We start from the raw sequence: 57,671 nt of genomic DNA on the forward strand, positions 1-57,671 counted from the left end.
GGTCAAGTCCAAAGTTGTGTGTAAAATCCTCGAACAGAAAGCCTACTCGTCGCGAGTAGGTTTTTCGGTTGTCTTTGGTGTTTTCTTTCGCCACTCGTGGTACTCGGTCATTTCAATATATTTCTTGCCTACCGACCATTTTTCATCCATCTCCATCAGTAACGCACCGAATAGTCGGATGACAGATTGTCGGTTGGGAAAGATGCGAATAACGCGTTCTCTCCGTCTAAGCTCGGCGTTAAGACGCTCTACCACGTTGGTTGTCCTTGTTCGAATTCTGCAGGTAAGAGGCAATGCGATGACAGCTGTTGCATCATCAAAGCCATCCTCCAGCACATTCAGCGCTTTAGGCGCTCTCTCTTCAAAAGCGCTCATGGTCTGTTCCAACAACGAACGAGCACTCTTTACATCTGCTGCTTCGTAAATAGCCCGCACATGAGCCTTCATTTCATCTCGTAGCGCTTTAGGCGTAGCATCTAGAATATTACGCATGAAATGGGTTTGGCATCGCTGCCACGTCGCTCCCTCGAAGTGTTCACGAACCGCTTTTACGAGTCCGCTGTGCTGGTCACTCGTTACGATGTCTACTCCGTGCAATCCGCGTTCTTTGAGATGACTAAATAGGCTTCCCCAAGTCGCTGCTGACTCGGTGTCCCCTACGCTCAGCCCTAAAAGTTCACGGTAACCTTCCTCGTTAATCCCTGTTGCAATGAGTACGCCACGTGAGCGCACGCGGCCATCTTCACGTACTTTCACATACAAGGCATCTACAAGAAGGAAAGGATAGGCGAGCGTCAGCGGCCGGTTATTCCAAGCGTCTACAAGCGGATCGAGCTGCTTGCATAAATCGCTAATGGTCGATTTCGAAAAACCTGTTCCGCATAGCTCTTCTGTAATCGTTGTAACTTTGCGAGTGGAGACTCCATTGATGACCATCTCCATCATTGCTAACACAAGTGCCTGCTCACTTCGTTGGTAACGGGCAAACAGCTCYGTAGAGAACTCTCCGTTACGAAACCTCGGCACTTGCAACGTAATCTGCCCTACACGTGTGGAAAGCTTGTGCGGATACGAACCATTACGATAACCTTGCCGCTCTTCTGTACGCTCGTAATGCTCAGCYCCYAACTGTTCAGAAGCTTGAGCYTTCAACACTTGATTCARCACGGACTGCAGCAAGGCAGCCATTCCAACATCTTTCGATTCTCCTAGAAATAATTGATGCAAAAGTTCGGAATCTACGCTAATCTGATATTGAGTCATACCAAAATCCCTCCAATGAATGTTGTCTCGACAACTCCATTCTAAACGAGGATTCGCCTAAAACAGCCGTTCTATCCTGCAAAAATCCAATATAGCGCCTATTGTGGGAGGTTTTCCAGTAAGCAACTACTGCTAGCAACTGCAACTCGTGCCTACTTCCCGTTCTGCTCCCGGAACTGCGAAGGGGAGAGGCCGGCCGTTTTCTTGAACAAAGTGAAGAAGTAGGTCGTGTTCAGAATGCCAACCTTCTCGCTGATAGCGGCTACCGGCTCGCTCGTCTCGAGCAACAGCTTCTTCGCTTCCTCCATCCGGATGTTCTTCAAATAGTCATTGAACGACACCTGCGTATGGCGAATGGACGCCGTTTGCCATACCTGCTCTGCCGGATGCGCTGGCTGCTGCTGTACGCCAAATTTCCGACGTGCACGAGATTATTGCCGAGGCTGCCGCCAAGGGCGATGCTGCGCTTGTGCACCAAGCCGTTGATCTCGATCCGGCAATTAGCAACAAGGAAGCGGCTCATATTGCCGTCGACCGGATGTTGGCTATTTATGCCGACCTGCTTCCTCAGTTTAAATAGGAACAAAGCCATCTATCATACCAAATGAACCGTCCGTCCCGTGCGCAAGCTGCGGGAGGCGGTTTTTTTGACGTATAGGAAAGTATATGAGTTTGCTCATACTTTCTCTATACGTTTCGACGAAACGATGGCGTCTATAGAAAGGACGCCTTCAGGCATTTCTTCTTATGCGGCGCGGCACTAATGAAACGATCCATGTTGGAGACAATAGAGCATGAATGGGCGGACTGGTACATTTTGTGCGTTGACCGGAGCGACATCCAATTTATACAATATGGCTTGCTGTAATAGGGGAGTACGGAGCGGGCAACCGCATGGTATGGCACGATAGGGGGCACACGCATCTGATAGAGCTGCATAACATTACGAAATCGTACAAGGTTGGGGCTGTCTCGGTTGAGGCTGTTCGAGATATAAGCTTAAGCGTCAAAAAAGGCGAGATATTCGGCATAATCGGGCATTCCGGCGCTGGCAAGAGCACGCTGCTGCGCTGCGTCAATCTGCTGGAGCGCCCGACTTCGGGAACGGTGAAGGTAGGCGAGGTGGAGCTGACGGGGCTGTCGCAGCGTCAATTGCAGGCGCAGCGACGCAAGATCGGCATGATCTTCCAACACTTTAATCTGTTGTCGATGTCGACGGTGCGCGACAATATCGCTTTTCCATTGAAGCTGGCGGGGCAGAGCGGATCTGCCGTGCGCACTCGCGTGGACGAGCTTTTGAAGCTTGTCGGGCTGGAGCAGCATGGAGACAAATATCCTTCGCAGCTGTCGGGCGGGCAGAAGCAGCGTGTCGGCATTGCGAGAGCGCTCGCGGACAATCCCGACGTACTTCTATGCGACGAGGCGACGTCGGCGCTTGACCCGCAGACGACGAACTCGATTCTGTCGCTGCTGCTCGATATTAACGCCAAGCTAGGCATCACAATTCTGTTGATTACACATGAGATGCAGGTTATTCGATCCATTTGCGACCGTGTGGCGGTAATCGACAAGGGAGAAATCGTAGAAATKGGCGATGTGCTCCATGTGTTTCTGAAGCCGGAGCATGCGGTGACGCGTGATTTCGTCGATCAAGTGTCCGATACGAGCGCTACAAGCTTGCTGCTGGAGAAACGACAGGGACGGTTGCTTCGCGTCACTTACGTTGGAGAGCTTACGTATGAGCCGATTCTGTACAACGCGGTGAAGCATACGCCGGTGCAGTTCGCTATTTTGCAGGGGACTGTGTCGCGAATGAAGCAAACGCCTTACGGGCAGCTGATCGTGGAGCTGCTAGGCGAGGATCGCGAGATCGATAACGTCGTTGCGGCTCTGCGGAAGGAAGGGCTGGAGGTGGATACGCTATGATGATGAGCTTCGAGAACGTGCGCTGGGATGAAATTTGGGAGGCTACCAAGGATACGCTGTATATGTTGACGGCCTCGCTCCTGTTCACCATTATTTTAGGCTTGATCATGGGTGTCGTGTTGTTCCTGACCTCGCGCAGGCAATTGCTGCAGCAGCAGATTGTATATGGCGTCTTGTCGTTTATCGTGAACATTTTGCGCTCGGTGCCGTTCGTCATATTGATGATTATGATTATGCCGATTACGAAATGGATTACGGGAACGTCGCTTGGCGTGGAAGGTTCGATTCCGCCGCTTGTCGTTGCGGCGACGCCGTTCTTCGCTCGGCTGGTTGAGACATCGCTGCGCGAGGTGGACCGCGGCGTAATCGAGGCGGCGCAGGCAATGGGCGCCTCCAAATGGGATATTGTGCGGCGCGTGCTGCTAAGCGAAGCTCGGCCCGGATTAATGGCTGCGGTGACGATTACGGCAGTGACGCTTGTATCGTATACGGCGATGTCGGGCGTGATCGGCGGCGGCGGATTGGGCGATCTTGCCCTTCGTTACGGCTACCAGCGCTTCCAAACCGACGTCATGCTCGTAACGGTTGTGCTGCTCATCGTCCTGGTGCAATTGCTCCAGATGGCGGGCGACGCGCTTGTGAGCCGCTATAGCCGCAAATAAGGAATAAATTAGAAATATGGAGAGAAGCTACATTCATAGGAGGGCTAGAGATGAAAAAAACAGGATATATCTTTGTCATGCTGATGCTCGTGCTTGCTTTGGCCGCATGCGGACAAAACAAAAATAACGGTAACGGAGCAGAGCCAACCGATAATGCCGGCAATGCAGGCGAACAGCCAGAGAAAGTGAAGCTGAAGGTCGGCGCATCGCCTGTGCCGCACGCCAAAATATTGGAGGTCGTCAAGCCGCTGCTCGAGAAGGAGGGCATCGAGCTCGAAATCATCGAATTCAATGATTATGTGCAGCCGAATACGCAGCTCTACGAGAAGCAGATCGACGCGAACTTCTTCCAGCACACGCCTTACCTCGAGCAGTTCAACAAGGATAAAGGCTATGATCTCGTTAACGTAGCGGGCGTTCATATCGAACCGTTCGGCGCTTATTCGAAAAAAATCAAAACCATCGATGAATTAAAAGATGGCGCGAAAGTCGTCATTCCGAACGATCCGTCGAACGGAGGACGCGCATTGGCGCTGATGGCCTCGAACGGCTTGATTAAGCTGAAGGCAGACGTCGGCGTGAACGGAACGGTCGGCGACATTACGGAAAATCCGAAGAAGCTGGACATTAGAGAGGTAGAAGCAGCGACGCTGCCTCGCGTGCTGGACGAGGTAGATCTGGCGCTTATCAACACGAACTACGCCCTTGAAGCCGATCTTGTGCCTACAACTGATGCCCTGTTCATCGAAGGCAGCGACTCGCCTTACGTGAACATCCTCGTGTCCCGTCCCGATAACAAGGATTCGGATGCAATCAAGAAGCTTGCAGCCGCCCTTCAGTCGTCGGAAGTGAAGAAGTTTATTGAAGATACGTACAAAGGCTCGATCGTTCCTGCATTTTAACGGATGATTGAAGCAAGCGTCCACCCTAGCGGTGGGCGCTTTTTTTTGTTGAATCCGCTCTAGTATCATTCTAGGCAACTAATTAGTCTTGTGCCAAGCGAGCCGGCTGTTTAGTTCGATATCAGGCAACTAAACGTGCTAGTTTGGTAAGTTAGTGGCGAATCGGCACAATTAGTTCGATGAAGGGCAACTATCGAGCTCGTAACTGAGTGGCAACTGAGATTAGTTCGACGAAATGCACCTATTGAGCCATTTATCCGGCGGTGAGCAGCGGCACGCTCCAAAAACCGGCTAATCCGCTATCGTGTTTACTACATCTGAAGAATGTTTAATTACTCAATATCGATAAAGCGTAAAGTAAATCTTTCAAATTGGAGATAAAAACTTCCGATAGGCGTTATTCTTATACAACCGGTTTCGATCATAGAGTAGAGTCATTTTGGAGGCGGGTGTCATTTACTAGACTTGCCCTTCATATAATCTATCACATGGATGAAAATCATTATGATGATGGTAGAGAAAGGTGGCAATGTCAATGCGGCGGACGATGCAGGCGGCTATTTGCGTAATTGTAGTATGGTTCACGATGTTCGAGCTTGGAGGATGGGCAGTGTACAAAGGGGAAGCGGCTGTAGAGGCGACGGCGGTCGAGCTGACGGCTGCCGCGCCTGCTGCTCCTATTACGATTACGCATACCGAGAAGCAGCCGCTGCTCGCAAAGCCGGCCGCTTATGAGTCTGCTGACGACGTGGAGATAGAGCAGGCTGTTGGGAAGAAAGAGCCAGACGCGCAAACGAAGCCGTCTGCAATCGATAGTAAGCCCGTTGTACCTGTAACGACTAAGCCAAGCGGCAAAACCGTCTATTTGACGTTCGACGACGGTCCAAGCCAGCATACGGAGCAGGTGCTTGATATTTTGAAAGCTGAAGGCATTAAAGCGACATTCTTCATGCTTGGAGAGCAGGTTGAGCAGCATCCCGATATTGCGAGGCAGGTGCTTGCGGAAGGCCATGCCATCGGCAATCATTCCTATAATCATAAATACGAGAAGCTGTACGGCAGCTTCGCCGTATTCGCGGAGCAGGTAATGAAGGCGGACGATGCCATCTTCGCCGCAACCGGCGTCAGAACGCCGCTGTTCCGTGCACCAGGTGGGACGTACAGCAACTTCGACCAAGGGTATTTTGACGCGATGGCAGCAGCAGGTTATATCATACACGACTGGAATGTAGATAGCGGCGATTCCAAGCGGCGCGGCGTGCCGTCTTCTGAAATTATCGCAACGGTGAAGGGCTCGAAGCTTGCGGACAGCTTGAACGTGCTGCTGCACGACGGGGGAGGGCATGAAGAGTCAGTGAAGGTGCTGCCTGCGATCATTGCTTATTATAAGGAAAATGGCTACTCGTTCGCGCCGATTACGACAGCGGTGACGCCGATCCACTTTTCATTGGCCAAAAAGCTGAAGTGGAGCAGACCTGCCGTGAAGGAGAGCGAGAAGGCGGCGCTTGTGCTTTATGCGGAGCAGCTTGGCAGAGATCGGATGACGTTGCCGCAGCCGGCTCATACGGAGCCGAATCTTATCCTCCATAGAGGCGAGGAGCAGCTGGTGTTGTCCCCGGAGGAGTATTCCTTAAGCAAAGGCTCGATCAAGGTGTCACTTGCAAAGCTGACCGAGTGGATCGGCGGCACTGCCGAGCTTGATCCGGATAGCGGCGTCGTGGAAGCTTATTATAACGGCGAGCGTATCTATTGGCTGACCGACTTCGCTCTTGGCGGGGCGAAGGGGAGAGACGAGGCGGCCATCGTTCCTGTCCGTTCCACGCTTCAGAAATTCGGTCTAGCAATTGAGAATTATGTCTATAACGCGGAACGACGCGAGATTTGGGTAAAATAGCGGCCGAATCCGATTCTAGCAGGTCTAAAGCGAGAGTAAGCTGGGGACACTGAAAAATAGATAGATTTATTTTTCAGGAGGCGAATTATATGATGAATGCTCCCCAATTGTCCGAGGAAGAAGATAAACTGCCGCATAGCCACTGGGCTGAACCGCCTCAAGTGTTATTGAATCGATTGCTAGTGAAGGTAGAGAGTGTCTTGCTAGGCAAACAAGACGTCATTAGACATACGCTTATCGCGCTGCTGGCGGGAGGGCATGTGCTGCTGGAGGATGTGCCAGGCGTTGGCAAAACGATGCTCGCGCAAGCTTTCGCCCGCGTTGTCGGCGGTGATTTCAAGCGCATACAGTTCACGTCGGATATGCTGCCGGCCGATGTCATCGGGGGCGTCGTCTGGGATGCGCGCTCGAGCGAGCTCGTATTCAGGCCTGGACCGATTATGGCGAACGTCGTGTTGGCTGATGAGATTAACCGTACTTCTCCGCGTACGCAATCCGCGCTGCTTGAAGCAATGGAGGAGCGGCGAATCAGCATAGAAGGGAAGACGCGCAGGCTTCCTGTTCCGTTCATGCTCATTGCGACGCAAAATCCGCTTAGCTTCGAGGGAACGAATACGCTGCCTGAGGCGCAGCTTGACCGGTTCATGATGCGGCTGTCGATCGGCTACCCGGCAGCGGCGGAAGAGAAAAAGCTGCTTGAGCAGTATGCCGACCGGAAGCGGGTCGAGCCAGAGCGGCTGCGGCCGGTTATTGCAACGCAAGAATGGCTTCAGATGCAGGCGGAGGCGCGCCAGACGCATATGCATCCGGCTTTAATTGAATATATGGTGCAGGTGGCGGCGGTAACGAGACGAGCGCCAGAGGTGCTGCTTGGACTTAGTCCTCGCGCTTTGCGAGACTGGCTGCGCGCTGCGCAGGCAAGCGCATATGTAGACGGACGCGGTTATGCGATTCCCGATGATGTGCTGGCAACGGCGGAAGCCGTCCTTCCGCATCGGCTTGCGATGCGTTATGTTGCATCCTCTAGCGCGCCCGATGCGCTCACCGTCATTAAGCGGGCGATTCGTGAAGTTCCTTGGCCGGCAGCGGCTGTCGGCGTAAGCGCAGCGCAAGGGGCTGGGAGGCGCAGATGAGCACTCGCCTGGATTCAGATGCGCTTATTGACGAGGATGAGATCATTTCTATTCGCGCTTATCGCACGAAGTGGTGGCTGTGGTGCCTGATTGCAGTCGGCTGGGGCTGCTCGGTTGCGGCCGTTATGATACGCGGCGGAGCGGTGGAATGGTTCATGGCGGCCGTGCTTACGATGATCAGTCTAATAAGCGGACTCATGCCGGCGCTTGCTGCCGCGGGGCTCAGCGCTGTTCGCAGCGTTGACGGAGTCATGCTGAGAGACGGCGGAGAGGCTGGCGTAAGGCTGTCGATTGCCCGGCGTGCGGCAATTCCGTTCATATGGGTCGCAGTACGCGAGGAAATCGCCAACGCTTATACGATGAAGGAAAGCCGCGTCGCATACGGGGCGGTATTCATTCCCCTCATGGAGAAGGACAAGGAGCTCGTATATAAGCTGCGCCGATTGCGGCGAGGAAGTCATTCCTTCGCGCCGATGTCGGTGACGGTTGGCGACTGGCTCGGTTTAACTGCCATTACGAAGCGAATGGACTGTCACTCGGAAGCGATTACCGTTTTGCCTGCCTTGCCTGCCTTGGAGCAAATAGACGAGGCTGATCGAGCTGCGCAAAAAGCAGCGGATGGCTCGGAGACGGTCTATACAGGTACGGGACGGGACGTAGGAGCGAATGCGCGCGAGGATAGGGCAGCTATAGCGAAAACGGCCGGAATCGGGCCTGACAGCCGGCCCTATCGTGACGGCGACTCGCTGCGTCATATGGACTGGCGGTCAGCGGCGAAGGGAAGAGGCTTGCAGACGAAGCTGCACAGCCAAGAAACACCGGCTGGTACGTGCATTGTATTGGATACGTGCGCGGCGGGTTATGACGGAAATGACCGGTTATTCGACGCTTGCGCGGGCTGGGCGGCGCTTGCTGCTGAGCAAGCTGCAGTTACTGGAGCACAGGTGACGCTTCTTATGCAGCAAGGAGCAGGTATTAGCGCTGTTCGTTCGGGATTGGAAGGAGACGGCTTGACGCGCGTATCGGAGCTGCTGCTCGCGATGTCGCGCGCGAAGTGCGACAGCGGAGAGTCGATAGCGGCTTTGCTGCTGCATGAGGAGCAGCTTATAGAGCGGGACGGCGCGATGCTTGCTTTTACCGGCGATTGGCGAAGCGGCAAGCAGTGGGGAGATTTGGCCGCTTATGCAGCATCCAAGAGCTGCAGGCTGGAGCTGTTCATCGCCGTGCAGAGCGCTGTGCCGACTTTCGCGATGAGAGAGCAGCAGAAGTGGCTGGAGAGCAGCGGCGTGAAGGTGACATGGCTGCACATTCCGGCAATCATGAATGAGCTTCCTTTTGCAGAGGAAGGGGGCGAGCTGCATGTCTACGCCTAAATCTAATGCGGAAAGCAAATGGAGTGGAATAAAGCGGGTCGCTGACTCGGCTTCTGATCGCAGTATCACGACGGATGAGCACTCATTGCCCTATAGAGCTGTGACGAGCCTGTTATTGTTTGGTTTGCTTGCGGAGTGGCTGCTCCCGTGGACGGATGCTGGCGAATGGGCGGCCATTTATCATCCGATGGCGCTGCTTGCTGTTATCGGCTGCGTACTCGCGGCAGGATTATTCCGTATGCCGATGGCGGTGACGATTACGTTCAGCGTCGTGCTCTGCGTGTTCGCTCTTGCTTTCATGTATAAGGGCGATAGTGAGGGTATGCTCGAGTGGTTATTGGGGTTTCCCGAGCTGCTTGGCGACGACTTCGCGATGATGGCTAACAACGGCTTGTGGGCGATGTCCGGAGAGCTTCGCACGCTTATGCTGCTTGCAGGCTGGGCGATGCTCGCACCGGCGCTTCAAGCGCTGCTATGGCTGCGCCAGACGGCAATCGGACTTGCCGGCATTACGGCAGGTTACTTAATCGTGCTTCATGCTTGGTTGGGTATTGATGTCATGGGCGGCTTACTTCGCACCGTTGCGGAAGGGCTGCTGCTTGGCGCTATCGTAACAGTCCCGCGAGCAAAACGTATTTTTGAGGCGGGAATAGGCGCGGTGAAACGTCTGGATACGGGCTGGCTGACGGGTTCGTTATTCCTGGTGGTTACGATCATTGGTTGCGGCTTGTTGTTCGCCGGAGGCAAGGAGACGACAATGGCACCTGCCGGTTGGACACAATCGTTATCGCAGAAGATCGAACATGCCGTGAACGCGCTTGGCAGTCAAGGCGGCGGTTCCACGCCAACGTTTCAACGAGCTGGCGGCTTCGTGTCAAGCAGCGGGTTGACCGGCTACGGCTTTGACGACAGCCAACTGGGAGCTCCTCTGCGGAAGGACGGGCGTATTATTTTTACGGGTAGCTCACCGGTTGCTGCATATTGGCGGGGCGAATCGAAAAATTTGTATGACGGCAGAGGGTGGAGCAATGATTGGAGCAACGTGACGCTTATGCCGGTAAGGAAGACTTCGGATGAAGATGCAGCGCAAGCTGTCCAGTCGAACGAAATTGGCGATGAAACGGTCATTCGGCAGATGATCGTGTGGCAGGAGCCTGTGGCTGCCATGCCGTTGTTTGCTTCGGGCAGCGACAGCCGGGTTACGGAACTGATCGCTTCCGATCCGCGCAGAAAGCTCGGCAGCTTCATGTATAACGAACGAACCGATTCGCTGTATGCGCCGTCGCAATCGACGAAGGTGGAGCGATATACAATTGAAAGCGTAATGCCGGTAACAGACGGCGTAAAGCTGCGTGCGTTAAGCGAATACGAGGACGGACAGATGGCGGAGTATGGTGGTGAAGAGGCTGCGGCATCCGGACTAGATGAGGATCTAGAGCCTTATTTGCAACTGCCGGAATCGTTGCCGGGCCGTGTCGTAGCGCTTGCATCCGAAGTCGCGGGCGGAGGCGTAACGAGCCGTTTCGATCAGGTGACCGCGATCGAAGATTATTTGCGTACGAGCTATACGTATTCGCTTGCAGACAGTACGGTACCTCCTGCGGGCGCCGACTTTGTCGATTACTTTCTGTTCGAGCAGCGAAGCGGCTATTGCGTCCACTTCTCCTCGGCGATGGTTGTCATGCTGCGGACGCAAGGCATACCCGCTAGATGGGTGAAGGGTTTTACGTCTGGCACTAAATTGGCGGACGATTCCTCGGCCGCGAGTGTGAGTGCTGGAGCTGCCGGCGGTTCAGAAGAGGATGCAAAGGCGGGCAACGGCGGCGTTCAGCTCGCTAACTACGCCGTCAGCGCTTCGGATGCGCATGCGTGGGTGGAAGTATTTTTCCCAGGCGCAGGCTGGGTGCCGTTCGATCCGACACCGGGGTTCACCGGCGTCATGTCKGATGCGGATGCGGCGGCGATTAGCGCCGCATCGGGCAGTGGCGGCGCGGTTGGCGTCAGCGCCGGCGATATAGGCGAGGCGAGCTCGCCGTGGATGGCGGGCGCAGCCCGCTCGTTCGAGACGGCGGCGGAACGCGCTGCCTCGGCAGTTGCGCGAGCGGCGGATGCGCTCGCGGGGGCGGCGCAGAGCGCCGCCAAGGGCGCGGCGGCAGAGCCCGCCGCTGCCAGCGCCGCAGGCGCGGCTGTGCTGGCGCTGGCGTTAGCAGCGCTGGCTGCCGCGCAGCGGCAACGGCTGCGCCTGGCGCTGGCGTTGCGCCGCTATGGCGCGGCCCACGCCGGCGTTGCTCGGGGCGGCGGCGCAGCAGCACAGTCGCCACCGGCGCCGACGCTTGCGCCGCGCAGCCAAAGCGGTCGCGGCCGCGCATCGGCCTCGCCCGGCGGCGAAGAGACGCGCCTGCGCGAGCGCTTCGCCGCAGTCGCTGCGGCGCTCGCGCCGCTCATGCATCGCCGTCTCGGCGAGCGCGCGCCGCATCAGACGGCGCGACAATACGCAGCCGCAGCCGAGTACGGCTTAGCGGCAGCCCAGCAGGACGCTCTCCGCCAGATGACACTCTGGCTGGAGCAAGCGCAATTCGGCCGGCCGGGCCTCTGGTCCGGCGCGCCGACACCTGCGGAGCTGCGCGCTGTGCTGCGCACGCTCATCAAGCAGCCGCCGAAGGAGAATGTTCCTTCGGCAGACACCACGCCCCGCCACGCGAATCAATAACCGCGGCGTTGGCGCACAACCAAAAGGCCGTCCACGAGCAATCGGTGGACGGCCTTTCGTTCTGCTTCGCAGAAGGGACAGTACGGACTCAAATGACACGTATAGTCCATTTCACGTCCAATCGTCCTGCTTACGGACACCAGCGGCGCTAACTACACAAAACAAGTCTGGTTTGGAGCGTAAAAGCCAAATTAGAGCTTCTCAGGTCCGCAACACGCACAAACATACTCAAAAACCACAATTAGCGCGTCTACGGTCCGTAAACAAACCAACCCACACGAGCGCCATACGCTCACTGCCCAAACTAACCCATCTCCAACACTCCAAACATTGCCAATTCGCACCTGCGAACGCATTCGCCTTGACTCGCTTAAACCCCCTTATATATAATTACTACATCTATTGAGGGAGGCTCGGTAATGACTAAGCAAAATGAAATCATCGTTGTTCTCGACTTTGGGGGACAATACAACCAACTAATTGCACGCCGTATTCGTGATTTGGGCGTATACAGCGAGCTGCTGCCTTACAACACGTCGGTGGAGCGGATCCGCGAATTGCAGCCTAAAGGCATCGTATTCTCGGGAGGACCGGCTAGCGTTTATGAGGAAAATTCACCGCTTGTAGATCCAGCGATTTATGATCTGAACATTCCAATCTTCGGTATCTGCTACGGCATGCAAATGATGTCGCACCAGCTTAACGGCAAGGTTGAACGCGCAGGCAAGCGCGAGTACGGCAAAGCCGAAGTTGACTTTGTGGAAGGCTCGCAAATCGGCTTCGGACTCGACAAAGTACAAACGGTATGGATGAGCCATGGCGACCATGTCGTTGAACTGCCTGAAGGCTTCCAAGTCGACGCAAGCACGGAGCATGCTCCCGTTGCGGCGATGAGCAACGCGGACCGCAAGTTCTTCGCGGTGCAATTCCACCCGGAGGTGCGTCATTCGGAGTTCGGCACGGATATGATCCGCAACTTCCTGTACCACATCTGCGACTGCGACGGCAACTGGTCGATGACGTCGTTCATTGATGATACGATTCAAGAGATTCGTAATCAAGTCGGCGACAAAAAAGTGCTTTGCGCCCTCTCCGGCGGCGTTGATTCCTCCGTTGTAGCGATCCTGCTGCACAAAGCGATCGGCGATCAGCTTACGTGTATGTTCATCGACCACGGCATGCTGCGCAAAGGCGAAGCAGAAGGCGTTATGGAAACCTTCGTAGGCAAATTCGATATGAAAGTTCTTAAAATCGATGCGCAGGAGCGTTTCCTTAGCAAGCTGAAGGGCGTAGACGACCCTGAACAGAAGCGTAAAATTATCGGCAACGAATTCATTTACGCGTTCCAAGAAGAGTCGGACAAGCTGGAAAACTTCGAGTTCCTAGCACAAGGCACTCTCTACACGGATATCGTAGAGAGCGGTACGGCTACTGCGCAAACGATCAAATCCCATCATAATGTCGGCGGCTTGCCGGAAGACATTAAGTTCAAGCTCGTTGAACCGCTTAAAGCGCTGTTCAAGGACGAAGTTCGTAAAGTCGGCGAAGAGTGCGGCTTGCCGGAAGCGATCGTATGGCGTCAGCCGTTCCCAGGTCCGGGTCTTGCGATCCGCGTGCTTGGCGAAGTGACGGAAGATAAGCTTCATATCGTACGCGAATCCGACGCTATTCTTCGTGACGAGATCGCGAAAGCGGGTCTTGACCGCGAGATTTGGCAGTACTTCACGGCGCTTCCGAACATGAAGAGCGTTGGCGTAATGGGCGATGCTCGTACGTACTCGTACACAGTAGGCATCCGCGCGGTTACTTCGATCGACGGCATGACGGCTGACTGGGCTCGTATCCCTTGGGACGTGCTCGAGAAAATCTCCGTCCGTATCGTCAATGAGGTCGACAACGTTAACCGTATCGTTTATGACATAACATCGAAACCGCCAGCTACCATCGAGTGGGAGTAAATATAGAGAGCGTGAAAGTCTTATTTATAAGGCTTCCACGCTCTTTTTTTTGTTTATCCGCAACATTTTGCAACCAGTCCAAATTCCAAATTTATTTACTCTTCTTTACCACATATTCCTGCCACACAAAGCTGCCGTAATCTTGTTTTCTCTTCTCAAAACTGGAGTATTTGCCTGAAACCGTATCATACTTCAGAACAGGTATTGTTTTGCTCACACGAGTATCACCGTCGATATAGAAGTGGCTTTGCTTGTCCCAAAAAACCTTATCATTATCGGCTTTTCCGGTGATTTCAGATGTCGATATATGCCCTGCAATGACGTCCTTTAAGAATTTGCCTGTTGTATGAGGGTATTTGTTGCAAAAATAATAGTTTTCCGATCCCCATTTCCACAATTCCTCTGCTTCTTCATCAATGCCGGCATGGACAAAGATCTGCTTTTCAGTTTCATAGTAGAATGGCAAGCCTCTGAGCCAAGTAATAATAGCAGTATCATGAAATAAACTGGCTTTGGATCGTATATCCTCTAAAAACATGAATTCGTGATTGCCGGCCAAAACGATAACTTGATCTTTGTAGTTCTCTTGCAGTTCTTTGATGAAATATAGGATGGTAACATCTTGCGAATGGATATCGATGTAGTCACCCAATAAAATCAATTGGTTCTCTCCGCTCCAATCAATTAAGCTTAGCGTTTCTTTGAACAGAGCCAGTTCCTCATGGATGTCTGACATTGCGTAGATATATGCCATGTGCAATCCTCCCGCTATAAAGTTGAGCGTAGAAAGTCCGATTTCAAAACAGTGGGAAGTAGAAGTGATATGCTATGGGTTGATCCGTATCGGATGGTATAGGTTTGTCAGAGGAGTGCTGCTCGCGATACTTTTTTCCCTGTTGGCGTTGGCGCTGTATGCGATAGGGTACGTTCTTGTACATTCTGGGTCAGCTCTCGTATTAACTCCAAACTTCTGAAAACCCAGCAACAACTTTTACTAAGTACTCATATGTAAAACCCCGTTTACTGGGGTACTGTTTGTCTGCAATGCCTTTTAATCGTTTGTACAAATCCGAATCCTTTGGCATCTTATCTCTGACCGCCTGAATGGACTCTTCTTTTACATCTTCGGTAAAAGGAGCATGCTCAATACGGAAATGGTTCAGTATAAGCCATTCAATAGGATCGGAAGCCTTTACAAAAGGTTCGATTTTTTTTAATGACTCTAAATTTTCTTCGGCCCATAAATACCAGTTGTTGAGAATTTTCTTGGCGGTTGGTATATAAACTTTGCATTCCATGACGGTTTCAAGTTCTTTCACGAAATCCTCAAATTCAGAATCATACTCTACACCTTGCGTTTTATTTAAGTTTTGAGTTTGGAAGTAGGTTATTCGTGATTTGTACATTTGGTTGATCCCATGACAATTTGTTTCCACATACTTGATTGTCTTAATCATTTCACTTGATTTCATATTTTTCCTCCTCGATCTATTGTGATTTACTTTAATGTTGCTTTGAAATATCCTCGTTCATTTCAAGCAATTTTGCAGCTTTCAAAACCAACCGAACCACGAATGATTTATGAACCCTTGCAACATGAAAGATATCTTTGAAATCCACTTGCAATTCTTCAATGCATTTTAAAACGGAGAGCTCAAGATTAAGCGTCGTACTATAATCGATCTCGCCTTTTTCGCTGCCTTGATATTCATATGGAACTTTAGCATCTTTAACCTTTTCCCAGTTAACTGATTTTTTGATCGGAAAAACTTCTCTTACTTTTTGATTAATGATGTATCCATAAGTAGGCGAAACTCCCTCAGCCTTCTCCATTTTTTGTTTTTCCATTCGAAGAATGACTTCGGCTTCATKACTTAGTCTCATTTGTATTCGCATTGGAATATCTCCTCTCAGTAGACTACGAAGTCTATGTGACTACGTAGTCCAATATACTGCGTTGCCGCATGTTTGTCAAACCTTTTGTAACAATAAAAAAAATACTCTCTTTATGTGCGTTGTTACGCAAATAGAAGGGAGTATTTTTTCCTGTATGAAATCCAATCAAACTGCAATTTTGGTTTCATTCGGCTCTGATTAGTTTAAATTCCCGTAGTTGTGCGAGAGCTTTTGGGAGAGGACAGCCGCATTTTTCTGACCGGATACGATCAGCCACACGAGTTGGGCGATTAGAATAATGATGACCAGGTAGTCGTACAGGTGCGTACTTGGGGTATTGCCGGTGAAGTTAATGAAGTTATGCAGGCCGTGAAAAATGATCGTTAACCAAATCGCGCGATGTTTAGCAACGAGTAGGGCAAGGACGAATCCGAGAATGAACGCATAGACGATTTGGAGTATCGTATCCTGTATGGACTGGCCGCCAAGCGCCTGCAGTGCATGCGTTATGCCGAAGAGAACGCTGGATACGCCAACCGCGATGGCTTTGCCCTTCTGCATCAACGCCCGCAGCATAATGCCACGGAACAACGTCTCTTCAACAAATCCAATCAGGAATAGCTGGGATAGAAGCATATAGACAAAATAGGAAGCAGGCTGCGCTTGAAAGCCATGATTTGCGATCATCAGGACAATTAAGATAAGCAGCAACGGCAGGTAGTCTGCCCATTGTCTGGCCGTCAGGCTGCGAAGGCTGCCGAAATAGAACATGCTCCATCTATTGGTCACGGACAAGTAGATCAACAGAAACAAAGCGATGGGCACAAAGCCAAGAAACGGAGCGAGCGGATGCGTCATTTCCGTTATGGAGACATAAGCGCTGCCGCCGGCGACGCACACGATTAAGGCAAGCTCGATCAAAATCAGGATTAGATAGGGACGTTTCACCGCATAGTCGTTTTGTGTTTTCATGTTAAAACTCCTTTTTGTTCATAATTTGTTTGAGCCATTCATTCTCCATTTGAAAAAATTGCAGACCGTAATGCACCGTAGAGACGCGGTAGTAGTACTGATCTTTATTTTCAAGCTGCTCCAGCTCTTTGGACACAATGGCCTGAACCGCGTTCATCTGCTTGATTTGAAGCTCTATGGAACGCTGATAGTCGCTTAGGTTGCGTTGCCTTGTCTCTTCATCGAGATAGTCGTAGAAAAAGATCTTGACCATATATTCGCGTTTGTTCGACTTAAGCGGCTCACGCAGCCATGTGATGAAATGCCGCTGCCCCTTCTCGGTTACGGCGTACAGCTTCTTGTTCTTACTGTCATTCGTTTCCTCCTCGGTAACATAAGCCTCATCCACGAGACGTTTTAATGCCGGATACAGACTTCCATAGCTCATTTTGTAAAAGATGCCGATCGTCTGCTCCGTAACCTTTTTAATATCGTAGCCGCTCATTTTTCCCTGCATAAGCATGCCAAGCGTAACAAGTTCAATCATGGAATGTCGTTCGCTCCTTTTATAAAAATATATCTATTTGATATATCTATTTGATACATTTAATTTATTCGATTTCCCTTTTGTTGTCAATAAGGTATTTAGATCAGTTTCTTACCTGGCAATGAAACGCTATCTCGGCTCTGCTATAATCAAGGGATTAGCAATAAGATAACGGGGGAGAACGCCGCGATGAACAGTCCATCTACGACGATTACAAAGGATGAAATAAGATTTGATCCATCCTTTCCTATGACGATTACGCAGACGCGCGGCGTGAGTCCGACCTTTCAACGGCTGCATTGGCATAAGGCGCTTGAAATTAATTACATACGAGAGGGTAGCGGATATTACCTTATCAACGGCAATCGCTACGACTTTCAGCAAGGCGATATTGTGCTGATCCATTCGAATGACCTGCATCGGGCTTTCGAAGCTGAAGGGCTTGTTATGACCATTGTGATGTTCGATCCTGCCTACTTGGCACTGGAGCATCGGTATGACAGGGAGCTGCTGCTTCCCTTCCGCGAGCTTGGCGCATCGCTCGAATATGTGTTGGACCGGGACCATCCGCAGTTGCCAAGGCTGCAAGAGGCAATCGCGGTCATGTACGATGAAAACGCGCGCAAGGAAGCCCATTACGAGACGATCGTCCGGGCACAGCTTATTCAGTTTGTTGCGCTTGCAGGCCGCTACTTCATGAGGAGAGAGAGCGGCGGGAGCCAACCGCTCCGGGGAATGGAGACCATGCGGGAAGTGCTTCATGCGATCGAAGACGATTATGCGAGGCCATGGACGTTGCGTTCGCTGTCCGAGCTCGCCCATCTTAGCCCATCGCGATTCAGTACGCTGTTCACGCAGGTGGTAGGAACTTCGCCGATGGATTATTTGATTCAGCTTAGGCTGGCGCATGCTGCAAGCTTAGTGCGGGAGAGCGATATGAAGATGATTGAGGTGGCCGAGGCTTGCGGCTTCCGCAACTTGTCCAACTTCAATCGCCTGTTCAAGCACTATTTCGGCCTATCGCCGTCTTCGTTGCGAAGAGGGTGAAAACAGTAAGATAGTATCATTGCATCGCGCCATTGCAGGAGAGCGCGGTGCTTTTTTGTTATATGATAGTTGTAACAAAAGAACGAAAGTTACGATCAATTGGAGCACGATACTCGATACTCGATATTCGACTCGATACTTCGATTAGATAAAGGATGTGAGATTCATTTTATTTCTAGGCGTAGATGCGGGAGGCACCAAGACACACGCTTTGCTCGTCGATGAAGCAGGCCGTGTGCTCGGCCAAGGATATGCGGGCAACGGCAACCATCAGACGGCATTCGCACAGGCTGGAGTGCATATCGACAAAGCGTGCGGGGAGGCGCTGCAGGCGGCAGGCGTGACGAAGGAGCAGGTGGACTTCGCCTACTTCGGTCTTGCCGGTGCCGACCGAGAGCCGGATTATGTTATATTGCGCCCGATGATCGGGGCGCTTGGCTTCGGACAGTACGCGATTGCATGCGATACGATGATTGGCATGCGGGCGGGAACGACCCGCTCCTATGGGGCGGTCATCATTAGCGGTACGGGCTTTAATGCCGCGGCCCGCAATGCGAAGGGTGAGGAGTTGCAATACGGCGGCTTCGGCTACTTGTTCGGCGACGGTCAAGCTTCGGGCTCCGATCTGGCGATTCATGCGTTCCGCAGCGCGATACGCGGATGGGAAGGCAGGGAGCAGTCAACACTGCTGAGCGACATCGTCCCGAAAGAGCTTGGTTATCTTTCGGTGAAGGCGATGTACGATGATGCGCTGGATAACGGCGTCCGTCCGCCGAGAACGCTTGGCAAGCTGGTGTTCCAAGCCGCCTCTCAAGGCGATGCGGTTTCGATTCGTATTTTGCAGCAGGCGGGACAGGAATTGGCGGTTTCGGTTAATGCGCTCATTAAGCGGCTCGGCATGCAGCAGGATGTATTCGATGTGGTGCTGACGGGCAGCGTGCTGTCGCGAGGCGCAACGAATCATATGGTTGAAGCGATCAAGAAATCGGTTGGCGAGATTGCGCCAAATGCGAGCGTCGTGAAGCTATCGGTCGATCCTGTCGTTGGTGCGGTCATGAGCGCAATGGATCAAGCGGGTATTACGATCGATGAGGCGTTGGATAAGGCGCTTAGGCAGATCACGTTCCAATAAGTATCAATTAAGTATTTACCATATCCATTACGGGGAGGATAATCGCTATGAACAAACAAGGCTTGAAAATCGCAGTCATCGGGGGCGGCTCTTCTTACACGCCCGAGATCATTGAAGGCTTCATTAACAAATACAATGAGATGCCTATTCGCGAGCTATGGCTCGTCGATATTGAAGAGGGCAAGCATAAATTAGAAATCGTTGGCGAGCTAGCAAAACGTATGGTGGAGAAGTCAGGGCTTCCGATCAAAGTGATGCTGACGCTCGATCGGCGCGAGGCGATCGCGGGCGCAGACTTCGTTACGACGCAAATGCGTGTCGGCTTGCTTGCAGCAAGACGCCGCGACGAGCACATTCCAATCTCGCACGGCGTGATCGGTCAAGAAACGACAGGGCCGGGCGGAATGATGAAGGCGCTGCGCACGGTTCCCGTTATTTTGGACATTTGCCGCGATATCGAGGAGTTGGCGCCGGACGCTTGGCTGCTCAACTTCACGAATCCTGCGGGCATCGTGACCGAAGCGGTACTGAAGCATAGCAAGGTGAAGACGGTTGGCCTTTGCAATTCGCCAATCAACTTCCAAAAATTTGTCGCGAAGGAGTACGGCGTATCGGAGCGCGAGGTGTTGCCCGAATTCGTAGGCATTAACCATCTGCACTGGGTGACGGCCGCTTATGTGAACGGAGAAGACAAGCTGGAAGAGATGATCGAGGGCGGCAGAAACTACTCGGCAACAAATGTGACGGCCTTCGATTGGGATTATGATTTCTTGTCGTCGCTTGGCGCGATACCGACTTATTATCTGCGATATTTCTACATGACCGATGTTATGTATGCGGAGATGAAGGAGTCAATGGAGAAGAACGGTACCCGCGCGGAAGTTGTAAGCCGTGTCGAAGCGGAGTTGTTCGAGTTGTACAAGGATGTGAATCTAAGCGAGAAACCAAAGCAATTGGAGAAGCGCGGCGGTGCGTATTATTCCGAAGCTGCTGTTAACTTGATGCATTCCTTGTATACCGACAGACGTGATATTCAGACGTTGAACGTTCGCAATAACGGCATTATTCCGTTCCTCCCCGAGGACGCGAGCATTGAGGTGAACTGCGTCGTGACGGCGCAAGGCCCGATCGCTTTGCCTCCGCAGCGCGTTCCCGAGCAAATTAAAGGGCTGCTGCATGCGGTCAAAACGTACGAATCGTTGACGATAAAAGCGGCTATAATGGGTGACAGAGGCATTGCGCTGCAGGCGATGGTCCATCATCCGCTTGTTCCAAGCATCGCCGTAGCGAAGCAATTGCTGGACGAGATGCTGCTCGCGAACAAGGAGTATTTACCGAACTTTTTCACGGAATAGTGGATAGGAACGGCAAAACATAAACGATTTTACAATGGAACCGCTACCAGTATTTGCAAAGACGAATATTGGACGATTTTTCAAAGTATATTGTTCGTAAAAGTTGTTGACAAATTCGACACATCTTCTTTAAAATTGGAGACGGAAAACAACAGCATATTTTTCGTATAATCTCAAGAATCGGCTTGAGAGTCTCTACTCGGTCACCGTAAATGACCTGGCTACGAAAATGGGAAGAAGCGCGCCACGGTCCGGCGTGTATACTTTTTCCGTTTTTGCAGAGCCTAGGAAAATGTGGTAATCACATTGTCGCTAGGCTTCTTTGTTTGTTCCACCACAATTTTGGGAGGTTATTGATCAAAATGGAACGTTTCTTTCGCTTAAAGGAACACGGGACAAATGTCAGGACAGAGATTATGGCGGGGCTGACGACTTTCATGACGATGGCATACATATTGGCCGTCAATCCAATCATACTCACGCCGACAGGACTTGACTGGACTGCAGTATTTCTTGCTACGGCGCTTGCAGCCGGTATTTTCACGATTGCAATGGGTCTGTTCGTCAACTTCCCGGTAGCGCTTGCTCCAGGTATGGGCCTTAATGCGTACTTCGCATCCGTCGTTATCGCTTCGGCGGCAACGGATGAGCCTATTTCACCGGCAATGGGGCTAACGGCTGTCTTTATTTCCGGTATTATATTCATCATCCTAACGGTTACGCAAATTCGTCAGATGCTTCTCACGGCAGTGCCGGACAGCTTGAAGCATGCAATTACGGTCGGTATCGGCTTGTTCATTACGGTTGTCGGTCTGAAAAACAGCGGCCTGATGACAATCGCCGTATCGAGCTTCACGGATATTAAAGCAGGCGATTTCACGCCTGTCAGCGGTTCGGAAACGGTTATGGGGCTTGGCAGCTTCACGGACGGTTCGGTTGTACTTACAGTTGTAGCACTGCTTCTAATCGGCATCTTGATGGTGCTTCGCGTACCGGGCGCTATTCTGTGGGGCATCTTGGGCACGACGGTAATCGGCATTATTTCCGGGGTAGTCGACGTGAAGGAAGCGTTGACCGACAAAACATGGGTTCCGGACTTCAGCAAGCTGAACTTCTGGCACTTCGACTTCGCGGGCGTGTTCGAGGTTGGTCTCGTAACGGTTATCCTGACGTTTACTTTCGTCGAATTGTTCGACACGTTCGGAACGCTTGTCGGTACGGCTAACCGTGCCGGCATCATGAAAAATCCGGAAGAAGGCAAGAAAAAAGTCGGCAAAGCGATGTTCGTTGACGCCATCGGCGTAAGCGGCGGCGCGATACTCGGCACAAGCACGGTAACGGCTTTCGTCGAGAGCTCGGCAGGCGTAGCGCAGGGCGGACGTACAGGTCTGACTGCGGTTACGACAGGCATTTGCTTCTTGCTTGCGATCTTCTTGTCGCCGCTTGTAGCGCTTGTTCCTGGCGCAGCAACGGCAGCGGCTCTTATTATCGTCGGCGTGCTGATGATGCAATCCGTGAAAGAAATCGACTTCTCGGATCTTGTATACGCGATTCCAGCTTTCTTCATCATTGCGTTCATGCCATTCACTTACAGCATCGCTAACGGCATCTCGTTCGGTATCGTAACGTACGTCGTGCTTGCGACAGTAGCCAACCTTGCAAAAAAAGGCAAATACAATGTTCACTGGCTCATGTGGGTACTGGCGGTTCTCGTTATTTACCGTTACGTATTCATGGGCGGCGAATAAAACAAACAGGAAGGAGCAGCGCTGGACCGGCGCTGCTCCTTTGTTTTGTTTCCGATATGAAGCACCTCATAGAATAGTGAGGGTTATCTCATTATTTTCGAACATATTCATCTGCTCGTCTGATTTAGTGAGGCAAATCTCACTGCCCATGAAGCTAGGTTCACKAGCAATGAGGTTTGCCTCACTATTTTTGCGATTAGCGCTGACAGATGCTGAAATAAGTGAGTCCGACCTCACCAACAGTGAATATAAACTCACAATTTGCGCCTGCACCAGTTTGGAGCTTGATCATTCAGTTTAATACCATAAGCTACTTGAACATATTCCTTAGCACGAGCATCAGGTTGGCGGGTTTCTCGGCCAGGCGGCGCGTATAGTATGGATACCACATGACTCCATAAGGGACGTAGCAGCGTATCCGGTAACCTTCCTTGGCGAGCTGAGCTTGCTTGCCCGATCGAAGGCCGTAAAGCATCTGAAATTCGAACCGGTCTTTGGCGATGCTGTGCTCGCTTACGTATTGCTTCACCCAGTCGATGATATGGTCATCATGCGAGGCGATGGCCGTGTAGACGCCTTGTTCAAAGTGAAGCTGAGCGAGCTTCTTGAGTTGGCTGCGAACGTCGTTCAGCTGCTGATAGGCGACGGATTCGTTTTCCTTGTATGCGCCCTTAACGAGGCGGAGGTTGACGTTCTCGCGGATCATATCTGCCGCATCCTGCTCGGTTCGGAATAAGTAGGCTTGCAGCACGGTGCCGACATTCGTCAGTCCTTCCTTATGGAGTCTCCGTACGATGTCGATCGTTGCCTGGGTATGGGGCGAATCCTCCATATCGATCCGGACAAAATTGCGGTGATGCCGCGCGCGCTTCACGACATCGCGAATATTGGACAAGCAGGCGCCTTGATCAAGCGCGAGTCCCATCTGGGTCGGCTTCAGCGAGACATTGGCGTCGACTTTGCGCTCCGCAATGCCGTCGAGCAGCTTCACGTACTGCTCCTTGTAGGCTGATGCTTCGCTAAGCTGTTTAATGCCTTCGCCCAGATGGTCGAGCGTAACCATAATGCCAATCCGGTTCAGCGTCTCCGCTTCCTCCAGCGCTTCCACAAGCGTATCTCCGGCGATGAATTTGCCTGCCAGCTTGCGTCCATAACGTATGGACAGCTTTTCTACGGCAGGAATGCCGGCGACMGTGAGCAGCGACTTGCGATACCATTTACTGCCTATGCCCATCTATACAGCTCCTTTCTTCAGGCAGGTGAGTGGTGTCAATCAATCGTTCCATGTCATATATGGATAGTATATTCACACATAGAAAAAGTTCAGCCCCGGGGGGCTGAACTTTTTTTCGTGATTATTTGAAGAACAGGAAGTGCGTCGGAAGCCGGCGAAGCTGTCCGTCCGACGGATTGTTAATGACGCGGCCGTTAAATACGAGCGAGGAGGAGCCGCCTCCGTCGAGATTGTAGCCGTCAACAACGCCGAACCGCTGAAGCAATAGCTGCAGCTCGCCAAGCGTTGCGCCGGAGCTGCCCGATTCGTTGTAGCCGTCCACGACGAGGAACAGAAGCTGATCGTCCTTGTAGTTGGCCACGACAGTACGGGGAGCGCGCTTCGGGCTTGTCTGCCACTTCGTCGGAATTGTCGTCGGCGAGCCGTTCCGCAGCAGAACGGGGACGAACGAAGCGCCGAATTTCGGTTTCTTCGCATCGAGCTGCCCTTGGTTTGTAAACTTACCGCCGATCAGCTCGTTCTGGTCATTCAGTCCGACGAAGAACAGATCCGCGTAGGTCGCTTCGAATCCGCCTGTATACTCGCCGTCTACGATGGTCGTGCTCAGCGGATAGCGTTTGCCGCCGCCGTCGGCGAATCCGCCCGCATTCACGCCGGCGACGGCCTTATGCCGATTGACGGCGGCAAGCGTCGTCTCGGATGAGCCGAGGCTGTCCTTGCCAAGCGCCATCGTCATCGCATCGCCAGACTTCAGCTGCACCTTCAGCGCATAGTACTTGAAGTTCTCCGCTTTCATGTAGAAGAGCTGAGCGCGGAGCTTGTCCGATTCAACCGTGGAAGCAGGCTTGCCGAGCTTGCTCGTAATGTTGCGATCGTAAACGAGAAGCGGCTTCATCGCATTCGAAGCGGCAAGCGATGAGATTTTCGCCATCTCCGCATTCGTCTGGTTGTAGAGCTTCAGCTGCTTCTGAATMGATTGCCTTGTCTCGCCTGCAATGATATGAGCGCTGTCCAGTCCGGCTGATGTTTCCAGCACCTTCGCAGAATCCAGCGGCTGCTGCTCGGTTATAGCTTCAGGAAAAGCAGCAGCAGACAACGATACAACCATGTCGGACAAGAGCAGCCACAGCATGATGCCGAGGAACGGCGCAACGGCGAGCAGGGCGGTTCGGTTAAATCTTTTTACGGTCAGGTTCGTAATAATCATTTGAGCACTTCCAAGCTTTTTTGCAGTTCGTTCAGCTGTTTCTTCACTTCATTCAGTTGCGTGTACAGCTTGTTGCTGTTATCCGTCTTCGAATCGGCGTTATCCTTCGTGAAGGTCAGAAGCTMGTTCAGAGCATCGACTTTTGCCCCTAGATCGGCAATATCGGCTGTATAGTTGGTCTCCAGCTCTTTCATGCGCGCCTCGTACGTTTGCTGCATCGCCGTAATCTGGCTGGCGGTCTGCTGTTCTAGGCTCTCGCTAATATTTTGCTGGATACGGTCAGTGTACCACTTGGCCCCGTAAATACCGGAGGAAATAAGGACGAGCCATAAGCAGGCAAATAGAATCAATGCCCTGCCATTTCTCTTCTTGCGGCGCGTCATATCGGTACTGACGCCCGTTCTCGAATCCAAAGCGATATCGTTCATATGTATGCGTTCACCTCTTTTGTATGTGGTTAGCGAAGAAGAACGGATGAACGTAACTGCAATAATAAGGTTAACCTCTCAAATAGATTAGACCGTATTTTAACCCGAATGGTTGCGGATGTCACCTTATTGTAACAAACCTTTAACGATTGCGGGCACTATCCGACGTGCCAATACGTGCCAAGAAGGAAAGAAAAAGCCATATGCGTAGCTGCCAATGGCGAGATTGGCAGTTGAACATATGGCGACTTCGATTTCGATTAGCGCTTAACGAACCAGCCAAGCAGATGGCCGTTGAATACTTGAATCGATTGCACGTCGAAAAACGTCGTTTCCGCAAGGGCGTACAGCTCGTCGATAGAGTAATATTTGATCTCCGCATCGATGAACGAATTACCGGGCTCGTAGTAGGGCAGCTGGAACAAATCGGGCGAGGGATGATTAGGCACAAAATGCCGCTTCCACGGTGTCGAGAGCAGAAGGCTGCCGCCTTCACGCAGACGCGCGCGGAATTTCTCGAATACCGGAATCGGATTGTAGTTCATATGCTCCAGCACTTCCGTGAACAGAATCACATCGAACGGCTGGGAGCCCGGAATTTCTTCCGCTTCGATATTGCAGGAAGCCCACTTAATCCCGTAATCGTCACTGAGGCGGGGCGGCCAATAGCGATCGGTCATATCAACGCCGTAGCAGTCGGCGCCCGATAGGGAGCTGTAGAGCAGAAGCGTGCCATAAGCCGCTCCGACATCAAGCACTTTGGGCTTGTCGGCTGCAGGGCCATCTCCGGCTTGCCCTCGTTGAAGCAGACGATCGAGCGTTGGAAGCAGCGGAAGCCAATAGGAAGCCTCCGCGTCGCGGTAGGCAGTCAAGTAATGCGGATTGCCGTTGTCGCTATGATAGTCGGTGAGCAGCTGTTGAACTTGAATGAGCCGCTTCATGGAATGAATAAGCGTAGGCGAGAGGCCGATGCCGGACAGCTCGTTCAAGGTAGCGGTAATCTCGTTGTCTGCTGACGAGATTTCGATATTCGGGCCGAAGCTGCCGTATTCATCCGCATCCTCAGCCGCTTCATTGAAAGAGGCGGCGTTCGCCCCCAACTCCACAAGGTCTGCAGGCGCTGCCTGCTCCTGCTTGGACTCTACCGTACCGATCGTTACACGGAGATAACCCGGAAAATTAGGCAGCTCCGAAGGGGCGAGCGCTTCATACCATAAGCGGAGCGCTTCCTTCACGGCGCTTGTGCCTGGTATGAAATCGAGGAATGCTAAGCTGTCAACGAAACCGGTATGCGTCTCTTCAATAGCCGTTATTCCGCTCAATTCGAATGCTGCGAGCAGACTGTCGACCGGATGCTCAGCCCCGTACATCCACGTTCCCATAGATTCTGCATGGGCTTTGCCTACTCTGTATGGAAGGCAGTGGGCGTTCGGAGTCATGACGAGCACGATGCCGCCTGGCTTCGTAATTCTCGCCATCTCCTTCAAGATGTTAACTTGCTCATCAAGCTCGAAGTGCTCCAGCACGCCTGCATTCCATACGAGATCGTAGCTTGCGGATTGCAGTCCGCTGCTTCTGATGTCCGCGAGCAGGAAAGTAGCCGCCGCCTCTTGCTCATAGAACGCTTCGCGGCTATTCGCAAGCGCCAAGTCGGAGTAATCGATCAAGGTGACGAGCGCTCCTTCTTGCGCTAACCGAAGCGAAATTTTACCCGTTCCTGAGCCAGCCTCGACGATCTGTTTCCCTTCTATATCGCCGATTGAGCGGCGAAGCTGTTCATATACCGTTTGGCTTAGCGGGTCCCACTTGTAGGAAACGCCGCCTGACCAAATGCGATCCCACACTTTTTTCTGTTCCGTCCAGCCGATTCCGCCTGTCACTAGCTATCCCTCCCGTGTTCTTGGAATGTATTTGTGATACAGCGAATGAAAATACGACTTCTCGCCATGAATCGCAGCCAAATGCTTCAGTCCGTAAAATCCGTATTGACGTACCAGTCCTTCTTCATTGCGAACGAACTCCTGCTGGATACCGCTAAGCGACATACGCTGGCCTAACGTGGCGTGGTAGACCCAGCTATTCAGAGTGCACTTCGGCCGCCAATTCGTTCGCAGGCCCATGTAGTAGGAATAACCGAGCAGCAGACTGTCATCCTCGAAGCCTTGCTTGCCGGTTAGAAACCGGGTATCGTAGCCGCCGAGCTCGCGAAGGAGGGAGGCACGGTGAACAACGGGATGGACGAAACCTGGCTTCAGCCCGTCATTTTCACTGGGTAATTGCTTTAGCCGTTCAATAATGGCGGCCGGATTGCCGGGCAAGTCGATATATCGGCCTAATGGCTGTAATTCACCGCTCGCCGTAAGAATGCCGGGACAAATGACCGGCTCATCAGTCGTTTCGAGGCAATGGATCAGCGGTGCATACCAATCGGGAGTGAATAACATATCGACGTGAATCTCCGAAATGTAAGGAACAGCAGGGTAATGCTGCTCGATGTAACGGAAGCAGGCCATGCGCGCAGCAGCAATGCCAATGTTCTCGCCATCGCCGATCAGAGCGGCAGATATGCCGCTGCGGAAAATAAGCGCATCCAGTTCATTCGCCGACAGCGAACCTTGATTGTATAAAATAATGTGATGATCGTGAGAGGCGCGAAGGCTTCGCAAGCATTCATAGAGCATTCGGATATCGTTATCCCGGTGCTCGGGGCGAATGAGCAGCGGCATCGTATGTACAATGTGCATGGAAGCGGACTCCTCTCCGAGTGGTGGCCGTTATTCCTCGTTCCATTTTACAAGATTGGGTTCGGGGTCAAGGATAGATTCATACTGCTCCGGCCAGCCGTAGGCAGCATCCGGATCGAGCTCCTTGTAGCGCAGCCACTTCTCCAATCGATGGGACTCCTTCGCCCAGCCCATATGCTTCACGCGAACCGGCGAGAGGTGATGGGGCAGCTCGAATACGTTCTCGGGAAATCGGCCGCAATGCTGGGGCGTTTCCTTCCACTGATAGTCCAAGTCCGGTCGGTAACGAAGGAGGAAAGGGCGGTAGAGGTTGTGAGATTGCCAATAAGCATCGTCTCTATAATGCGTCTCGTTCCAGAAGTCGTACAATCGGAAGCAGAATAAATCAATGTCTTGCTGGTTCAGCATGCTGTCGAGCTCCTGGACGAATCGGTCTTCGAGCAGCTCATCCGCATCCATATTCAAGATCCATACCGGACCGACGCGCAATGTTTCTTCCCATTGCTGCTTGCGCAGCTCCACCTCATTGCGGAATCGCGACAGGCGATTGCGAACGAGTCTGACAGGGATGCCGCGAAGCGCCTCCATAACGACTTCTACCGATTCGTCTGTACTGCCGTCGTCGATAATGACGGCTTGCCCGATATATGCGCTATGAGCCTGCAATACTTGCCTCAGGTATCTGCTTGCTTCGTTGCGGATGACCATCGAGAGCGTAAGCGTAGGGCGAGGATTCCTCGGCGTTGCGTGAACCAGCGCAGGCTCGATATGCGCCCGGATAAAGTCGTCCGCGCCTGCAAGATCGCTGCTGCGATAAATATGGTAGGCAGGATAATGAGTATCGACATGCAAAGACAAGCCAAGCGCAGCTGCGCGAATGCAGAAGTGGCGATCCTCGCCCCAGAAGCTCAAGTTCGGAATCGCCTTAAAACTGACCCCCCGTTGCAGAGCGTGCTTGCTGATGAACGTGCAGGCCCCAAGCCCGCCAACCTCGTACAGTCCCGGCCGCTGCAGCTTGTTAATGAAGGCCTGATACCGCTCGGCAACTTGCCCGTCATCCAGCTTCTCCCCGCGGTGCTGCTCCCACTGTGTATATTCGTCCTTCAACCATACTTGGGGCTGCAGCGCAGCATTCGGCTGCCAACGCGTCCAAAAAATTTCGGATACGATATCGACTTTGGCTGCCAAAAGCTTTCCGACCGTCGCAGGGTGCAATAACAGATCGGAGTCGATCAGGAAGACGCCATCGCAGCCTTGCGCCACCGCGTGACGAAGTATCGTATCCTTATACGCGGCGACCTTCCATATGAGATGCTCGTTCCAATAATGGGTTAGATCATTGCGTATGTAATCCTCGCTGCCGGTAACTTTGTCTATGATTGATCCTGCATATCGATCGGCGAACGATTGCAGCAGCTCGGAAGACGCAGGTTGATCGTTATCGTCAATGAAATAGAACGTGGGCTCGAATGACGAGTAATCGAGCCGTGACAGGGAAAGCAGGAACTTGGCTAATATATCGGGCGACTGGCGAATCGGGCTGCCGATCAGAATTTGCGGCTTGTCAATTGTCACCGGCATCGCCTCCTGAGGAGTCGGCAATCATCTTCGACAGCACGGTACGGAAGTAAGCGCGGTTGCTCAGCATTCGCGAATCCTCGGGACGGTATTGAAGGGCAAGCTCGTTGTGCTGACAGGCAATTTCGTACTTGCCGATTCGGTCGTAGCAGACGCTTAGCTGAAGGTGCGGAAGCCAAGTCGAGCAGGTGGGATTGACGAAGCCGAGATGATTGTCCGGCAGCTTCAGCTCGGTGGCCATTTTGTACCAGACGATTGCGCTGTTGTAATTATGGTTGTTCAGAAAGTGGAAACCGATCCGGCAGCAGAACTCCGCTCGCGGCGAGTCATATTGCAAGGAACGAAGCGAGGATTCCAGCTCCGCCTGGGAATCGCCGAGCGCATGGTAGCAGTCGGCCAGCCTGCCGCAAGTGGATATATTATCCTCGATCCAACCCTGGCGCGTAGCCAGAAACGATTCGTAGTAGTGGATCGCCCTCGTATATTGGGCATGCTCCTTCAGCTCATTTGCGAAGTAATAGAGATCGCGCGGGGATAGCTGCTCGCCGGCGGCGACACGCTTCTCGTATATTTTCAAATTGCGGTCCGAATCACGTTCGTTGTTCGTGCTTTTGTGCGTGACGGCAATATCGCTGTTAATAATGTTTCCGTTCACTTGAAGATATTCATGTACTTGCCCGATCCAGCGGAAATACCGCTCCCGCTTGACGAGCCTATTGCGCCGCAGGCTGAACGTCRCGTTGCCGAATTCGTCCTCGCTCAGGTTGTACAGCATCGTGACCGAATCGACGGAGGGGTCAAGCGATTGCTTAAGTGCCCGCAGCTTGTCTTGATCCTCTTGCTTCAGCACATCATCCGCATCCAGCCACAAAATATAGTCTTTGGTCGCCTGATCAAACGCATAGTTGCGGGCAGCGCCAAAATCATCTATCCATTCGAACGTATGCTTATTGTCGGTATATTGCGCAATGATCGCTTGCGTACGATCTGTCGAGCCGGTATCGACGATAATAAGCTCGTCAACAAGGTCCGCAACCGTATCCAGGCAGCGGCCGATTATCTCTTCTTCATCCTTCACGATCATGCACAGGCTAATCGTAATCAATGCAAGACGCCTCCATTATTGAAGTTATAGTCTACGCTGATTGTTATTCATGGGGGCTAGTCAACATGAATGATTTTCTCCGAATCGCTTTACGTTTTTGGTGCTCGATGGCATAAGTGTTGGAGAAATCAATACTCATAGTTAATAAGGGAAAAAAAGCTCTTACGACTAAATACGCAGCCGATGTCCCATAAGGAGGTTTCGACGATGAGCATGCCGACTATTCCCGATGAGCCGTTCCGCCCTAGCAAAGAGCAGGTCGTTATCGACCTATTGAAATCTATCGCCCTTGAAGAAACGTCGATTGCCCATCTGCTAAACGCGGAGGCGGAGAAGGTACAGGCACTCGTTCGCAAATCGACGCACAGCAGCATGGACGCCTCGGAGGAGACGTTATGCAGAGTGAGCCAGCAGGTTATTAAGCTGATGGATGTCATCGTGATGAAGGAGTGGCTCTTGCTTCGCAAATTGGAAAATGCGATGGCATTCCATGAGGCGGACGATTGCTGGGAGCTTGAGGAGTAATGGACGCTCTGCCGGAAGAGAGCAGTGGAGAGGCGATTGACAACATAAGTTATCCTGCACTGGAAGAGCTTTTTGCTGCTCTCCTTGCCGTAGCTGAGGCTTACCGGTCGCTAATGGAGCTTCGAAGGCGAAGAGGCGTTCTAGGTGCGACATATCGGGAAGCGCAACGGGGTATACATACTTTTTCACAATTTTCTTTTCTGATTACGTGGCAATCTGACTTGCTGCAGGGTCATTTACATAAGCTTAACAGCCCCCAATATTCGAGTAACCGCAATCGTCTACATCGTTATTCCGCTAAGCTGTCCGAGCAAGTGAAGAGCATGCAATATCCAGCCCTCGATTTTTTTCGATCTGCCCCAATTCAAGTTCCTTTCGCCCCAAAAACCCAACCCATAAGTTCAGCGGTCCACGTGTATGATGATGCTCAGTCGATTGTTAATGAGGCCCGGCGGCGCGAAGCAGCCGCAGCGGCGCCGCTGCTTACCCTGCCTAAGCTGCAGCCGAATAAGAACGATAAGCGTGGAAGGGGAAGACAAGGGTGAATGATAGATTGCTGTCCTTATGCATGATTGTTAGAGACGAAGAGAAGCGGCTCGGCCGCTGCCTCGATAGCGTGCAGCATACGGTAGATGAGATCATTATCGTCGATACGGGCTCTAGTGATCGAACGATAGAGATCGCCCGCTCGTACGGAGCGAAGGTGCTTAGACGGGAGTGGACGGAAAGCTTCGCTGACGCACGCAATGAAAGTATCCGTGAGGCAAGCGGACAATGGATATTATGGATGGATGCCGATGAGGTGCTGCGCGAAGGTGATGGTGAGAAGCTGCGCATGTATGTTCAGCAATCGGAGGAGGATGTGCTTCTGCTGGAGCTGTTCAATTATTACGGAGACGGCGAGGCTGATGAATCCCAGGTCTATATGCTTGCGCACCACCGGCTATTCCGCAACCGGCGAGGCTTCTCATTCGTTCATGCGATCCATGAGCAGCTAACTTCCGAGGAGGTGGTTCTGAGTCAATCGGAGCTTAAGCTACTGCCGATTCGAGTGTATCATTTCGGATATTTGGAGGAGGTGGCCGCTGAGAAGCGCAAATTCGAGCGCAATATGAAGCTGCTGCAGAAGGAGAAAGCATCGAACAGCGATAATCTGTGGATGGACTATCATATCGCAGGCGAATACTATCGAGTCGGCCAATACAAGGATGCGTTTCGTCATACGAACGCGGCAATACTTCGATTTCTTGCTGGCGGGAAGCTGCCGCCTTCGGTGTTCTACCATATGAAATATGCTATTTTGACGGCAACGGGCAGTTATTCGGGCGCATGGCCGGGGATCGAGAAGGCTATTGCTTTGTATCCGGAATATGTGGATTTGCATTTTTTTAAAGGCGTTATTTTATATATGGGAAAAAGATATGCCGAAGCGCTGGAGACGTTTCGACATTGCTTGAAGCTAGGGGATTCGTGCAATCTTCATTTGAATAAAAGAGGAGCAGGCAGCTTTTATTCTCAATATTATATAGGGCGCTGCTATGAAGAGATGGGAGCAGAAGAGCTCGCTAGGGCTGCGTATCTGCTGGCTGTTGCGCAGTATCCTGCGTTCGGGGAAGCGAATGAGCGATTGGATGAGTTGGAGAGGGGGGATGAGCGATGTCTCAAGCCAACATTCCCAATATAACGCCGACAATAACCGTATCGCTCGAGGAGTCGATTAATATGCTGTTGTCCTCGATTGCCCTGGAGGAAATGGCATTGGCTCATATTGTGAACGCCGAAGCGGAGAAAATTCAATATGTACTTGGAACGCTTGAGAATGGTCAGGCGAAACCTCCTCCCGCTTCGTTCGAGCAATTGCTGACTATTAACAATTCGGTCCGCAAAATGATGCATGACGTTGTCGTGAAAGAAATGCTGCTCCTAATGAAGTTCGAAAATGTGATGGAGCTGGTGGAGAGCAAGAAGCTTCCTTGATAAGGGAAGCAATTAGTGACTGGACGCGGTGGTAAGTTCAACGAGAATCGAGGTGGAATGCAGAAGTGTCACAGTCCAATATCCCTAATATTACCCCTTTAATTACGATTACGAGAGACGATGCCATTAACTTATTGCTATCATCGATTGCCCTAGAAGAGCTGGGGCTTAGCCATATCATTAATGCGGAAGGAGAGAAGCTTCAGTACATTCTCGGCACTTTGCCTGGTTTAACAGGTCCTCCCGCTACGATCAGCGATATTCTGACTGTGAATGAAAGTGTTAGAAGCACGATTCGCGAGCTGACGAAGAAGGAGTTCCTGCTCCAGACGAAGCTGGAGAGCATATTGTCCACCCCCATCTCCGTAGGGCCGACCGGTGCGACAGGTCCGCCTGGACCGACCGGCGGGCTTGTGCCGGGGGAGTTCTTATTTAATGTGTTTGGCGAGACGGGTTCGGCAACGGTCGGTGTAGGAGAGAACATTACATTCGAATCCGACACGCTCGATATTACCGTGACTCAGGGGTCGGCGATCGTTCGTATTGAGAATACGACCTATGCTACGGGAGCGACTGGTTGGACAGGAGCTACAGGGGCGACTGGAGGAACAGGAGCAACCGGTGCAACAGGAGCGACTGGTGGAACGGGAGCAACAGGAGGAACGGGAGCGACAGGTGCAACAGGAGGAACGGGAGCGACTGGAGGAACGGGAGCGACAGGTGCGACTGGAGGAACGGGAGCAACAGGAGCGACTGGAGGAACAGGAGCAACGGGTGCTACTGGTGGAACGGGAGCAACGGGAGCAACGGGAGCAACGGGTGCAACTGGAGGAACGGGAGTAACGGGAGCAACGGGTGGGACTGGAGGAACGGGAGCGACGGGTGCGACTGGAGGAACGGGAGCAACAGGAGCAACAGGAGCAACTGGAGGAACGGGAGCGACAGGTGTTACTGGAGGAACGGGAGCGACAGGAGCGACTGGAGGAACGGGAGCAACAGGAGCGACTGGAGGAACAGGAGCAACGGGTGCTACTGGTGGAACGGGAGCAACGGGAGCAACGGGTGCTACTGGTGGAACGGGAGTAACGGGAGCAACGGGAGCAACGGGTGCTACTGGTGGAACGGGAGTAACGGGAGCAACGGGTGGGACTGGAGGAACGGGAGCGACGGGTGCGACTGGGGGAACAGGAGCGACAGGCGCGACTGGGGGAACGGGAGCGACAGGTGCGACTGGAGGAACGGGAGCGACGGGTGCGACTGGAGGAACAGGTGCGACAGGAGCAACCGGTGTTACTGGAGGAACAGGTGAAACCGGCCGAACGGGTGTGACTGGTGCAACAGGAGCAACCGGCACGGGAGCAACCGGTCCGACAGGAGCGACAGGTGAAACCGGCCCAACGGGCGTGACCGGAGCAACAGGAGCAACAGGCACAGGAGCAACTGGTCCGACAGGAGCGACAGGCGGAACGGGCCCAACAGGTGTGACCGGAGCAACAGGTGCAACCGGAACAGGAGCAACCGGTCCGACAGGAGCGACAGGTGCCACCGGCCCAACGGGCGTGACCGGAGCAACAGGAGCAACCGGCACTGGAGCAACAGGTCCGACAGGAGCTACGGGCGTAACAGGTCCGACGGGTGTAACAGGTGCAACAGGAGCAACCGGAACAGGAGCAACAGGTCCAACAGGAGCGACAGGTGCCACCGGCCCAACTGGCGTGACCGGAGCAACAGGAGCAACCGGCGCGGGGGCAACCGGCCCGACAGGAGCTACGGGCGTAACAGGTCCGACGGGTGTAACAGGTGCAACAGGAGCAACCGGCACAGGAGCAACCGGTCCGACAGGAGCGACAGGTGAAACCGGCCCAACGGGCGTGACCGGAGCAACAGGAGCAACCGGCACTGGAGCAACAGGTCCGACAGGAGCTACGGGCGTAACAGGTCCGACGGGTGTAACAGGTGCAACAGGAGCAACCGGAACAGGAGAAACAGGTCCGACAGGAGCGACAGGTGCCACCGGCCCAACGGGAGTATCCGGAGCAACAGGTGCAACCGGTACAGGAGCAACCGGCCCTACAGGAGCAACAGGCGAAACCGGCCCAACAGGTGCAACCGGGGCAACAGGAGGAACGGGTCCAACGGGTGCAACCGGCCCTACAGGAGCGACAGGTGTCACCGGCCCAACGGGTGTAACCGGAGCAACAGGTGCAACAGGCACAGGAGCAACCGGCCCAACAGGAGCGACAGGTGTCACCGGCCCAACAGGCGTGACTGGGGCAACAGGAGCAACCGGAACGGGAGCAACCGGCCCAACCGGTGCGACTGGAGCAACGGGAGCAACAGGTGTCGCTGTCGGTGTTGACGGATTCTCTGGCTTTGTCACAGCTCTAGCCGTATCCAGTTCTACACAAATTACAGGCTTTAGCGTTGCTAGCCCTTATTTCAATAATGGCACCTTTAATGCGGGTACAGGTAACTTTGTCGTTCCTACAACGGGTCGATATGCTATTGAAGCTACAATTAACTACTCAACAACGGCGGCCATTAGTTTGAGCTTAGGCGCGGGTATCAACCCTGCTTTTGCTGTTCGTAGAACTTCAGGAACTCCAATAGATCTTATCAGTGGCTTATTCCCTTTGCTTAACGTAAACGTTGCTTTAGTTCTAACGCTTAGAGCGATATTAGGCAATGGCGCTGTTACTTTGGCAGGCGATGTAGCGTTGAATGCGGGCGATGTAATCGGTTTATTCTATGTAGATGGAGGGTTGACCATTTCGTTAAACTTGGGTGGAGCGACAAACTCCGGTATCGTATGGTCCATGCACCGCATAACGTAATATAGCTTCAACGAAAAGGAGGACTGCTTGGCTACATATGTAGCTAAAGCAGTCCTTTTTTCTGCCCGTTATGCTTGTTATTTTACCGGGAAGCTCATTTGAATAACGGTACAGTTGCTGAACTTTGTTGTATGACCCTCTTGTCATGTATAATAGGAGAGAAAGGTTCTCAATTTACAAGTCAATGGAGGGAGATCAACATGGATCAACCATTATCGCATAATAGCGGCCAGCGCCGCACGGAACAAGCAGCATTCGCAGGAGGGTGCTTCTGGTGTATGGTATCGCCTTTCGAGGAAATGCCAGGTATCGTCTCTATCGTCTCCGGCTATACAGGCGGGCATAAGGAAAATCCAACGTATGAAGAGGTATGCTCCGATACGACTGGACATGCAGAAGCCGTTCTTATTACGTACGACCCCGACGTATTTCCCTATGAGAAGTTGCTAGACATCTTCTGGCATCAGATCGATCCTACGGATGCAGGCGGGCAGTTCCATGACCGCGGCGATTCCTATCGGACGGGCATCTTCTATTATACGGAAGAGCAGCGCAAGCTGGCTGAAGCGTCGAAGCAGGAGCTTGCAGCAAGCGGACGCTTCGATAAACCGATCGTGACCGAGATCGAACCGGCAGGTAAGTTTTATGCGGCTGAGGATTATCACCAGGGCTATCATAAGACGAATCCGTTCCGTTACAAAATGTACCGTAAAGGCTCTGGACGCGACGCTTTCATCGCGAAAAACTGGAGTATGCGCAAGGATCAGGCTGAGCTGAAGAAGAAGCTAACTCCTATCCAATACGAAGTAACGCAAAATAGCGCTACGGAGCGTCCATTCACGGGAGAATATTGGGATCATACCGAAGACGGTATCTATGTCGATATTGTATCGGGTGAGCCATTATTCAGCTCGCGAGACAAATATGATGCCGGTTGCGGCTGGCCGAGCTTCACGAAGCCACTTCAGGCTGCTTCCATTTCGGAGCACACCGATACGAGTCATTATATGGTGCGCGTAGAGGTGAGAAGCAAGGAAGCCGATTCGCATCTGGGTCATGTGTTCGACGACGGACCGCAGCCGACGGGACTGCGCTATTGCATCAATTCGGCGTCGCTTCGTTTCGTAGCGAAACAGGATTTGGAGAAGGAAGGCTACGGGGAATACCTCGTGTTATTTAACGAGTAATTTGAAATATAGTTAGAAGCTAACATAAGTCGGGGGAGAGAATGTCATGTTATTGGAAGAGGCGATTCAAGGACGAAGATCAATCGGGAGAGTGAAAAGCGATCCCGTTCCGCGTGAAGAAATCGAGAAGCTGTTGGACGCGGCAGTATGGGCGCCAAACCATTTCAATACACAGCCATGGAAGTTCATTGTGATGACAGGCGAGGGCAGATCGGCTTTGGGCAACGGATACGCCAAAGTTGCTGCAGCGCAGCTTCCCGATCTTAGCGGAGAGGAGCTGGAGGAGCGTCTGGCGAAGGAGCGCACGAAAGCGTTCCGTTCCCCAGTCGTGATCGCGGCAGTATGTTCACCTTCGGATGATCCCCGGGCCGTATTGGCAGAGGAGATGGCTGCCGCACATTGCGCGGTGCAGAATCTGCTGCTAGCCGTTCATGCGAACGGACTAGGCGCCGTATGGCGTTCGGGTGATCCGATGTACCATCCGGCAATGAAGGAAGCATTCAGCCTCTCCGAAGCTGAACAGCTGGTAGGGCTTGTGTTCATCGGTTATCCCGATATGGCCGCGCCTGCTGCGAAGCGTACGCCGGCTGCAGAGAAGACTGTTTGGTTGGAACAATAAGGCATTAAGCATTAAAGGCTGTCCGAGTGTGTCTGGTCTATTCCAGATCCCTTATCGGACAGCCTTTTAATATGAATGGAGGCTATAATAGATATTTGCAGGATAGAGCGACCTTTTGTGGCCGGCATAATAGCCTACACTGGATTTTTTGCAGCAACTTCTTTATGGGATGGTGAAATGAGGCTTCCTGAAGCAAAGTTAGAGCAAATATCAAACTAGCTCTGGTTAGGGCTCATTTTCGGCTAAAGTTGATGCAGATATCCAACATAGCTTAAGGGTAGGTTATGTGTCTTCGGATCGTATAGCGTTATTGAAGCGTTAAGCTTAAACTAGCTTCTTAATTGTGAAGTTCGCATTCAGCACATACCAATTTTGCGGGAACGAGACGCCGAGCACCCAATAACTGATACCGCGCAAATGATAGCTTTTGACGATGTTGAACTTGGCTTGCACGCTGCGGGCATCCTCGAACCATACGGTGTGCTCGCGGCGCTGCTCGTCGAAGTAATTGTAATGCGGTGATTGGCTCAGCGCGTCGTATTTGATTTCTGCGCCGTATTTGGCGGCACGACGCACCGCTTCCTGCGGGCTCACCGTAGGGGCCCACTTGCCTCCTTGCACGTAAGGGAGCGTCCAGTCATAGCCGTATAACGGCATGCCCATGACGATTTTGCCAGCCGGAATGACGGTGAGGGCGTAGTTCAGCACCTTCACGACTTCGTTTAGCGGCGCGACGGCGCGCGGCGGTCCGCCTGACCAGCCCCATTCATAAGTCATCAGAATGACGAAGTCGACGATTCGTCCGTGAGCGGCATAATCATGAGCTTCATACAGAGTACCGGTCTGATCGGCGCTTATCTTCGGGGCAAGGCAAGTTGAAACCAGATAGCCGCTTGGATGCAGACGGTCTACGAGCTTCTGCAGGAAGGCGTTGTAGAGGGCTCGGTCGGCAGGCGGTACGTACTCGAAGTCGACGTTGAGCGCGAGATATCCTTTGTTTTTCATAATGGCCAAAATGTCCRTAATCAGCCGTTCTTGTACAGGCTGGTTGGACAAAACGGCATGAGCGATCTCGGGGCTGAACGTGCCGTTCTCGAAGTTCGTAATAACCATCATCGGAGCGGCGCGGTGTGCGTAGCCTGCTTTGATAATAGCCGAGTCGTCGAGCGGGATCATCGAGCCGTCCAACTGCACGCGATAGCTGAACGGACTTAAGTAGGTTAAGTATTGGCCGATATCATTCACAATCTCGACGCCTGCTGCTCCGAACTTCTCGGTATAGGCATTAACCTCTGTAACCGGCTTCGTCGCTTGCGGAATCGTAATCACCTGTCCGGGGTAAATTAGCGCTGGATTGCTAATTGGATTCACAGCCATCAACTGCTGAAGCGAGAGACCGTACCGCTCTGCGATCGCCCACAGGCTCTCCCCAACCAGCACTTTATGGCTGGTTACTTGCTGAGGAATAATGACCGATTGGCCGATGACGAGCGGTTCATCTCCCCGCAGTCCGTTCGCGGCAAGTATGTTATCGAGAGGGACGTCGAATTTCTGCGACAACGCCCAAAGTGTATCCCCCCTTTGCACGACGTGAATATGCATGCCTGCCCAACCTCCTTATACGCTTTGTGGTTCATCCATGGAATGGAAATGCCGAAATAGACGCTACTAATCATCTATATTCAAGAAGAGCCGTCCCTAGTCTGCAAGTACGACCGGGAACGTCTCAAATGAGGTTAGGCTCTGTTTTTCGATTCATGMCAGTGGGCATAAGCCCTTTTTTTGGGCATACTGTTCTGATTTTCCGTACGATTTATTCAAAAAAACGAACCTTTATAAAACTTCCTCTCATAATGTTCGTATTTTATTGACAGTGTTAGGGGGATTGGATAAACTAGAGTAGGCTTGAGGCGAGCACACTGCCTTGAACGACAAGATTCGACAAATATCATGATATGCGTTATATATTAAAGTAGAAGAAATAACGCTAACACTTAGTTAAGATACACTCGTATATTTTCGGGAGAAGGCCCGAATGTTTCTACCCGGAAACCTTATTTTCTGGACTACGAGCGTGAAGTGAAGCGATGAACGAGAGCTGCGCACAGCCATTTGCCAAGCATAGGTTGCTCCTCTGACGGGGCAGCCTTCTGTTGTCTCCTAGCGCTGGAAGCTGCCTCATCATCGAATCCTTTACTGAGCGGCAGGCGGCATACATTCATTGTCGCCGGCGCTCGCGCTCGTAGTCCGAGGCAGCCTATATATGGTTGCTTGCGGGCTTTTTCTGTTTTTCCATACTCTATTGATGAAAGTAGGTTTGATCGCATGTCTGCGAAGGTAGGCGTAATCATGGGCAGCAAGTCGGATTGGGACACAATGAAATTAGCCTGTGACGTTCTGGAGGAGCTTCAAATTCCGTATGAGAAAAAGGTAGTGTCGGCGCATCGTACACCGGATTTGATGTTCGAATATGCGGAATCGGCAGTAGAACGAGGGCTTAAGGTCATTATTGCCGGAGCCGGCGGAGCTGCACACTTGCCCGGCATGGTCGCTGCGAAGACGATTTTGCCGGTTATTGGCGTTCCTGTTAAGTCTTCGAATCTAAGCGGACTTGATTCGCTGCTCTCCATCGTACAAATGCCGGGCGGCATTCCGGTTGCGACAGTCGCGATCGGCAATGCAGGCGGCACGAATGCAGGCTTGCTTGCGGCGCAAATGATCGGCGCGTTCGATCCTGAAGTGCAAGCGCGCGTAGAAGCGCGCCGCGAGCGCGTGAAGCAGGAAGTGCTGGAAAGCAGTGAGACGCTATGAGCAGCGGAGCGGGCAATAAGTCGTCCGCATCCGCAGAGAATGTGAAGACGCTGCTTCCTGGCAGCACGATCGGCATTCTCGGCGGCGGTCAGCTTGGCCGAATGATGGCGAATGCAGGCAGCGCGATGGGCTATCGGTTCATTGCTCTTGATCCAACGCCGGATGCGCCATGCGGGCAAGTATCGGAGCAGATCGTAGCGGCTTATGACAATCGTGAGGCGGCTCGCGAGCTTGCGAAGCGGTCGGATGTCATCACCTACGAGTTCGAGAACGTTGATGCCGATGTCGCAGCAATGCTGATGGCGGAATCGTACGTGCCGCAAGGCAGTGAGCTGCTTTATACGACGCAGCATCGGCTTCGCGAGAAGCAAGCGATCGAAGCGGCGGGCGTTCGCGTAGCGCCTTACAGCGAGATCCGCAGCGTGGACGAGCTTCGCGAGGCGGTAGAACGTTTCGGTACGCCTTGCGTGCTGAAGACGGCGATGGGCGGTTACGACGGCAAAGGCCAATGGGTCATCCGCAGCGAAGACGAGATCGCCGAAGCTTACGAGACGCTTTCGCGCGCGGGCGTGCAGCTCGTACTCGAGCAGTTCATTCGCTTTGACAAAGAATTATCAGTAATAGCGGCGAGAAGCCCGCAGGGTGAAATAAAAGCGTTCCCTGTTGCGGAAAATATTCACGTCGATAATATATTGCACTTATCTATCGTGCCGGCACGTATTAACGAGGACGTGCAGCGTGAAGCGGAACGACTGGCGATGCGCATTGCCGAAGGGCTTGGCGTCGTAGGGTTGATCGCGGTGGAGCTGTTCGTTACGGCGGATGGCGAGCTGTTCGTTAACGAACTGGCTCCTAGGCCGCATAACAGCGGTCACTATACGATGGAAGCTTGCCGAACTTCGCAGTTCGAGCAGCATGTACGCGCGGTATGCAACCTGCCGCTCGGGGATACGACGCTCATGAGCCCTGTCGTTATGGTTAACGTACTTGGGCAGCATGTAGAGCCGCTGCTTGCGCTTATGGCGCAGCGCGACGAGTCGGCGGAGCGGCTTCACGTTGCGCCGAAGGTGCATTTGTACGGAAAGAAGGAAGCGGTATTCAAACGCAAGATGGGCCATGTGAACGTCCTTGCGCCAAGTACCGAAGCAGCGCTGGAATGGATTCAAGAAACGAATATTTGGAAGGTGTGAATGGTTTATGTTAGAGCGTTACAGCAGACCGGAAATGAGAGCGATTTGGACAGAAGAGAACAAGTTCAACGCTTGGCTCGAAGTTGAACTATGCGCATGCGAGGCTTGGTCCGAGCTTGGCGCGATTCCGAAGGAAGATGTCGTGGCGCTTCGCAAATCGGCGGCTTTCGATATTGATCGCATCTACGAAATCGAGTTAGACACTCGCCATGACGTTATCGCGTTCACACGCGCTGTGTCCGAGAAAGCAGGTCCTGAAGGCAAATGGGTTCATTACGGTCTTACTTCGACCGACGTTGTCGATACGGCGAACGGTTACCTGCTCCTTCAAGCCAATGCGATTTTGTTCAAAGATATCGAGCGTTTCATTGAAATTCTTCGCGACAAAGCGATCCAATATAAAGATACGCCTATGATGGGCCGTACGCATGGCGTTCATGCGCAGCCGACGACGTTCGGTCTGAAAGTAGCTCTCTGGTACGAGGAAATGAAACGTAACCTGGAGCGTTTCCAGCATGCGGCTAACGGCGTACAGTTCGGCAAAATGTCCGGCGCTGTAGGCACGTTCGCGGATATCGATCCGTTCGTGGAAGAGTTCGTCTGCAAGAAGCTTGGCATCACGGCAGCTCCTATCTCGACGCAAACTCTGCAGCGTGACCGTCATGCCGAATATATGGCAACATTGGCGCTCATCGCGTCCTCGCTCGACAAGTTCGCTACGGAAATTCGCGCTTTGCAGAAGAGCGAGTTCCGTGAGGTTGAAGAGCCTTTCGCGAAAGGTCAAAAAGGATCTTCGGCAATGCCGCATAAGCGCAACCCAATCGGCTGCGAGAACATCTCCGGTCTTGCACGCGTTATTCGCGGACATATGCTGACGGCTTACGAGAACATTCCGCTCTGGCATGAGCGCGACATCAGCCACTCGTCGGTTGAGCGCATCATTTTGCCGGATGCAACGATGCTGTTGAACTACATGCTGAACCGTCTTGGCAACATCATCAACAACCTGACGGTGTTCCCGGAAAACATGAAGCGCAACATGCAAGCGACTTACGGCGTGCCGTTCTCGGGCCGCGTATTGACGAAGCTGATCGACAAAGGCTTCAGCCGCGAAAAAGCATACGACACGGTTCAACCGCGCGCGATGCAGGCTTGGGAAACGCAACGTCAGTTCCGCGATATCATCAGCGAGACGGAAGAGGTTACAAGCGTACTGTCGGCTGAAGAAATCGACGACTGCTTCAACCCGGCATGGCACCTCAAGCATGTCGACACGATCTTCTCACGTCTCGGATTAATCTAGGGAGGGCAAGCCATCAATGACTGTTCAATCGCAAGCTTTATCCACGGCTGTTGATTACATTAAGGCTCCTCTAATTTATAAAGGCAAGGTGCGAGAATTGTACGATCTCGGCGAGCATTTCCTAATCGTCGTGACGGACCGCATCTCGGCATTCGATTACGTGCTCGACCCGGCCGTGCCGGACAAAGGCAATGTGCTGAACCGCCTATCGGCTTATTGGTTCGAGCAAACGGCCGACATTCAAGTCAACCACGTCGTGCATACGGACGTTGAGAAGCTTGGCGACCTTGTTACCGAGCCTGAACTGCTTCGCAATCGCATCATGGTTACCCGCAAAGCGGAGCGCATCGATATCGAATGCGTCGTTCGCGGCTATATCACGGGCGGAGGTTGGAGACAATACCAGCAAACGTCCGCGATCAACGGCATCGAGCTCCCTGCGGGTCTTCGCAAGAACGAGCGCTTCCCGGCGCCGATCTTCACGCCTGCTGCGAAAAACGACGTCGGTCACGACGAGGACATCCCGTTCGAGAAGATGGCTGAGATGGTTGGCGCTGAGCTCGCAGAAGAGCTTCGCGACCGCAGCATCAAGTTGTATGAGTTCGCGCATGAGTATTGCGCGAAGCATGGCATCATTCTTGCCGATTGCAAATTCGAATTCGGACTTATCGACGGCAAAGTTATATTGATCGACGAAATCTTCACGCCGGACTCGTCCCGCTTCTGGGCCGAAGGCAACTACGCCTTCGACATCGAGATCGACAGCATGGACAAAGAACCTGTACGCACTTATCTGCTCGGCTCCGACTGGGATCGCGACAGCAAGCCTGCTCCGCTTCCCGAATCCGTAGTAGCAGCGACGACCGCCCGCTACCGCGACATCTACCGCCGCCTCGTCGGCGTTGAATTATAAAGGTTTGTATGTTGTAAGGTTGGGTACAAGCGCCGCTTGGTTGGATTTCGTCCAGTCTAAAGTAACCTTATTCATTCGTTTCTAAGCTTTGACTGTAAAATATCCAATCAAAAGCGCCTGTTTCCCGGATTTAGAGCTCATTACTCCCATTTAACTGTAGGAAATACAGTCAAATGCAGATTTCGGCTCGTAACGCTCGATTTGGCTGGATGAAATCCAGTCAAAGCACCGCAGCCAACGAAGTGCGGCTGCTCTGGTAAGCATGGCAGCGGTGAACCCCGCGGCCGTTATACAATAACGGGAATTTCTCCCGTTAAATTGGCTCGAATGAACGCTCTCGCACGAATTAACTGGAAAACCTCCCGCTAATTTCACCAAATCGGCCTCGAAGCCTGGTTTAGCGGCGAAATAACGGGACAACCTCCAGCTAATTCATCGCATCAGCTCATATCCGCCGAAATAACAGGACAAATTCCAGTTAATCCGCCAACGCCGCAACATCTCACCGATAATGAGGGAGATGGGGATGAGCACCTCACCCGGTAAACGGGCAGAAGCTCGGCGATGGTGAACTAACCAGCTCTCTTTAACAGCCAGCGCGCGCGCAAGCGCAAAGCGCGGCTGTCCAAGCTTCACCGACCACCCCGCAGCGGTTTTTGAGTTTGTGGAAAATGGACAAGTGAGGGGAGCAAGGGTTGTTGTCGTAGAGCGACAGCGCTCGCGTCTAGCTATCGTAAATTTACACATGAAGGTGTAATTAAAAATTTACGATTGCTAATGCGACGGAGACAATTGCCCTTGCGTACTCACGAACGATCCCTTTTCCCAGCTCATACCCGCAAAGGGAAAACTCACATTTCCAGGAGGCTATTATGAAGGCAACCGTCTATGTCACGATCAAAGAAAACGTTTTGGACCCGCAAGGAACAGCTGTACAAGGCGCGCTTCACTCGATGGGCTTCGCCGAAGTCGGCAAAGTGCGCATCGGTAAATACTTGGAGCTTGAGCTTGATACGAACGACCGCGCAGAAGCAGAAGCACGCATTAAAGTGATGTGCGAGAAGCTGCTTGCGAATACGGTTGTCGAAGATTACCGTTTTGAGCTGGAGGGATAAGACGATGAAGTTTGCAGTTATCGTATTTCCAGGCTCCAACTGCGACATCGACTGCTACAAAGCGGTTGAAGAAACGATCGGCCAGCCTGTCGACTACGTATGGCATACGGCTACCGACCTGTCCGCATATGACGGCATTCTAGTTCCTGGCGGTTTCTCCTACGGCGATTACCTTCGCTGCGGCGCTATCGCTCGCTTCGCTAACGTAATGAGCGAAGTGAAGAAAGCGGCTGACCAAGGCAAGTTTATCCTTGGCATTTGCAACGGATTCCAAATTTTGACCGAGGCTGGACTGCTTCCTGGCGCTTTGATCCGCAACAACGGACTGAAGTTCCGCTGTCACCAAACGCCGCTTGAAGTTGTTAACAACAACACGGCTTTCACCAACCAATACTCGCAAGGCGAGATTATCAATATTCCGATCGCTCATGGCGAAGGCAACTACTTCTGCGATGATGCAACGCTTGCTGAACTGAAAGCGAACAACCAAATCGTGTTCCGCTATGCAGGCGACACGAACCCGAACGGTTCGGTAGAGAACATCGCGGGCGTAAGCAACAAAGCAGGCAACGTAGTTGGCATGATGCCGCATCCAGAGCGCGCAGTTAATCAATTGCTGGGCTCGGAAGACGGCAAACGGATGTTTACATCGATTTTGAATGCATGGAGGGAACAACATGGCGCAGCAGTTAACGGCTAAAGAACCGACGGCGGAGCAAATTGCCGATCAGAAAATTTACAGCCAATTTGGCGTATCCGATTACGAATATGAGCTTATTTGCGGATTCCTTGGCCGTAAGCCCAACTACACGGAGATCGGCGTATTCAGCGTCATGTGGTCCGAGCACTGCTCGTACAAAAACTCCAAACCAATCTTGAAAAAATTCCCGATCACAGGTCCTCGCGTCCTGATGGGACCGGGCGAAGGTGCGGGCATCGTCGACATCGGCGACAACCAAGCGGTCGTTTTCAAAATTGAATCGCATAACCATCCATCTGCAGTTGAGCCTTTCCAAGGCGCGGCTACAGGCGTAGGCGGCATTATCCGCGACATTTTCTCGATGGGCGCACGTCCGGTTGCTCTTTTGAACAGCCTTCGTTTCGGCAATCTTGAGAATGAACGCGTTAAATATTTGTTCGAGCACGTCGTTAGCGGCATCGCTGGCTACGGCAACTGTATCGGTATTCCTACCGTTGCGGGCGAAGTCATGTTCGACGAAAGCTATGAAGGCAACCCGCTCGTTAACGCGATGTGCGTGGGTCTTATCGATCACGATAAAATCCAACGCGGCGTAGCAAAAGGGGTAGGCAACCCGGTATTCTACGTTGGTCCGGCAACGGGCCGCGACGGTATCCACGGCGCGACATTCGCATCCGTCGAGCTGTCCGAAGAATCCGAAGAGAAGCGTACGGCTGTACAAGTAGGCGATCCGTTCATGGAGAAGCTCGTTATGGAAGCAACGCTTGAGCTGATCGATTCCGGTATCGTACTTGGTATTCAAGATATGGGCGCAGCAGGCCTCACTTGCTCCAGCGCGGAGATGGCTTCGAAAGCAGGCAACGGCCTTGAGCTGTACCTGGACGAAGTTCCGCAACGCGAGACTGGCATGACGCCTTACGAAATGATGCTTTCCGAATCGCAAGAGCGCATGCTGTTCGTTGTTGAACCGCAGCATGAAGCGCAAGCGAAAGAAATTTTCGACCGTTGGGGCATTATTTGCGCCAAAGTCGGCAAAGTAACCGATGACGGACGTCTTCGTTTGTTCCACCAAGGCGAAGAAGTAGCTGATATGCCGGTTAAAGCGCTCGTTGACGAGTGTCCGGTTTATGAGAAGCCATCTGCAGAGCCAGCTTACTATCGTGAGAATGCGAAAGTGGATACAGCTGCTTTTGCCGAAATCACGGACTTGAACGGCGCTTTGGAAAAAGTGCTTGCATCCCCTACGGTTGCTAGCAAAGAGTGGGTTTACAATCAATACGATTACATGGTTCGTACGTCGACGGCTGTTCAGCCGGGCTCCGACGCGGCTGTTGTGACGATTCCCGGCACGCGCAAGGCGCTTGCAATGACGACGGACTGCAACGGTCGTTATGTATATCTGGATCCTGAAGTTGGCGGACGTATCTCCGTTGCTGAAGCAGCGCGCAATATCGTTTGCTCCGGCGCAGAGCCGCTTGCGATTACGGACAACCTGAACTTCGGCAACCCTGAGAAACCTGAAGTGTTCTGGCAGCTTGAGAAATCGGCAGACGGCATGTCCGAAGCTTGTGTCGTGCTGGATACGCCGGTAATCGGCGGTAACGTCAGCTTGTACAACGAGAACGCGAAAGGCGCGATCTACCCAACGCCGGTAATCGGCATGGTTGGTCTCGTACACGACGTTGACCACATTACGACGCAAGGCTTCAAAGCTGATGGCGACGTGATCGTCTTGATCGGCGAGACGAAAGCCGAGTTCGGCGGCAGCGAGCTGCAATACGTGCTCGAAGGCGCGGCTAGCGGACGTCCACCTGAAATCGACCTCGCTACGGAGAAAAAAGTAATCGGTGCCGTTCTTGGCGCGATTCAAAAAGGTCTAGTCGCTTCGGCGCATGACTTGTCCGAAGGCGGCATTGCGGTAGCTGCAGCAGAATCTTGCATCAGCGGCGGACTTGGCGCAGAGATCGCTCTCTCCACTGAGCTTCGCGCGGATCAATTGCTGTTCAGCGAATCGCAATCGCGTATTCTGCTCTCCGCTAAACCGGAAAATGCTGCGGCATTGACGGCTTACCTGAACGAGCAAGGCGTAATCAACGCTACTATCGGTACGGTTAAAGGCAGCAGCCTTTCCATCAACGTAAACGGCAAATCCGGCATCAACGCGCCGGTCAAACAACTGGAGAAGGTCTGGAAGGATGCGATTCCATGTCTGATGAAATAAGCAAGCATTTGCTTTGGACGGGAGATCATTATAACGAGGGTATCGGACGTGACGATATTTTCGACAAACTGCGTGAAGAGTGCGGCGTCTTCGGGGTATTCAATATCCCGGCGGCGTCGAGCCTCTCTTACTACGGCCTGCATGCGCTTCAGCATCGCGGCGAAGAAAGCGCGGGAATTTGTACGGTTGATACGGCTAACGGCAATGCCTTCGCCTATCACCGCAACATGGGGCTAGTTAAGGAAGTGTTCGGCAAGGACGAGCTTGACCATCTGAAGGGCGACCGTGCGATTGGCCACGTTCGTTATTCGACGGCAGGAGAGAGCAAGCTGGCGAATGCACAGCCGCTTATCTTCCGCTATCGCGATGGTGACCTCGCTGTTGCGACGAACGGCAACATCGTCAATGCGCCGGAAATCCGCAAGGAGCTTGAGATGTCGGGATCGATCTTCCAGACGTCGAGCGACACGGAAGTAATTGCGCATCTGATCGCTCGTTCTCCGAAGGATTTCGAGACGGCGGCGAAAGAAGCGTTGCAGCGTATTGTCGGCGGATTCGCGTTCCTGATCATGACGAATGAAAAGCTGCTCGTCGCTTCCGATCCGAACGGACTTCGTCCGCTCGTCATGGGTCGTCTAGGCGATGGCTACGTATTCTCGTCGGAATCTTGCGCGTTCGAGACGATCGGCGCGGAATATGTTCGCGATGTGCAGCCGGGAGAATTGCTGATTTTCGACGCTGACGGTATGCGTGAAGACCGTTATGCAGAAGTAGAGCGCCGTGCGACTTGCGCGATGGAATACATTTATTTTGCCCGCCCGGACAGCGATATTAACGGAATCAACATCCACTCGGCGCGCAAACGGATGGGACGCCAGCTCGCGCAGGAATCATTCGTGGACGCGGATATTGTAACGGGCGTGCCCGATTCCAGTATTTCCGCGGCGATCGGTTATGCCGAGCAAACGGGTATTCCTTATGAGCTTGGACTTATCAAAAACAAATATACAGGCAGGACGTTTATCCAACCTTCCCAAGAGCTGCGCGAAAAAGGCGTGAAGATGAAGCTTTCCGCCGTTCGCAAAGTCGTGGAAGGAAAACGCGTCGTCATGATCGATGATTCGATCGTGCGCGGCACGACCTCGCTTCGTATCGTGAACCTGCTTCGTGAAGCAGGCGCGACCGAAGTGCATGTGCGGATAACGTCACCGCCTTTCAAAAACCCGTGCTACTACGGCATCGATACCCCTGACCGCAAGGAGCTGATCGCTTCGTACCGGACGGTGGAAGAAATTCGCAAGCAGATCAACGCGGACTCGTTATCTTTCCTAAGCAATGATGGCTTCGTTGATTCGGTCGGCGGCAATGACGGTGCGTATAACCGCGGCATGTGCCTGGCTTGCTTCGACAATGACTATCCGACGCCTGTGAACGAAGAATCGGACAAAAGCTGCAGCTGTTAGCGGCTGGCGGTGTGGGGAACAACTAAAGTATGCATTACATTTTAAGGAGTTGACCGAAAGTGTCAGAAGCGTACAAAAAGGCCGGCGTCGATATAGCGGCGGGCAACGAAGCGGTTGAACGAATGAAAAAGCACGTGAAGCGCACTTACCGTCCGGAGGTTATGGCGGAGCTTGGCGGCTTCGGAGGTTTGTTCGGCCTGAACAAGGACAAGTACGAGGAGCCTGTTCTCGTATCCGGAACGGATGGCGTCGGCACGAAGCTGAAGCTTGCTTTTGCAATGGACAAGCATGACACGATCGGCATCGATGCGGTAGCGATGTGCGTGAACGACATTATCGTACAAGGCGCTGAGCCGTTGTTTTTCCTAGACTACTTGGCATGCGACAAAGTCGTGCCTGAGAAAATCGAAGCGATCGTTGCCGGTATTGCTGAGGGCTGCGTGCAAGCGGGCTGCTCACTGATCGGCGGCGAAACGGCAGAGATGCCAGGCATGTACTCCGAAGGCGAATATGACATTGCCGGCTTCACAGTCGGTATCGTAGATAAGAAAAAAATGATCGACGGATCGACAATCGCTGCTGGCGATGCGGTCATCGGCTTCGCATCGAGCGGCATTCACAGCAATGGCTTCTCGCTCGTTCGCCGTTTGCTGCTTGAAGAAGCAGGCTACTCTTTGGAGCAAACGCTCGAAGAGCTTGGCGGCGCTCGTCTAGGCGACGTGCTGATCGAGCCAACGCGCATCTATGTGAAATCGGCGCTTAAGCTGATCGAGCAAGTGGACGTGAAGGGCATGGCGCACATTACGGGCGGCGGCTTCATCGAGAACATTCCGCGCGTATTGCCGGAAGGCGTTAACGTTGATATCGCATACGGCTCGTGGCCGATTCTGCCGATCTTCGGATTGATGCAGGAGAAGGGCAATATTACGAACCGTGATATGTTCACTACGTTCAACATGGGCGTAGGTTTGGTCGTTGTTGTACCGGCAGATCAAGCGGAGACTGCGCTGCGCGTTGCAGCGGAGCTTGGCGAGGAGGCTTACCGTATCGGAACGGTTACGGAAGGAAGCCGCATCGTAACGTTTACGGGAGCGGACGTATAATGGCATCGCTTCGCATCGCCGTCTTCGCTTCGGGACAAGGCTCGAATTTCCAAGCGATTGTGGATGCGGTGCAGGAGGGGAAGCTCGATGTAACCATCGAGCTTCTTGTTTGTGACAAGCCAGCCGCTCCCGTTGTGGAGCGCGCACAGAAGGCGGGCGTGGACACGTTCCTGTTCACGCCGAAGGAGTACCCGTCTCGCGAAGCTTACGAGACGGAAATTATCGCCGAGCTGCAGCGCCGCGGCGTTGAGCTGATTGTGCTGGCCGGTTACATGCGGATCATCACATCGGTGCTGGTGGAGCCGTTTTATGGCCGGATGATTAACATCCATCCGGCGCTGCTGCCGGCTTTCCCAGGCGTGAACGGCATCGGCCAGGCGCTGGAATACGGCGTCAAGCTGACCGGCGTCACCGTCCACTATGTGGACGGCGGCATGGACAGCGGGCCGATCATCGCGCAGACCGCTGTGGAAGTGGCGGACGGCGACACGGAAGCGTCGCTCGCCCCGCGCATTCACGCAGCAGAGCAAGCGCTGCTGCCAAGCGTCATCCAGCTCATCGCGGAGAACCGCGTGACGCTGGATGGCAGGCATGTCTCGATCCGCCGCGGGTAAGTAGGTGGATCGAGCGCCCAGTCGGCGCTAGCCGCTGGTGAATAGAGCTAGAAAKYAGCTCTATTCCACAAACTAAGGTTAGTTTGRWCGAAATAGCGATAGAAATTAACGCTATTTCGTGGTGGGAGCGGCGAAACTGAGCTCAAACGGCGTCAGCGCTGGCGAATAGAGCTAGAAAGTAGCTTTATTCCACAAACTAAGGTTAGTTTGAAKGAAATAGMGMTARAARTTAGCGCTATTTCGTGGTGGGAGCGGCGGAACTGAGCYCAAMCGGCGTCGGCGCTGGTGAATAGAGCTAGAAAGTAGCTCTATTCCACAAACTAAGGTTAGTTTGAAGGAAATAGCGATAGAAATTAGCGCTATTTCAAAGGACTTCGGCGGAACTGAGCTCAAACGGCGTCGGCGCTGGTGAATAGAGCTAGAAATCAGCGCTATTTCGTGACTGACCAAGTAAGAAGACAAGCAATTGTTGTTCCATATAGATAAGGAGGAATTTGGCGTGGCTATTCGCAGAGCGTTAATTAGTGTTTCGGATAAGACCGGCATCGTGGAGTTTTCCCGTGAGCTGGCGCAGCAAGGCGTACAAATTATTTCGACAGGGGGTACGTTCAGCCTGCTTCAGAAGGAAGGCGTACCGGTTATCGGCATTTCCGATGTAACGGGTTTCCCTGAAATTCTCGATGGACGCGTGAAGACGCTGCACCCGGCCGTACATAGCGGTCTGCTCGCCGTTCGCGATGACGAAGAGCATCAGAAAGCGATGAAAGAGCTTGGTCTCGACTACATCGATCTCGTCATCGTTAACCTGTACCCGTTCAAAGAAACAATTGCTAAGCCAGACGTTTCGTACGAGGACGCGATCGAGAACATCGATATCGGCGGCCCAACGATGCTTCGTTCCGCAGCTAAGAACCATGCTTTCGTAACGGTAGTTGTCGACGCTGGCGACTACGGCACGATCCTAGAAGAAGTGAAAGCGCAAGGCGACACGACGCTCGAAACGCGCAAACGTCTGGCTGCCAAAGTGTTCCGTCACACGGCTGCTTACGACTCCCTTATCTCCGACTACCTCTCGAAGCAAATGGGCGAGCCGCTTCCTGAATCGTACACGGTTACTTACGAGAAAGTACAAGACCTTCGTTACGGCGAGAACCCGCATCAGAAGGCTGCTTTCTACAGCAAGCCGCTTGCTGCTGCAGGCAATATCTCCACAGCTGAGCAATTGCACGGCAAAGAGCTTTCCTACAACAACATCAGCGACGCGAACGCGGCGCTTGGCATTCTTAAAGAGTTCGACGAGCCGGCAGTCGTTGCCGTTAAGCACATGAACCCTTGCGGCGTAGGTATCGGCGCAACGATTCACGAAGCATATGAGAAAGCTTATGCAGCTGACCCAACGTCGATCTTCGGCGGCATCGTAGCGGCTAACCGTACAATCGGCGCTGATACGGCTGAGTTGCTCGGCAGCATTTTCCTAGAAATCATTATCGCACCGGACTTCACGCCGGAAGCGCTCGATATTCTTACGAAGAAGAAAAACATTCGTCTTATGAAGCTTGGGGCACTTACAGCCGCAGCAGAACGCAAGGCGGAGTGGATCGTTACTTCGGTAGCTGGCGGCATGCTCGTTCAAGAGAGCGATGTGCATAGCGTGACGGAAGCCGATCTGCAATTCGTTACAGACCGCAAACCAACGGCTGAAGAACTGAAGCAATTGCTGTTCGGCTGGAAAGTGGTTAAGCATGTGAAATCGAATGCGATCCTTCTTGCGAAGGACGATATGACAGTAGGCGTAGGCGCTGGTCAAATGAACCGCGTAGGCGCGGCTCGCATTGCGATCGAGCAAGCCGGCGAGAAAGCAAAAGGAGCGGCACTCGCTTCCGATGCGTTCTTCCCAATGGGAGATACGGTTGAGCTTGCTGCGAAAGCAGGCATCACGGCGATCATTCAGCCAGGCGGATCGATCAAAGACGAGGAATCAATCGCAGCGGCTAACGCGGCAGGCATCGCGATGGTATTCACTGGCGTTCGCCACTTCAAACACTAAAACGAACGAATGAACATACAGAGCACGACAGCCTGCGTAAAAGATAGGTATGAGGGGCCTCACTTCCGAGTGAGGCAAAACTCACTGTTGTGCTCCTTTTTTTAATCGCAATAATATATAGGGGGATTAGCACATGCGTATATTGGTTGTTGGCAGCGGCGGACGGGAGCATACGATCGTCTGGGCGCTTAAGAAAAGCGAGAAAGTAAAGGAAGTGTTCTGCGCGCCGGGCAATGCGGGTATCGCACAGCTTGCGGAATGCGTGCCGATCGCGGTTAGCGAATTCGCGGAGCTTACGCGCTTCGCAAAGGAAGCGTCGATTGACCTCGTCTTTATCGGACCTGACGATCCGCTTGCAGACGGGATCGTAGATGCTTTCGAAGCAGAGGGTATTCCGACATACGGACCTCGCAAAAACGCGGCTGAAATCGAAGGCAGCAAAATCTTCATGAAAAACCTGCTCAAAAAATACGACATCCCAACTGCCAAATACGAGACGTTCACCAATTACGAATTGGCGCTGGCTTACTTGCGTGAGCAGTCGACTCCAATCGTCATTAAGGCTGACGGCCTTGCAGCTGGCAAAGGCGTAACGGTTGCAGCAACGCTTGAAGAGGCCGAGAAAGCGCTTCGCGAAGCGATGGTCGACAAAGTGTTCGGCGATGCGGGCAATCAAATCGTCATCGAGGAATTCCTCGAAGGACAAGAAATGTCGATTCTGGCGTTCGTTGACGGCGAGACGGTTCGCGCTATGGTACCTGCACAGGATCATAAGCCGATTTTCGACGGCGACAAAGGTCCGAACACGGGCGGCATGGGCACTTACACGCCGCTTCCGCATATCGACCAAGCGATTATCGACGAGTCGATCACGAACATCATTATCCCTACGGCTAAAGCAATGGTGAGCGAAGGCCGTCCGTTCCGCGGCGTCCTGTTCGCAGGTCTTATGATTACGAAGGATGGTCCGAAAACGATCGAGTTCAACGCTCGCATGGGCGATCCGGAAACACAGGTCGTATTGCCGCGTCTGAAAACCGATCTTGTCGACATCGTACTTGCTTCGCTTAACGGCAGACTTCGCGATCTCGACATCGAGTGGGATGACGAGGCAGCTGTCTGCGTCGTTATCGCATCCGAAGGTTATCCGGCATCGTATCCGAAGGGCCGCGTCATTAAGGGTCTTGCGGAAGCAGAAGCGCAAGGCGCGCTTGTGTTCCATGCCGGCACAGCATCGAAGGACGGCCAATTCGTAACGAACGGCGGACGCGTGCTTGGCGTCGTAGGCCGCGGCAAAGATATTGCCGAAGCTCGCGCACGCGCTTATGAAGCGGTTAGCGTGATTGATTTTGAAGGCAAACAAAGCCGTACCGATATTGCAGCTAAAGCGCTTCGTTAAGAAGCCGCAAGCCATATAAGCCCCTGTTGTCGAAAACGCTGAGAAAGCGTCGATGACGGGGGCTTTTTCTTTTTATACAAAATGTCATATAAGCGCGAAAGGTGTTACTATTTTGTAACTCTCTTAAACTACCATTCCGCTACGATAGAGTTATAAGCGGGGAGTAGAAGGTGAGCGAAATGACAAGGGAGTTCAAACGTTATAAGGGATGGTTGGTTATGCTGCTGCTGGCAGCAGTGATGGTATGGAGCAGCGGCTGCGCAGTCAGCCAGACTCTCGATCTGACGGCTATCGCGGCAGATGGGGAAGAGCAGGAGACGGATGGAGTATATTCCGATCTAGGTCTGGATCTAAGCGGTCCGAGYGGCAGTAAGGCTGGCGAAGAAACCGGTGTTAAGCCGGGGGAAGTTATTTTAGTGCAGGATGAAGGCAGCGAAGACCTCGGCGGGAACGTTCCGATCGAGATTGTTCCGGAGGGTACGGCAACAGCCGAGCCTGACAAAGAAGAGCAGAAGGTTATCGCGTTAACCTTCGACGATGGTCCGGACAAGCGTTATACGCCGGCCATATTGGATATCCTGAAAGAAAAAGGAGTGAAAGCGACGTTCTTCGTCGTTGGTCTCCAAGTGAACAAAAGTCCGGAAGTGTTGGAGCGGATCGTGAAGGAAGGCCATGAAATCGGCAATCATACGTACAATCATAAAGACTTGTCCAAGCTGGGCAAGGATGCGATTTTGAAGGAGATTAACGATAGCGATAAACTGATTAAGGATGCCGTAGGCTTCACGCCAGTATTGTTCCGCGCTCCTTATGGAGCAGTGTCGGATACGCTTAAGGATATCGTTAAAAACACGGGCCGTCACATGATCGGTTGGAATATCGATACGCGTGATTGGGCGGGGACTTCGGTAGCCGATATGCAAGAAATGATTCGAACGGAAGCGAAGCCCGGTGGTATAATATTAATGCATTCTTTTGGAGGCAAGCACATCGCGAATACGGTGGAGGCGCTCCCTGGAATTATAGATGAACTAACGGAGATGGGTTATACGTTCGCTACGATAGATGAACTGCCATAATCCGCTGCAACGCAACTGGAGGAGGCTATAGCAATTGAAAGTCGCTCGCTCACCGCAACGATCCGTCCTGTACGGAAATATGATACGAATAGGCGGCCTTCTAAGCGCTGCCCTGTTCATCCTTATCCTATCCGCAGGTTGCCGCTACACGGCGGCCCCTGCGGATTTGCTGCAGAAGCCGAAGATCGCGGCGGACAAGCAGGTGCTGCTGCAAGCGATCGAGAAGGAGCTCCCTGATTATAGCAAGCTGACGCTGCCGCTAAGAGAGAAGAACATGGAGGCGATCCGCATTCTGGATGTGGATGGCGACGGCGTGAAGGAAGCGGTCGTCACCTTTTACAATGAATACAGTACGCCGGAGCTGCTGGTGCTTAAGCAGACAGACGGTAAATGGAAGTCGTGGGTTGGCGTGGAACAGCCGATGGCTAGACAGATCGCTTGGCTTGATATTATCGATTTGGACCGTGATGGCAAAATGGAGCTGCTCGTCGGTTGGACGGGCGCTTTCGAAAGTCCGAACGTGCTGGAGATGTATTCTTTTCACGGGAAGACGGAGCGCAATGAACGCGGCAATCTTGTATTGAAGCCGCTTGATTCATTGCCTTATTCCTACGCCGAGACTGGCGATATGAACGGAGACGGACTGCCGGAGCTGGCCATTATTTCGGAGACGCATACGAACCGGGAGAAGGAGCTGCCCGCGTTTCAATTAACGATCTACAACTGGAGCAATAACGCGCTGCATACAATCGTCGAACAAGGCCTGTTTAACGGAGTCAACACGTACGAGAGGCTGCTTATCGGGCAAGTATCGCCAAGGCTTAGCGGAGTTGTGCTGGAAGCCTCGACAGGCGCACACGGAACTTACACCGCCATGTATGTATGGGAGAAAAGAGGACTAAGGCTCGTGTATCCTGCCTCTGATGATCCGGCTAATGGCATTAGCGGCAAACCGACGATGAGCGGCGACGTGAATGGGGACGGGATTATTGAGCTGGCTTTGGTGAGAGAAGCGCCGGACGAGCTTGGCGTGCCTTACGTAGATGCCGTATGGATCAATGACTGGGTGCAATGGGATGGACAGTCCAGCTTCGCTCCCGTCATGGAGGAGTTCACGGATTCAAACTATGGGCTGACAATGCGGATTCCCGAGCAATGGTCGGGCAAGTATACGCTGCGCAAGTCGCAGAGCGATCCTTATAGCATCGTGACGATCGATGTCATCGACAGCTCGGGTAACGAGAAGGCAGAGCTTGCGACCTTGTACGCAGTACCGAAGAAGGATTGGGACGCGCTGGAGACCATCTGGAAAGATGAGCAGAAGTCGTATCAGCATTTGTTCGCGGACAGCGGCAACGTGTTCGCCGTTTCCTTCGTTAAGGAAGCGCCGCAAGAGTGGAATGACGCAGACAAGAACGAGTTCAACGAAATGCTGAAGATAGAAGATCAGATGGCTTCCTATCTGACGATTCGCAATGATTAATAGAACAGAAGCAGGCGGTGACCTATGCGAATATTGTTGCTGGAGGATGAGGAATCGATCCGCGGATTTGTGCGCATTAACTTGAAGCGCAATGAGATGGAGGTGACGGAAGCGGAGACGGGCGAAGCTGCGCTTGAGCTTGCGCGTACGGAAGGGCCTTTCGACATCGCCTTGCTGGACGTGATGCTTCCGACGATTAGCGGCTTCGAAGTATGCGAGCAACTGCGCGCGAACTATCCCCGCATGGGTATTATTATGTTAACGGCAAAGTCGCAGGAAGAGGATAAAATACACG

Annotated in this window: 50 protein-coding genes, 1 pseudogene and 2 riboswitches (1 of these 53 running past the window's edge); of the genes and pseudogenes, 35 read left to right on the top strand and 16 right to left on the bottom strand. The window is 52.8% G+C overall.

Translation table 11 applies throughout. The features are described 5' to 3' along the window. Nucleotides 1–42 precede the first annotated feature (42 nt). Complete coding sequence (locus AC1DF0_RS23295; RefSeq protein ID WP_477575461.1) at nt 43–1,263, bottom strand: IS256 family transposase; 1,221 nt, start codon at nt 1,261–1,263, stop codon at nt 43–45. A 152-nt stretch (nt 1,264–1,415) separates the two neighbouring features. After that, complete coding sequence (locus tag AC1DF0_RS23300; protein WP_477575462.1) at nt 1,416–1,604, bottom strand: helix-turn-helix domain-containing protein; 189 nt, start codon at nt 1,602–1,604, stop codon at nt 1,416–1,418. 26 nt (nt 1,605–1,630) lie between these two features. On the opposite strand from AC1DF0_RS23300, the pseudogene AC1DF0_RS23305 reads away from it, so the two are divergent. The 9 genes and pseudogenes from AC1DF0_RS23305 to guaA all read left to right on the top strand — a co-directional run. Further along, a pseudogene (locus AC1DF0_RS23305) lies at nt 1,631–1,843 on the top strand (hypothetical protein); the annotation flags it as partial. Between the two features lie 344 nt (nt 1,844–2,187). Then, entirely contained in the window at nt 2,188–3,189 is a 1,002-nt protein-coding gene (locus AC1DF0_RS23310; protein WP_477575617.1) for a methionine ABC transporter ATP-binding protein, read from the top strand. Continuing rightward, nucleotides 3,186–3,851 (top strand): methionine ABC transporter permease, encoded by a 666-nt coding sequence (locus AC1DF0_RS23315; protein ID WP_442050734.1) that lies wholly within the window; start codon nt 3,186–3,188, stop codon nt 3,849–3,851. The genes AC1DF0_RS23310 and AC1DF0_RS23315 overlap by 4 nt, the downstream gene beginning before the upstream one ends. Before the next feature lie 50 nt (nt 3,852–3,901). After that, nucleotides 3,902–4,753 carry a MetQ/NlpA family ABC transporter substrate-binding protein gene (locus AC1DF0_RS23320; RefSeq protein WP_337103694.1) on the top strand — a complete coding sequence of 284 codons (852 nt, stop codon included), beginning with the start codon at nt 3,902–3,904 and terminating at the stop codon, nt 4,751–4,753. Between the two features lie 535 nt (nt 4,754–5,288). Then, a complete protein-coding gene (locus tag AC1DF0_RS23325; protein ID WP_477575463.1) occupies nt 5,289–6,647 on the top strand; it encodes a polysaccharide deacetylase family protein in 1,359 nt (452 codons plus the stop codon). A gap of 89 nt (nt 6,648–6,736) precedes the next feature. Beyond that, the gene (locus AC1DF0_RS23330; RefSeq protein WP_442050736.1) at nt 6,737–7,780 is read left to right on the top strand and encodes an AAA family ATPase; all 1,044 of its coding nucleotides are present in this window, start codon (nt 6,737–6,739) and stop codon (nt 7,778–7,780) included. Further along, on the top strand, nt 7,777–9,153 hold the full coding sequence (locus AC1DF0_RS23335; protein WP_477575464.1) for a DUF58 domain-containing protein: 1,377 nt from the start codon (nt 7,777–7,779) through the stop codon (nt 9,151–9,153). Before AC1DF0_RS23330 ends, AC1DF0_RS23335 begins: the two co-directional genes overlap by 4 nt. Next, nucleotides 9,140–11,863 carry a transglutaminase-like domain-containing protein gene (locus AC1DF0_RS23340; RefSeq protein ID WP_477575465.1) on the top strand — a complete coding sequence of 908 codons (2,724 nt, stop codon included), beginning with the start codon at nt 9,140–9,142 and terminating at the stop codon, nt 11,861–11,863. Before AC1DF0_RS23335 ends, AC1DF0_RS23340 begins: the two co-directional genes overlap by 14 nt. 419 nt (nt 11,864–12,282) lie before the next feature. Further along, on the top strand, nt 12,283–13,821 hold the full coding sequence (guaA, locus tag AC1DF0_RS23345) for a glutamine-hydrolyzing GMP synthase (protein WP_442050739.1): 1,539 nt from the start codon (nt 12,283–12,285) through the stop codon (nt 13,819–13,821). A 91-nt stretch (nt 13,822–13,912) separates the two neighbouring features. Here the strand turns inward: guaA and AC1DF0_RS23350 are convergent, their stop codons facing one another. From AC1DF0_RS23350 to AC1DF0_RS23370, 5 genes are all read right to left on the bottom strand, one after another. After that, nucleotides 13,913–14,575: a metallophosphoesterase gene (locus AC1DF0_RS23350; protein ID WP_477575466.1), complete on the bottom strand. Its 663-nt coding sequence runs from the start codon at nt 14,573–14,575 to the stop codon at nt 13,913–13,915. Nucleotides 14,576–14,777: 202 nt separating this feature from the next. Continuing rightward, entirely contained in the window at nt 14,778–15,293 is a 516-nt protein-coding gene (locus AC1DF0_RS23355) for a hypothetical protein (RefSeq protein ID WP_477575467.1), read from the bottom strand. A 31-nt stretch (nt 15,294–15,324) separates the two neighbouring features. Beyond that, nucleotides 15,325–15,717, bottom strand: a complete 393-nt coding sequence (locus AC1DF0_RS23360) for a hypothetical protein (protein ID WP_477575468.1) — start codon at nt 15,715–15,717, stop codon at nt 15,325–15,327. Nucleotides 15,718–15,915: 198 nt separating this feature from the next. After that, a complete protein-coding gene (locus AC1DF0_RS23365) occupies nt 15,916–16,689 on the bottom strand; it encodes a lysostaphin resistance A-like protein (protein ID WP_477575469.1) in 774 nt (257 codons plus the stop codon). 1 nt (nt 16,690) lies between these two features. After that, nucleotides 16,691–17,215 carry a PadR family transcriptional regulator gene (locus tag AC1DF0_RS23370; protein ID WP_337103682.1) on the bottom strand — a complete coding sequence of 175 codons (525 nt, stop codon included), beginning with the start codon at nt 17,213–17,215 and terminating at the stop codon, nt 16,691–16,693. Between the two features lie 189 nt (nt 17,216–17,404). On the opposite strand from AC1DF0_RS23370, the gene AC1DF0_RS23375 reads away from it, so the two are divergent. The 4 genes from AC1DF0_RS23375 (at nt 17,405) to AC1DF0_RS23390 (ending at nt 22,497) form a co-directional block, all read left to right on the top strand. Next, on the top strand, nt 17,405–18,262 hold the full coding sequence (locus AC1DF0_RS23375) for an AraC family transcriptional regulator (RefSeq protein ID WP_477575470.1): 858 nt from the start codon (nt 17,405–17,407) through the stop codon (nt 18,260–18,262). Nucleotides 18,263–18,419: 157 nt separating this feature from the next. Further along, nucleotides 18,420–19,394 carry an N-acetylglucosamine kinase gene (locus AC1DF0_RS23380; protein WP_477575471.1) on the top strand — a complete coding sequence of 325 codons (975 nt, stop codon included), beginning with the start codon at nt 18,420–18,422 and terminating at the stop codon, nt 19,392–19,394. Nucleotides 19,395–19,441: 47 nt separating this feature from the next. Then, nucleotides 19,442–20,749 carry a 6-phospho-beta-glucosidase gene (locus tag AC1DF0_RS23385; protein WP_477575472.1) on the top strand — a complete coding sequence of 436 codons (1,308 nt, stop codon included), beginning with the start codon at nt 19,442–19,444 and terminating at the stop codon, nt 20,747–20,749. A gap of 143 nt (nt 20,750–20,892) precedes the next feature. After that, a riboswitch (purine riboswitch) is annotated at nt 20,893–20,993 on the top strand. 118 nt (nt 20,994–21,111) lie between these two features. Then, nucleotides 21,112–22,497, top strand: coding sequence for an NCS2 family permease (locus AC1DF0_RS23390; RefSeq protein WP_477575473.1), 1,386 nt, complete (start codon nt 21,112–21,114; stop codon nt 22,495–22,497). 310 nt (nt 22,498–22,807) lie between these two features. Here the strand turns inward: AC1DF0_RS23390 and AC1DF0_RS23395 are convergent, their stop codons facing one another. The 7 genes from AC1DF0_RS23395 to AC1DF0_RS23425 form a co-directional block, all read right to left on the bottom strand. Continuing rightward, nucleotides 22,808–23,731 carry a proline dehydrogenase family protein gene (locus AC1DF0_RS23395; protein WP_477575474.1) on the bottom strand — a complete coding sequence of 308 codons (924 nt, stop codon included), beginning with the start codon at nt 23,729–23,731 and terminating at the stop codon, nt 22,808–22,810. Between the two features lie 121 nt (nt 23,732–23,852). Beyond that, the gene (locus tag AC1DF0_RS23400) at nt 23,853–24,938 is read right to left on the bottom strand and encodes a phosphodiester glycosidase family protein (protein ID WP_477575475.1); all 1,086 of its coding nucleotides are present in this window, start codon (nt 24,936–24,938) and stop codon (nt 23,853–23,855) included. Then, nucleotides 24,935–25,366 (bottom strand): hypothetical protein, encoded by a 432-nt coding sequence (locus tag AC1DF0_RS23405; RefSeq protein ID WP_477575476.1) that lies wholly within the window; start codon nt 25,364–25,366, stop codon nt 24,935–24,937. Before AC1DF0_RS23405 ends, AC1DF0_RS23400 begins: the two co-directional genes overlap by 4 nt. A 260-nt stretch (nt 25,367–25,626) precedes the next feature. Then, nucleotides 25,627–27,246 (bottom strand): class I SAM-dependent methyltransferase, encoded by a 1,620-nt coding sequence (locus AC1DF0_RS23410; protein ID WP_477575477.1) that lies wholly within the window; start codon nt 27,244–27,246, stop codon nt 25,627–25,629. 3 nt (nt 27,247–27,249) lie between these two features. After that, the gene (locus AC1DF0_RS23415; protein WP_477575478.1) at nt 27,250–28,110 is read right to left on the bottom strand and encodes a glycosyltransferase family 2 protein; all 861 of its coding nucleotides are present in this window, start codon (nt 28,108–28,110) and stop codon (nt 27,250–27,252) included. A 30-nt stretch (nt 28,111–28,140) separates the two neighbouring features. Beyond that, on the bottom strand, nt 28,141–29,691 hold the full coding sequence (locus AC1DF0_RS23420; RefSeq protein ID WP_477575479.1) for a glycosyltransferase: 1,551 nt from the start codon (nt 29,689–29,691) through the stop codon (nt 28,141–28,143). After that, nucleotides 29,675–30,793, bottom strand: a complete 1,119-nt coding sequence (locus AC1DF0_RS23425; protein ID WP_477575480.1) for a tetratricopeptide repeat-containing glycosyltransferase family 2 protein — start codon at nt 30,791–30,793, stop codon at nt 29,675–29,677. The genes AC1DF0_RS23420 and AC1DF0_RS23425 overlap by 17 nt, the downstream gene beginning before the upstream one ends. A 207-nt stretch (nt 30,794–31,000) precedes the next feature. On the opposite strand from AC1DF0_RS23425, the gene AC1DF0_RS23430 reads away from it, so the two are divergent. The 7 genes from AC1DF0_RS23430 to AC1DF0_RS23460 all read left to right on the top strand — a co-directional run bounded on the left by AC1DF0_RS23430 (nt 31,001) and on the right by AC1DF0_RS23460 (nt 37,935). Next, nucleotides 31,001–31,318, top strand: coding sequence for an alpha-helical endospore appendage domain-containing protein (locus tag AC1DF0_RS23430; protein ID WP_475824289.1), 318 nt, complete (start codon nt 31,001–31,003; stop codon nt 31,316–31,318). Further along, nucleotides 31,318–31,863, top strand: coding sequence for a hypothetical protein (locus tag AC1DF0_RS23435; protein ID WP_477575481.1), 546 nt, complete (start codon nt 31,318–31,320; stop codon nt 31,861–31,863). The genes AC1DF0_RS23430 and AC1DF0_RS23435 overlap by 1 nt, the downstream gene beginning before the upstream one ends. Then, nucleotides 31,860–33,002 (top strand): glycosyltransferase family 2 protein, encoded by a 1,143-nt coding sequence (locus tag AC1DF0_RS23440; RefSeq protein WP_477575482.1) that lies wholly within the window; start codon nt 31,860–31,862, stop codon nt 33,000–33,002. Before AC1DF0_RS23435 ends, AC1DF0_RS23440 begins: the two co-directional genes overlap by 4 nt. Then, entirely contained in the window at nt 32,975–33,295 is a 321-nt protein-coding gene (locus AC1DF0_RS23445) for an alpha-helical endospore appendage domain-containing protein (protein ID WP_477575483.1), read from the top strand. Before AC1DF0_RS23440 ends, AC1DF0_RS23445 begins: the two co-directional genes overlap by 28 nt. Before the next feature lie 65 nt (nt 33,296–33,360). Further along, nucleotides 33,361–36,129 carry an alpha-helical endospore appendage domain-containing protein gene (locus AC1DF0_RS23450; protein WP_477575484.1) on the top strand — a complete coding sequence of 923 codons (2,769 nt, stop codon included), beginning with the start codon at nt 33,361–33,363 and terminating at the stop codon, nt 36,127–36,129. Nucleotides 36,130–36,329: 200 nt separating this feature from the next. Next, entirely contained in the window at nt 36,330–37,316 is a 987-nt protein-coding gene (gene msrA / locus AC1DF0_RS23455; RefSeq protein ID WP_442052455.1) for a peptide-methionine (S)-S-oxide reductase MsrA, read from the top strand. Between the two features lie 46 nt (nt 37,317–37,362). After that, entirely contained in the window at nt 37,363–37,935 is a 573-nt protein-coding gene (locus tag AC1DF0_RS23460; RefSeq protein ID WP_442052454.1) for a nitroreductase family protein, read from the top strand. A 324-nt stretch (nt 37,936–38,259) separates the two neighbouring features. Here the strand turns inward: AC1DF0_RS23460 and AC1DF0_RS23465 are convergent, their stop codons facing one another. Both AC1DF0_RS23465 and AC1DF0_RS23470 read right to left on the bottom strand, forming a co-directional pair. Beyond that, the gene (locus tag AC1DF0_RS23465) at nt 38,260–39,537 is read right to left on the bottom strand and encodes a LysM peptidoglycan-binding domain-containing protein (protein WP_477575485.1); all 1,278 of its coding nucleotides are present in this window, start codon (nt 39,535–39,537) and stop codon (nt 38,260–38,262) included. 387 nt (nt 39,538–39,924) lie between these two features. After that, nucleotides 39,925–40,024, top strand: a riboswitch (purine riboswitch). Continuing rightward, entirely contained in the window at nt 40,002–40,157 is a 156-nt protein-coding gene (locus tag AC1DF0_RS23470; protein ID WP_442052452.1) for a hypothetical protein, read from the bottom strand. It overlaps the preceding riboswitch by 23 nt. A 103-nt stretch (nt 40,158–40,260) precedes the next feature. On the opposite strand from AC1DF0_RS23470, the gene purE reads away from it, so the two are divergent. The 15 genes from purE to AC1DF0_RS23545 form a co-directional block, all read left to right on the top strand. Beyond that, a complete protein-coding gene (purE, locus tag AC1DF0_RS23475) occupies nt 40,261–40,746 on the top strand; it encodes a 5-(carboxyamino)imidazole ribonucleotide mutase (protein ID WP_475824281.1) in 486 nt (161 codons plus the stop codon). Next, nucleotides 40,743–41,936, top strand: coding sequence for a 5-(carboxyamino)imidazole ribonucleotide synthase (gene purK, locus AC1DF0_RS23480; protein ID WP_477575486.1), 1,194 nt, complete (start codon nt 40,743–40,745; stop codon nt 41,934–41,936). Before purE ends, purK begins: the two co-directional genes overlap by 4 nt. A gap of 7 nt (nt 41,937–41,943) precedes the next feature. Further along, nucleotides 41,944–43,239, top strand: a complete 1,296-nt coding sequence (gene purB, locus AC1DF0_RS23485; protein WP_477575487.1) for an adenylosuccinate lyase — start codon at nt 41,944–41,946, stop codon at nt 43,237–43,239. A 16-nt stretch (nt 43,240–43,255) separates the two neighbouring features. Further along, nucleotides 43,256–44,152, top strand: coding sequence for a phosphoribosylaminoimidazolesuccinocarboxamide synthase (locus tag AC1DF0_RS23490; RefSeq protein ID WP_442052448.1), 897 nt, complete (start codon nt 43,256–43,258; stop codon nt 44,150–44,152). An 869-nt stretch (nt 44,153–45,021) separates the two neighbouring features. Further along, nucleotides 45,022–45,267 carry a phosphoribosylformylglycinamidine synthase subunit PurS gene (gene purS, locus AC1DF0_RS23495; RefSeq protein ID WP_307476050.1) on the top strand — a complete coding sequence of 82 codons (246 nt, stop codon included), beginning with the start codon at nt 45,022–45,024 and terminating at the stop codon, nt 45,265–45,267. 4 nt (nt 45,268–45,271) lie between these two features. Then, on the top strand, nt 45,272–45,967 hold the full coding sequence (purQ, locus tag AC1DF0_RS23500; protein ID WP_337103660.1) for a phosphoribosylformylglycinamidine synthase subunit PurQ: 696 nt from the start codon (nt 45,272–45,274) through the stop codon (nt 45,965–45,967). Next, nucleotides 45,945–48,188 carry a phosphoribosylformylglycinamidine synthase subunit PurL gene (gene purL / locus AC1DF0_RS23505; protein WP_475824276.1) on the top strand — a complete coding sequence of 748 codons (2,244 nt, stop codon included), beginning with the start codon at nt 45,945–45,947 and terminating at the stop codon, nt 48,186–48,188. The genes purQ and purL overlap by 23 nt, the downstream gene beginning before the upstream one ends. Beyond that, a complete protein-coding gene (purF, locus tag AC1DF0_RS23510) occupies nt 48,173–49,651 on the top strand; it encodes an amidophosphoribosyltransferase (protein WP_477575488.1) in 1,479 nt (492 codons plus the stop codon). The genes purL and purF overlap by 16 nt, the downstream gene beginning before the upstream one ends. Before the next feature lie 59 nt (nt 49,652–49,710). After that, complete coding sequence (purM, locus tag AC1DF0_RS23515; protein WP_477575489.1) at nt 49,711–50,754, top strand: phosphoribosylformylglycinamidine cyclo-ligase; 1,044 nt, start codon at nt 49,711–49,713, stop codon at nt 50,752–50,754. After that, on the top strand, nt 50,754–51,368 hold the full coding sequence (gene purN / locus AC1DF0_RS23520; protein WP_477575490.1) for a phosphoribosylglycinamide formyltransferase: 615 nt from the start codon (nt 50,754–50,756) through the stop codon (nt 51,366–51,368). The genes purM and purN overlap by 1 nt, the downstream gene beginning before the upstream one ends. A 499-nt stretch (nt 51,369–51,867) precedes the next feature. Next, nucleotides 51,868–53,415 (top strand): bifunctional phosphoribosylaminoimidazolecarboxamide formyltransferase/IMP cyclohydrolase, encoded by a 1,548-nt coding sequence (gene purH / locus AC1DF0_RS23525; RefSeq protein WP_442052442.1) that lies wholly within the window; start codon nt 51,868–51,870, stop codon nt 53,413–53,415. Nucleotides 53,416–53,548: 133 nt separating this feature from the next. Beyond that, nucleotides 53,549–54,814, top strand: a complete 1,266-nt coding sequence (purD, locus tag AC1DF0_RS23530; RefSeq protein WP_477575491.1) for a phosphoribosylamine--glycine ligase — start codon at nt 53,549–53,551, stop codon at nt 54,812–54,814. A 179-nt stretch (nt 54,815–54,993) separates the two neighbouring features. Next, nucleotides 54,994–55,893: a polysaccharide deacetylase family protein gene (locus AC1DF0_RS23535; RefSeq protein ID WP_442052440.1), complete on the top strand. Its 900-nt coding sequence runs from the start codon at nt 54,994–54,996 to the stop codon at nt 55,891–55,893. A gap of 34 nt (nt 55,894–55,927) precedes the next feature. Next, nucleotides 55,928–57,376 carry an FG-GAP repeat domain-containing protein gene (locus AC1DF0_RS23540; protein ID WP_442052439.1) on the top strand — a complete coding sequence of 483 codons (1,449 nt, stop codon included), beginning with the start codon at nt 55,928–55,930 and terminating at the stop codon, nt 57,374–57,376. A gap of 24 nt (nt 57,377–57,400) precedes the next feature. Further along, nucleotides 57,401–57,671, top strand: partial view of a response regulator transcription factor gene (locus tag AC1DF0_RS23545; RefSeq protein WP_477575492.1) — the start only. Its footprint extends 560 nt past the window's final position; only the first 271 of its 831 coding nucleotides appear in the window; it begins with the start codon at nt 57,401–57,403; its stop codon lies off the right edge, out of view.

It is taken from the genome of Paenibacillus sp. 05T425 (assembly GCF_056396205.1).

Coding starts and splice junctions, on each gene's coding strand:
- AC1DF0_RS23315 (WP_442050734.1), top strand. CDS start 3,186: ATGATGATGAGCTTCGAGAACGTGCGCTGGGATGAAATTTGGGAGGCT.
- AC1DF0_RS23320 (WP_337103694.1), top strand. CDS start 3,902: ATGAAAAAAACAGGATATATCTTTGTCATGCTGATGCTCGTGCTTGCT.
- AC1DF0_RS23325 (WP_477575463.1), top strand. CDS start 5,289: ATGCGGCGGACGATGCAGGCGGCTATTTGCGTAATTGTAGTATGGTTC.
- AC1DF0_RS23330 (WP_442050736.1), top strand. CDS start 6,737: ATGATGAATGCTCCCCAATTGTCCGAGGAAGAAGATAAACTGCCGCAT.
- AC1DF0_RS23335 (WP_477575464.1), top strand. CDS start 7,777: ATGAGCACTCGCCTGGATTCAGATGCGCTTATTGACGAGGATGAGATC.
- guaA (WP_442050739.1), top strand. CDS start 12,283: ATGACTAAGCAAAATGAAATCATCGTTGTTCTCGACTTTGGGGGACAA.
- AC1DF0_RS23350 (WP_477575466.1), bottom strand. CDS start 14,575: ATGGCATATATCTACGCAATGTCAGACATCCATGAGGAACTGGCTCTG.
- AC1DF0_RS23355 (WP_477575467.1), bottom strand. CDS start 15,293: ATGAAATCAAGTGAAATGATTAAGACAATCAAGTATGTGGAAACAAAT.
- AC1DF0_RS23365 (WP_477575469.1), bottom strand. CDS start 16,689: ATGAAAACACAAAACGACTATGCGGTGAAACGTCCCTATCTAATCCTG.
- AC1DF0_RS23370 (WP_337103682.1), bottom strand. CDS start 17,215: ATGATTGAACTTGTTACGCTTGGCATGCTTATGCAGGGAAAAATGAGC.
- AC1DF0_RS23375 (WP_477575470.1), top strand. CDS start 17,405: ATGAACAGTCCATCTACGACGATTACAAAGGATGAAATAAGATTTGAT.
- AC1DF0_RS23385 (WP_477575472.1), top strand. CDS start 19,442: ATGAACAAACAAGGCTTGAAAATCGCAGTCATCGGGGGCGGCTCTTCT.
- AC1DF0_RS23390 (WP_477575473.1), top strand. CDS start 21,112: ATGGAACGTTTCTTTCGCTTAAAGGAACACGGGACAAATGTCAGGACA.
- AC1DF0_RS23415 (WP_477575478.1), bottom strand. CDS start 28,110: ATGCACATTGTACATACGATGCCGCTGCTCATTCGCCCCGAGCACCGG.
- AC1DF0_RS23420 (WP_477575479.1), bottom strand. CDS start 29,691: ATGCCGGTGACAATTGACAAGCCGCAAATTCTGATCGGCAGCCCGATT.
- AC1DF0_RS23430 (WP_475824289.1), top strand. CDS start 31,001: ATGAGCATGCCGACTATTCCCGATGAGCCGTTCCGCCCTAGCAAAGAG.
- AC1DF0_RS23435 (WP_477575481.1), top strand. CDS start 31,318: ATGGACGCTCTGCCGGAAGAGAGCAGTGGAGAGGCGATTGACAACATA.
- AC1DF0_RS23445 (WP_477575483.1), top strand. CDS start 32,975: ATGTCTCAAGCCAACATTCCCAATATAACGCCGACAATAACCGTATCG.
- msrA (WP_442052455.1), top strand. CDS start 36,330: ATGGATCAACCATTATCGCATAATAGCGGCCAGCGCCGCACGGAACAA.
- AC1DF0_RS23460 (WP_442052454.1), top strand. CDS start 37,363: ATGTTATTGGAAGAGGCGATTCAAGGACGAAGATCAATCGGGAGAGTG.
- AC1DF0_RS23470 (WP_442052452.1), bottom strand. CDS start 40,157: ATGAATGTATGCCGCCTGCCGCTCAGTAAAGGATTCGATGATGAGGCA.
- purE (WP_475824281.1), top strand. CDS start 40,261: ATGTCTGCGAAGGTAGGCGTAATCATGGGCAGCAAGTCGGATTGGGAC.
- purK (WP_477575486.1), top strand. CDS start 40,743: ATGAGCAGCGGAGCGGGCAATAAGTCGTCCGCATCCGCAGAGAATGTG.
- purB (WP_477575487.1), top strand. CDS start 41,944: ATGTTAGAGCGTTACAGCAGACCGGAAATGAGAGCGATTTGGACAGAA.
- AC1DF0_RS23490 (WP_442052448.1), top strand. CDS start 43,256: ATGACTGTTCAATCGCAAGCTTTATCCACGGCTGTTGATTACATTAAG.
- purQ (WP_337103660.1), top strand. CDS start 45,272: ATGAAGTTTGCAGTTATCGTATTTCCAGGCTCCAACTGCGACATCGAC.
- purL (WP_475824276.1), top strand. CDS start 45,945: ATGGCGCAGCAGTTAACGGCTAAAGAACCGACGGCGGAGCAAATTGCC.
- purF (WP_477575488.1), top strand. CDS start 48,173: ATGTCTGATGAAATAAGCAAGCATTTGCTTTGGACGGGAGATCATTAT.
- purN (WP_477575490.1), top strand. CDS start 50,754: ATGGCATCGCTTCGCATCGCCGTCTTCGCTTCGGGACAAGGCTCGAAT.
- purD (WP_477575491.1), top strand. CDS start 53,549: ATGCGTATATTGGTTGTTGGCAGCGGCGGACGGGAGCATACGATCGTC.